The organism is Oribacterium sp. P6A1 (genome assembly GCF_000702885.1).
In the GTDB taxonomy this organism is placed as follows: Bacteria; Bacillota; Clostridia; order Lachnospirales; family Lachnospiraceae; genus Oribacterium.
On record NZ_JNKO01000009.1, the window covers coordinates 1 to 57,671 of the forward strand.

At 43.6% G+C, this 57,671-nt stretch carries 55 protein-coding genes, 1 rRNA gene and 3 pseudogenes (1 of these 59 running past the window's edge); 4 read left to right on the forward strand and 55 right to left on the reverse strand.

The annotated features are described in order from the left end of the window. The 7 genes from T515_RS07965 to T515_RS07995 form a co-directional block, all read right to left on the reverse strand. Window positions 1-167, reverse strand: a 16S ribosomal RNA gene (locus tag T515_RS07965); the annotation flags it as partial. Between the two features lie 321 nt (window positions 168-488). Next, window positions 489-1,061, reverse strand: coding sequence for a YgjV family protein (locus T515_RS07970; RefSeq protein WP_036609610.1), 573 nt, complete (start codon window positions 1,059-1,061; stop codon window positions 489-491). A gap of 131 nt (window positions 1,062-1,192) precedes the next feature. Continuing rightward, window positions 1,193-2,293: a hypothetical protein gene (locus tag T515_RS07975; RefSeq protein ID WP_036609612.1), complete on the reverse strand. Its 1,101-nt coding sequence runs from the start codon at window positions 2,291-2,293 to the stop codon at window positions 1,193-1,195. A 143-nt stretch (window positions 2,294-2,436) separates the two neighbouring features. Further along, entirely contained in the window at window positions 2,437-2,781 is a 345-nt protein-coding gene (locus tag T515_RS07980) for a NifB/NifX family molybdenum-iron cluster-binding protein (RefSeq protein WP_036609614.1), read from the reverse strand. A gap of 205 nt (window positions 2,782-2,986) precedes the next feature. Then, on the reverse strand, window positions 2,987-4,381 hold the full coding sequence (locus T515_RS07985; RefSeq protein ID WP_036609616.1) for an alanine/glycine:cation symporter family protein: 1,395 nt from the start codon (window positions 4,379-4,381) through the stop codon (window positions 2,987-2,989). Between the two features lie 220 nt (window positions 4,382-4,601). Continuing rightward, a complete protein-coding gene (gene abc-f, locus T515_RS07990) occupies window positions 4,602-6,353 on the reverse strand; it encodes a ribosomal protection-like ABC-F family protein (RefSeq protein ID WP_081832730.1) in 1,752 nt (583 codons plus the stop codon). A 137-nt stretch (window positions 6,354-6,490) separates the two neighbouring features. Further along, entirely contained in the window at window positions 6,491-8,665 is a 2,175-nt protein-coding gene (locus T515_RS07995; RefSeq protein ID WP_036609620.1) for a Tex family protein, read from the reverse strand. 112 nt (window positions 8,666-8,777) lie between these two features. Here T515_RS07995 and T515_RS08000 point away from each other — a divergent pair, with 112 nt between their 5' ends. Further along, the gene (locus tag T515_RS08000; RefSeq protein WP_036609622.1) at window positions 8,778-9,395 is read left to right on the forward strand and encodes a uridine kinase family protein; all 618 of its coding nucleotides are present in this window, start codon (window positions 8,778-8,780) and stop codon (window positions 9,393-9,395) included. Window positions 9,396-9,446: 51 nt separating this feature from the next. Here T515_RS08000 and T515_RS08005 read toward each other — a convergent pair whose 3' ends face one another. The 31 genes and pseudogenes from T515_RS08005 to T515_RS08150 all read right to left on the reverse strand — a co-directional run bounded on the left by T515_RS08005 (window position 9,447) and on the right by T515_RS08150 (window position 34,254). Continuing rightward, window positions 9,447-9,674: a hypothetical protein gene (locus T515_RS08005; RefSeq protein ID WP_036609624.1), complete on the reverse strand. Its 228-nt coding sequence runs from the start codon at window positions 9,672-9,674 to the stop codon at window positions 9,447-9,449. Between the two features lie 394 nt (window positions 9,675-10,068). Then, entirely contained in the window at window positions 10,069-11,292 is a 1,224-nt protein-coding gene (locus tag T515_RS08010) for an NAD(P)-dependent oxidoreductase (protein ID WP_036609626.1), read from the reverse strand. Window positions 11,293-11,553: 261 nt separating this feature from the next. Beyond that, a pseudogene (locus tag T515_RS18445) lies at window positions 11,554-11,637 on the reverse strand (GyrI-like domain-containing protein); the annotation flags it as partial. 80 nt (window positions 11,638-11,717) lie between these two features. Beyond that, a complete protein-coding gene (locus T515_RS08015; protein WP_036609627.1) occupies window positions 11,718-12,209 on the reverse strand; it encodes a GNAT family N-acetyltransferase in 492 nt (163 codons plus the stop codon). Window positions 12,210-12,215: 6 nt separating this feature from the next. Further along, entirely contained in the window at window positions 12,216-13,238 is a 1,023-nt protein-coding gene (locus tag T515_RS18295; protein WP_081832731.1) for a GNAT family N-acetyltransferase, read from the reverse strand. A 196-nt stretch (window positions 13,239-13,434) separates the two neighbouring features. Then, window positions 13,435-13,647 carry a hypothetical protein gene (locus T515_RS08030; RefSeq protein ID WP_051671561.1) on the reverse strand — a complete coding sequence of 71 codons (213 nt, stop codon included), beginning with the start codon at window positions 13,645-13,647 and terminating at the stop codon, window positions 13,435-13,437. A 119-nt stretch (window positions 13,648-13,766) separates the two neighbouring features. Further along, window positions 13,767-14,396 (reverse strand): GNAT family N-acetyltransferase, encoded by a 630-nt coding sequence (locus T515_RS08035; RefSeq protein WP_036609629.1) that lies wholly within the window; start codon window positions 14,394-14,396, stop codon window positions 13,767-13,769. A 4-nt stretch (window positions 14,397-14,400) separates the two neighbouring features. Then, complete coding sequence (gene rsgA / locus T515_RS08040; RefSeq protein WP_051671562.1) at window positions 14,401-14,868, reverse strand: ribosome small subunit-dependent GTPase A; 468 nt, start codon at window positions 14,866-14,868, stop codon at window positions 14,401-14,403. Next, window positions 14,856-15,077: a hypothetical protein gene (locus T515_RS17590; RefSeq protein ID WP_036609631.1), complete on the reverse strand. Its 222-nt coding sequence runs from the start codon at window positions 15,075-15,077 to the stop codon at window positions 14,856-14,858. The genes rsgA and T515_RS17590 overlap by 13 nt, the downstream gene beginning before the upstream one ends. Then, window positions 15,049-15,672, reverse strand: a complete 624-nt coding sequence (locus T515_RS08050; protein ID WP_036609633.1) for a TetR/AcrR family transcriptional regulator — start codon at window positions 15,670-15,672, stop codon at window positions 15,049-15,051. The genes T515_RS17590 and T515_RS08050 overlap by 29 nt, the downstream gene beginning before the upstream one ends. 147 nt (window positions 15,673-15,819) lie before the next feature. Further along, the gene (locus T515_RS08055; RefSeq protein ID WP_051671563.1) at window positions 15,820-17,205 is read right to left on the reverse strand and encodes an MATE family efflux transporter; all 1,386 of its coding nucleotides are present in this window, start codon (window positions 17,203-17,205) and stop codon (window positions 15,820-15,822) included. After that, entirely contained in the window at window positions 17,195-17,650 is a 456-nt protein-coding gene (locus tag T515_RS08060; protein WP_036609635.1) for a flavodoxin domain-containing protein, read from the reverse strand. Before T515_RS08060 ends, T515_RS08055 begins: the two co-directional genes overlap by 11 nt. Window positions 17,651-17,733: 83 nt before the next feature. Continuing rightward, window positions 17,734-18,309, reverse strand: a complete 576-nt coding sequence (locus T515_RS08065; RefSeq protein WP_036609637.1) for a TetR/AcrR family transcriptional regulator — start codon at window positions 18,307-18,309, stop codon at window positions 17,734-17,736. A gap of 151 nt (window positions 18,310-18,460) precedes the next feature. Next, window positions 18,461-18,973 (reverse strand): annotated as a pseudogene (locus T515_RS08070) (recombinase family protein); the annotation flags it as partial. After that, window positions 18,970-19,617: pseudogene (locus T515_RS08075) on the reverse strand (KilA-N domain-containing protein); the annotation flags it as partial. The pseudogenes T515_RS08075 and T515_RS08070, both read right to left, overlap by 4 nt. Before the next feature lie 19 nt (window positions 19,618-19,636). Then, window positions 19,637-19,837, reverse strand: coding sequence for a helix-turn-helix domain-containing protein (locus tag T515_RS08080; protein ID WP_027429035.1), 201 nt, complete (start codon window positions 19,835-19,837; stop codon window positions 19,637-19,639). Between the two features lie 119 nt (window positions 19,838-19,956). Then, window positions 19,957-20,181 (reverse strand): hypothetical protein, encoded by a 225-nt coding sequence (locus T515_RS08085; protein WP_036609644.1) that lies wholly within the window; start codon window positions 20,179-20,181, stop codon window positions 19,957-19,959. Between the two features lie 273 nt (window positions 20,182-20,454). Further along, a complete protein-coding gene (locus T515_RS08090) occupies window positions 20,455-22,194 on the reverse strand; it encodes an aminotransferase class I/II-fold pyridoxal phosphate-dependent enzyme (RefSeq protein WP_051671564.1) in 1,740 nt (579 codons plus the stop codon). A gap of 79 nt (window positions 22,195-22,273) precedes the next feature. Beyond that, the gene (gene scfB / locus T515_RS08095) at window positions 22,274-23,668 is read right to left on the reverse strand and encodes a thioether cross-link-forming SCIFF peptide maturase (RefSeq protein ID WP_036609645.1); all 1,395 of its coding nucleotides are present in this window, start codon (window positions 23,666-23,668) and stop codon (window positions 22,274-22,276) included. Window positions 23,669-23,868: 200 nt separating this feature from the next. Next, the gene (gene scfA / locus T515_RS17110; protein WP_078036943.1) at window positions 23,869-24,015 is read right to left on the reverse strand and encodes a six-cysteine ranthipeptide SCIFF; all 147 of its coding nucleotides are present in this window, start codon (window positions 24,013-24,015) and stop codon (window positions 23,869-23,871) included. A 132-nt stretch (window positions 24,016-24,147) separates the two neighbouring features. Beyond that, window positions 24,148-24,888: an enhanced serine sensitivity protein SseB C-terminal domain-containing protein gene (locus tag T515_RS08100; RefSeq protein WP_036609647.1), complete on the reverse strand. Its 741-nt coding sequence runs from the start codon at window positions 24,886-24,888 to the stop codon at window positions 24,148-24,150. 192 nt (window positions 24,889-25,080) lie between these two features. Next, window positions 25,081-25,857, reverse strand: coding sequence for a tryptophan synthase subunit alpha (gene trpA / locus T515_RS08105; RefSeq protein WP_036609649.1), 777 nt, complete (start codon window positions 25,855-25,857; stop codon window positions 25,081-25,083). Further along, window positions 25,854-27,044 (reverse strand): tryptophan synthase subunit beta, encoded by a 1,191-nt coding sequence (trpB, locus tag T515_RS08110; protein ID WP_036609650.1) that lies wholly within the window; start codon window positions 27,042-27,044, stop codon window positions 25,854-25,856. Before trpB ends, trpA begins: the two co-directional genes overlap by 4 nt. Further along, window positions 27,037-27,834, reverse strand: a complete 798-nt coding sequence (locus tag T515_RS08115) for a phosphoribosylanthranilate isomerase (RefSeq protein WP_036609652.1) — start codon at window positions 27,832-27,834, stop codon at window positions 27,037-27,039. Before T515_RS08115 ends, trpB begins: the two co-directional genes overlap by 8 nt. 124 nt (window positions 27,835-27,958) lie before the next feature. After that, entirely contained in the window at window positions 27,959-28,984 is a 1,026-nt protein-coding gene (gene trpD / locus T515_RS08120; RefSeq protein WP_036609654.1) for an anthranilate phosphoribosyltransferase, read from the reverse strand. 640 nt (window positions 28,985-29,624) lie between these two features. Beyond that, a complete protein-coding gene (locus T515_RS08125) occupies window positions 29,625-30,281 on the reverse strand; it encodes a DUF4234 domain-containing protein (RefSeq protein WP_036609656.1) in 657 nt (218 codons plus the stop codon). A gap of 156 nt (window positions 30,282-30,437) precedes the next feature. Further along, entirely contained in the window at window positions 30,438-31,247 is an 810-nt protein-coding gene (trpC, locus tag T515_RS08130; RefSeq protein WP_036609658.1) for an indole-3-glycerol phosphate synthase TrpC, read from the reverse strand. 200 nt (window positions 31,248-31,447) lie between these two features. Next, a complete protein-coding gene (locus T515_RS08135) occupies window positions 31,448-32,791 on the reverse strand; it encodes an MATE family efflux transporter (protein WP_036609660.1) in 1,344 nt (447 codons plus the stop codon). 10 nt (window positions 32,792-32,801) lie between these two features. Then, window positions 32,802-33,230 carry a MarR family winged helix-turn-helix transcriptional regulator gene (locus T515_RS08140; RefSeq protein WP_036609662.1) on the reverse strand — a complete coding sequence of 143 codons (429 nt, stop codon included), beginning with the start codon at window positions 33,228-33,230 and terminating at the stop codon, window positions 32,802-32,804. 230 nt (window positions 33,231-33,460) lie between these two features. Then, on the reverse strand, window positions 33,461-33,841 hold the full coding sequence (locus T515_RS08145; RefSeq protein ID WP_036609664.1) for a hypothetical protein: 381 nt from the start codon (window positions 33,839-33,841) through the stop codon (window positions 33,461-33,463). Between the two features lie 104 nt (window positions 33,842-33,945). Continuing rightward, complete coding sequence (locus T515_RS08150; RefSeq protein WP_197026411.1) at window positions 33,946-34,254, reverse strand: IS1096 element passenger TnpR family protein; 309 nt, start codon at window positions 34,252-34,254, stop codon at window positions 33,946-33,948. Window positions 34,255-34,536: 282 nt separating this feature from the next. On the opposite strand from T515_RS08150, the gene T515_RS08155 reads away from it, so the two are divergent. Then, the gene (locus T515_RS08155; RefSeq protein WP_036609668.1) at window positions 34,537-35,409 is read left to right on the forward strand and encodes a gluconate 5-dehydrogenase; all 873 of its coding nucleotides are present in this window, start codon (window positions 34,537-34,539) and stop codon (window positions 35,407-35,409) included. Between the two features lie 406 nt (window positions 35,410-35,815). Here T515_RS08155 and T515_RS08160 read toward each other — a convergent pair whose 3' ends face one another. The 5 genes from T515_RS08160 to T515_RS08180 all read right to left on the reverse strand — a co-directional run bounded on the left by T515_RS08160 (window position 35,816) and on the right by T515_RS08180 (window position 40,370). Continuing rightward, the gene (locus T515_RS08160) at window positions 35,816-36,277 is read right to left on the reverse strand and encodes a YhcH/YjgK/YiaL family protein (RefSeq protein ID WP_036609670.1); all 462 of its coding nucleotides are present in this window, start codon (window positions 36,275-36,277) and stop codon (window positions 35,816-35,818) included. Between the two features lie 161 nt (window positions 36,278-36,438). Further along, on the reverse strand, window positions 36,439-37,449 hold the full coding sequence (yiaK, locus tag T515_RS08165; protein ID WP_036609672.1) for a 3-dehydro-L-gulonate 2-dehydrogenase: 1,011 nt from the start codon (window positions 37,447-37,449) through the stop codon (window positions 36,439-36,441). A 50-nt stretch (window positions 37,450-37,499) separates the two neighbouring features. Continuing rightward, on the reverse strand, window positions 37,500-38,777 hold the full coding sequence (locus T515_RS08170; protein WP_036609674.1) for a TRAP transporter large permease: 1,278 nt from the start codon (window positions 38,775-38,777) through the stop codon (window positions 37,500-37,502). Then, the gene (locus T515_RS08175) at window positions 38,774-39,283 is read right to left on the reverse strand and encodes a TRAP transporter small permease (RefSeq protein WP_051671565.1); all 510 of its coding nucleotides are present in this window, start codon (window positions 39,281-39,283) and stop codon (window positions 38,774-38,776) included. The genes T515_RS08170 and T515_RS08175 overlap by 4 nt, the downstream gene beginning before the upstream one ends. A gap of 25 nt (window positions 39,284-39,308) precedes the next feature. After that, a complete protein-coding gene (locus T515_RS08180; RefSeq protein ID WP_036609676.1) occupies window positions 39,309-40,370 on the reverse strand; it encodes a C4-dicarboxylate TRAP transporter substrate-binding protein in 1,062 nt (353 codons plus the stop codon). Between the two features lie 299 nt (window positions 40,371-40,669). Between T515_RS08180 and T515_RS08185 the strand changes: the two genes are divergently transcribed. Together T515_RS08185 and T515_RS17355 are read left to right on the forward strand one after the other, a co-directional pair. Continuing rightward, window positions 40,670-41,380 carry a GntR family transcriptional regulator gene (locus T515_RS08185; protein ID WP_051671566.1) on the forward strand — a complete coding sequence of 237 codons (711 nt, stop codon included), beginning with the start codon at window positions 40,670-40,672 and terminating at the stop codon, window positions 41,378-41,380. Between the two features lie 310 nt (window positions 41,381-41,690). Further along, window positions 41,691-41,849 carry a hypothetical protein gene (locus T515_RS17355; RefSeq protein WP_155988330.1) on the forward strand — a complete coding sequence of 53 codons (159 nt, stop codon included), beginning with the start codon at window positions 41,691-41,693 and terminating at the stop codon, window positions 41,847-41,849. A 51-nt stretch (window positions 41,850-41,900) separates the two neighbouring features. On the opposite strand, the gene T515_RS08190 is transcribed toward T515_RS17355, so the two are convergent. From T515_RS08190 to T515_RS08240, 12 genes are all read right to left on the reverse strand, one after another. Next, window positions 41,901-43,886, reverse strand: coding sequence for a TRAP transporter permease (locus T515_RS08190; protein ID WP_330372649.1), 1,986 nt, complete (start codon window positions 43,884-43,886; stop codon window positions 41,901-41,903). Window positions 43,887-44,046: 160 nt separating this feature from the next. Next, window positions 44,047-44,556 carry a DUF1850 domain-containing protein gene (locus T515_RS16575; RefSeq protein WP_051671567.1) on the reverse strand — a complete coding sequence of 170 codons (510 nt, stop codon included), beginning with the start codon at window positions 44,554-44,556 and terminating at the stop codon, window positions 44,047-44,049. Beyond that, window positions 44,556-45,593, reverse strand: coding sequence for a TAXI family TRAP transporter solute-binding subunit (locus T515_RS08200; RefSeq protein ID WP_036609677.1), 1,038 nt, complete (start codon window positions 45,591-45,593; stop codon window positions 44,556-44,558). The genes T515_RS16575 and T515_RS08200 overlap by 1 nt, the downstream gene beginning before the upstream one ends. A 523-nt stretch (window positions 45,594-46,116) precedes the next feature. After that, the gene (locus T515_RS17360) at window positions 46,117-46,287 is read right to left on the reverse strand and encodes a hypothetical protein (protein WP_155988332.1); all 171 of its coding nucleotides are present in this window, start codon (window positions 46,285-46,287) and stop codon (window positions 46,117-46,119) included. 21 nt (window positions 46,288-46,308) lie between these two features. Then, on the reverse strand, window positions 46,309-47,259 hold the full coding sequence (locus tag T515_RS08205) for an AraC family transcriptional regulator (protein ID WP_036609679.1): 951 nt from the start codon (window positions 47,257-47,259) through the stop codon (window positions 46,309-46,311). A gap of 91 nt (window positions 47,260-47,350) precedes the next feature. After that, the gene (locus T515_RS08210; RefSeq protein ID WP_036609681.1) at window positions 47,351-50,440 is read right to left on the reverse strand and encodes a glycoside hydrolase family 2 TIM barrel-domain containing protein; all 3,090 of its coding nucleotides are present in this window, start codon (window positions 50,438-50,440) and stop codon (window positions 47,351-47,353) included. 20 nt (window positions 50,441-50,460) lie between these two features. Then, entirely contained in the window at window positions 50,461-51,309 is an 849-nt protein-coding gene (locus tag T515_RS08215) for a carbohydrate ABC transporter permease (RefSeq protein WP_330372650.1), read from the reverse strand. Further along, window positions 51,302-52,204, reverse strand: coding sequence for a carbohydrate ABC transporter permease (locus T515_RS08220; RefSeq protein ID WP_036609683.1), 903 nt, complete (start codon window positions 52,202-52,204; stop codon window positions 51,302-51,304). The genes T515_RS08215 and T515_RS08220 overlap by 8 nt, the downstream gene beginning before the upstream one ends. A 185-nt stretch (window positions 52,205-52,389) precedes the next feature. Continuing rightward, window positions 52,390-53,775: an ABC transporter substrate-binding protein gene (locus T515_RS08225; protein WP_036609685.1), complete on the reverse strand. Its 1,386-nt coding sequence runs from the start codon at window positions 53,773-53,775 to the stop codon at window positions 52,390-52,392. A 337-nt stretch (window positions 53,776-54,112) separates the two neighbouring features. Beyond that, the gene (locus T515_RS08230; RefSeq protein WP_036609687.1) at window positions 54,113-55,546 is read right to left on the reverse strand and encodes an APC family permease; all 1,434 of its coding nucleotides are present in this window, start codon (window positions 55,544-55,546) and stop codon (window positions 54,113-54,115) included. 322 nt (window positions 55,547-55,868) lie between these two features. Next, window positions 55,869-57,188: a M18 family aminopeptidase gene (locus T515_RS08235; RefSeq protein WP_036609689.1), complete on the reverse strand. Its 1,320-nt coding sequence runs from the start codon at window positions 57,186-57,188 to the stop codon at window positions 55,869-55,871. 478 nt (window positions 57,189-57,666) lie between these two features. Next, window positions 57,667-57,671 carry the end of a potassium channel family protein gene (locus tag T515_RS08240; RefSeq protein WP_051671568.1) on the reverse strand. Its footprint extends 415 nt past the window's final position, so 5 of the gene's 420 nt are visible here — the last part of the coding sequence; the start codon falls outside the window, past its right edge; the stop codon is at window positions 57,667-57,669.

Here is a 57,671-nt window from a genome sequence, read left to right on the forward strand (position 1 = left end):
GTCTTTTCAAACTGTTATCCCCCTCTGTAAGGCAGGTTACCCACGCGTTACTCACCCGTCCGCCACTCGCTCGAGAATCACTAGGTTTCATCTCTCGCTCGTTCGACTTGCATGTGTTAGGCACGCCGCCAGCGTTCATCCTGAGCCAGGATCGAACTCTCATCTTACAAATGTTAAGAGATTTCTCTCTTTAAGTTCTTCCCGTTCAAAACTTAAGCTTGGCTTTTGTTCTGTCCGTTATTCTTTACTGCGAATAAATTCGCTACGACTTTTGTCGTTTCTGAAAATCTAATTCTTAGAATCTTCAGGGTCTGTGTATTAATCGATCTTTGATTTTCAAGGTTCTTTTCACTTGATTTATCAGAACTGGTGTTCCGCATCTCTCAAGTGCTCAGTTATAATAACAATTCCTGTTCTGATTGTCAAACGTTTTTTTGAATTTTTTTTATTTTTTTCAGAATGACTTTTCAAGGTACCTGCAAGTCCTTCTAAGCAGTCTCTTCTGCTTTTTTGGATTCCCTATACTTTTCAGTCTGTTCAGCTATAGAACTCCTTAGTCTTTCTGCTTTCTTTGCTCTGAGCATACCGACAAAGTTTGCACAAATCGTAAGTACATCAAAAACAGCAGCCGCAAAGTTCATCAGCGCAATGTCATATACAAGCCACATCATCTGGCATCCGCTCAAAACAACTTTCAGGGTACTCTCTTTCTTCGTATCTATAAGTCCCGTATAGACCACCGCAGATATAATAGGCAGCAATTCAATCCATCGAAAACCGCCAAGGAATAAAAACACAGCCGATACAAACACCTGAAGCGTAACAAAGAACAGTTTCCACCCCTTTGTAAGCTCACGTTTTAAAAAAAACAGGTTTCTGATGACGCTGATAATATTGGCAATAAACCCCGAAACACCTCCAAGAACCAGATTCCCTATTCCCATAATAAGAAATTGAACATTTTGTCCTATGAGAATGTATCTTCGATTATGTATAAAGCCGATTCCTACCATCAAAAGGGAACCGGCCAAGCCTAATATGTTGCCAATAATCAAATTCATAAAAATACTCCAATTTAAATATAATATTCGAATGGGCTGGCGTTCACCTTTGCCCTAAGTGCAAAACGGTCCGATATCAGCTTTTGACGCCCATATAATCCCAACCCGCCATACAGCATTCATCTGTATGTTCAATTCAGTTGTGATGTTTTGTCCTGAGCCACACCGGTAATATGATTTTCTGCGGATATCTTCGCCATTTCAGCCTCAAGCTCTGTCTGATTATTTGCTCCCAAAAAAGCCACTGCATACATGTTGTAACCAGGATAGTCGTAAATCAGCCGGAGATTATATTTTTCTCTCAGATAGTTAAGCTCACCCGGATCAAGTTTCTGATCCACTGAAATAAGAACGATATTTGTAAAGCTGTCAGAAGAAGGGCCTCCCGTAGGGAACCCCAGTGTCTGCTGCTCTGTTGTGGTTACCTTCGGCTCAGTCTCTTTCTTCGTGGCAGCATGTGTGGTTGCAGCCGCAGTTGTGGTTTCGGAAACCGGCAAAGTCTCTATGACTTCAATGCTTTCCGTTTCCTCTTCTTCTGATGTTTCAGGATGTTCAAGACCTGACTCAAATATTTCTTCGGATTCAGACTCACCTGACACATCAATGACAGCATTGCCAAACTCGTCCGTCTCGTTTGTCATTTCTCCCTCCGAAACAGTTTCAACAGTTTCCGGAAGAACGCTCTCTATTCCTTTCCGCATTATCTCCCACTTTTCCTTGATATTCGGACTGTTTACAATCTTTTTCGCAGTTTCCAGATCACCGGAATCTTCCAGCTTATTGCTGATGGAATAAAAATCATACAGGATGGTATCCGTGTAGTAGTCAACCCCCGCCCAGGTTTCCAGAAAATCTTCCTGATCATTTGCATCAAGAGAACTGTAATATTCAAGCACCACAGGGCTAACAATGTTTAATGTATATTCACCTTTATTGGCAAGGCGCAGCAATCCCACGGCCTGATGCAGTATCTTCAGTGAAGCGCCTGAAGTCCCTTTTATTCCCACAAAACAGCTGAGTCTTTCACGAAGTCCTTCCTTAAGCGCAGCTTCACCTATAAGCTGTAAGCTTTCCGATTCAGATTCATTTTCAGATTCCGCCTTGATAACCTTTGCCGCCTTGGTTTCAGTCGCTTTCTTTGTATCATTTACAAAAGACTGCTTAGACCCACAGGCATTTAAGCAGATTGCAGACAATGTGATAACCAGCGGAAGGATATATTTTTTCTTCATAAAAATCTCCATGCATGTTTCCGAAAAATCTGTTAAATATCAAAGAATTGTATCTATGTACTAAAAAAATAATCTCATGTCAAGTAAATTCTTAACATGAGATTATATTCATATTCTGTTTTAATAAAGTTCGACGGACACTATCAATGAACCGTCAGATGTTCCGCTTCCAAAACCCCTGCCAGATATTTAATTATGGCATCATCCGCCTTTCCCTTAACACCGGCATATACTTCTATTGAAAGTCCTTCCTCCTCAATCTTATCAACAACTCCTTGTCCCATTCCCTCAGAAATAATAACATTTACATCATTTTGAACCATGGCTTCAAGCTTCTGCCCTCCCTGATCATCGCCGGCAGGAAGATATCCGTAGCTCACGATATGATTCTCATCATTAACTTCAAAAACCTTAAACCGCGGGCAATGTCCGAACTGCCAATAAATGTTGTCGTTCTCATTATTTACTGTAATTGCTATTTTTTTCATTCGCATCCCCTCAAATACTATATACTCGGCTTAAATACTATAAGCCTGCGACTGATGCAGTTCGGGTTTATGGGAATTCCCTTTTAAAACTGCACCCTGAGATATCTATGTGTATTATGTCGGTCAAAAATAACAAAAATATTACCTAAAAATAAAAAACAGATGACTCAAGAGTGGAATCATCTGTTTAGAACCGCATAAAGCCTCAGTTTTTTGCGAAATATTCTTTTGTGAGTTCCACCACCTTCGGTGACAGAATAAGTACCGCAATAAGGTTCGGCACCGCCATGAGGGCATTGGTTGTATCTGCAATCTGCCAAACAAGACTGAGCTGGACTGTAGCTCCTACCACAACGAACATGACATAAATAGCCTGGTAAACAACTATAGCCTTAGTGCCGAAAATGAATTCCATACATCTTGCTCCGTAAAGACTCCAGGAAAGCAATGTTGAAAAAGCAAACAAAGTTATGCATGAAGCGATGATTATTGAGGCAATCCTTCCACCAAAGGTTGTTCCAAATGCCATAATGGTAAGATCTGTACCTGCGGACTGACCGTAGAAACCTTCTGCGCAGCCTGAAATAAGCACAGCTACCGCTGTAAGGGTACAGATAACTATGGTATCCATAAAGACCTCAAAAACGCCGTACATAGCCTGATGAACAGGATGATCAACGTCTGCAGCCGCATGGGCTATAGGCGCAGTACCGAGACCGGCCTCATTGGAGAAGATACCTCTTCCAAAACCTGCCTTTGCAGCCTGCTGTATGCTCACACCCAAAAGTCCTCCGCTTATTGATGCCGGACTGAATGCACCCTTGAAAATCTGAGAAAAAACAGAACCGAGGGAGCCGATATGAGTAACTACAACAATGATTGATGTAATAATGTAAACACAGGCCATAATAGGAACCAGTTTTTCTGTTACATTACCGATACGCTGCATACCGCCGAAAAGAACAAGAATAGTAAGCAATGCTCCTACGATTCCTATAACCATATATATTCTCTGCATATCAGATCCCGAAATATTCGGATCAAAAGAACTGAATACAGATCCTATAGATGTGGCGATAGTGTTTATCTGTGTCATATTTCCTGTTCCAAGAGCCGCAATTGCTCCGAAGCAGGAGAAAACCATGCCGAGCCACTTCCACTTCTTACCCAGACCATTCTGAATATAGTACATAGGTCCGCCAACGAAGTCTCCCTTTTCATTTATCTCACGATAGTGTACCGCAAGTATAATCTCCGCATATTTTGTGCACATTCCAAAGAGAGCGGCTATCCACATCCAGAAAATGGCTCCGGGCCCTCCCAGGGATATGGCGCCTGCCACACCTGCGATATTTCCCGTTCCAACAGTTCCCGCAAGAGCTGTGGTCAGGGCCTGAATAGGCGTCAGTGTTCCGCTTTGACTGGATCTTTTTTCAAACAGCTTTCCAAGGGTATTTTTCATTATGTGACCGAACCGGGTAAACTGAAGGAAATCCAGTCTTATGGTAATGAATATACCTGTTCCGATAAGAAGCACCAGCGTCGGCACTCCCCAGACAAAAGAATTGACAGAATCCGAAATGCTATAAATTAATTCCACTTTTACACTCCCCAACTTTAAAGTACTAAATAATATAGCATACTTTAATCCTATCTCCTAATATAAATACAAATCATTTGTCCCATAAGGTTTAAAAAAAGATGCCGCAAGCCGTGCAGCATCTTTTTAAACATCCCCCGGAATCCGGGGAAACATATTTGCTTCATATCAGCAACTGAATCGAATCATAAAAATGTTTCAATCGCCGCTTTTCTCCCATTCACTCCTGTGAGCCCTTTAATTCAGCTAGTTCTTCCGAATAAGTCTCCCAGTCCTCATAAAGCTGAGTCAGTCTTTCATCATTTACCTCATGCTCCTTATGAAGTTCCATAAGTCTTCCAACATCAGCGGCTATGGCCGGATCCTGGTATGCCTCATCCAGCTCTGAATTTCTGGCCTCCAGCTTCTGAATTTCGTCCTCTGCAGCCTTAAGGGATCTTTCAAGCTTCTGGATATTCTTTTTGAGCTCCTTCTGCATCTCCCAGTCAATCTTCTGTTCCGACTTTACTTCAGGAATAAATGCGGGAGTACCGGACTGAGCAGATCCTTTAGATCCTGCCGATGAAGTATCCCCGTATCTTCTGACATCTTCTTTCTTCTCAAGGTAGTAATCGTAATTACCGATATAGTTGTCAAAACGATTCTCAAAAAGCTCCAGAATACGTGTAGATGTCTTATTTATGAAATAACGGTCATGAGAAACATAGAGAACCGTACCCTCATAATTGTTGATGGCATCCTCCAGCACCTCTCGTCCCTGAATATCCAAATGGTTCGTAGGCTCATCAAGGATCAGGAAGTTGGCATTACTGAGCATAAGCTTGGCAAGAGATACCCTGCCCTGCTCTCCACCGGATAGATCCCCTATACGCTTATAAACATCATCTCCTCTGAAGAGGAAGGCAGCAAGAACATTACGCACCTTGGTGTTGTTAAGATACGGATAATCATCCTGGATTTCATCAAAGATGGTCTTTTCCATATGAAGAACCGCATGCTCCTGATCATAGTAGCCTATCTCTACATTGGTGCCCAGTTTGAAGCTTCCGGTATCAGCAGAAAGCTGCTCATTAAGTATCTTGAGGAGTGTGGTCTTACCGGTTCCGTTTGCTCCGATAACCGCAACATGTTCACCTCTCTTGATTTCAAAAGAGATATTGGAAAACAATGTCTTATCCTCAAAGGCTTTGCTCAGATCCTTCACAGAAAGCACATCATTGCCAGACTGGAGGTTCGGAGTCAGGGCAAGACGCATCTCATTATCTATCTCCTCCGGCTTATCCAGAAGCTCTACCTTTGCCAATGCTTTTTCACGTGACTCTGCACGTTTAATAGACTTCTCTCTGTTAAACTGCTTAAGCTTCGTAATAACCGCCTGCTGATGCTGTATCTCCTGCTGCTGATTCAGATAAGCCTTAAGCTCCGCATCTCTGATGAGTTTTTTCTTTTCCGCATATTCGGTGTAGTTACCCTTGTACATCCTGGCCTTACCGTTATCAAGGTCGATTATCTTTGTAACTACATGATCAAGAAAATACCTGTCGTGAGAAACCAAAAGAACAGCACCGTCATATCTTTTCAGAACCTTTTCAAGCCACTGGATGGAATCTATATCCAGATGGTTGGTAGGCTCATCCAGGATAAGAAGATCAGGTTTATCCTGAAGAATCTCCTCAAGTCTCTTTCTGGTCTTCTGTCCTCCGGAAAGAGTATCGAAATCTTCAAGTCCTGTCTCTATGTCAGCATGCTGCTGAGCAAGATATCCTATCTTTTTATCCTTAGAAAATGCGATAACAGCCTCAGAGTCATCAGGCTCCTCCTGTCCAAGGATACAACGAATAAGGGTTGTCTTTCCGGAACCGTTGATTCCGACTATGGCAGCCTTTTCCTTTTCCTCGATATGAAAGGTCACATCTTTGAGAACCTGTTTTCCTATATAAGTTTTATTTAAATTCGCAATATTCAGTATCATAGCTTTGATAGTATATATGAAACTTATTTGCAGTGCAAGTTTCCGTTTCTCATGCCCTAGACAGTCTTCTCACTGCATACTTTAAAAAATCGCGGGCTGCGAGGTAAACAGCCTGCGATCTCCAGGTCATCACCAGCTCACTTCTGAGGAACACCCTTCATTGACAGAGAAATCTTTTTACGCTCCTTATCCACAGAAAGAACCTTTACATTTACGATATCACCTACCTTGACCACATCAAGCGGATGCTTGACGAACTTGTCTGCTATCTGGGAAATATGCACGAGACCGTCCTGATGTACACCGATATCAACAAAGGCGCCAAAATCAATGACATTACGAACCGTTCCCGTAAGCACCATATCAGGAGTAAGGTCATCGAAATCCAAAACATCGGAACGAAGAACAGGCGCCGGCACATCTTCTCTCGGGTCACGACCAGGTTTTGCCAGTTCCTTAACTATATCGGTCAATGTATACTCACCCACATTCATCTTCTTCGCAAGCTCAGGGACAGAAGCCCTGAGCTCCTTCAGCTTCTTCTCTATATCCCTTGTGTTTCCGTTCTTTACATCGGAAGCATCAAAACCAAGAAGCTTAAGAAGCTCTCTCGCAGCCTCATAGCTCTCCGGATGAACGGAAGTCATATCGAGAACATCCTGACCGTCTCTTATTCTCAGGAATCCGGCACACTGCTCATAAGCCTTTGGTCCCAGCTTCGGAACTTTTAGAAGCTCCTTTCTGGATGCGAAAGCGCCGTTCTCTTCACGATATGCAACTATGTTTTTTGCAATGGTTTTATTTATACCGGAAACATACTCAAGAAGAGAGAATGATGCGGTATTTACATCAACGCCTACTCTGTTTACACAGTCTTCAACCACGTTCCCTAGCTGTTCACTGAGCTTGGACTGATTCATGTCATGCTGATACTGGCCTACACCGATTGACTTCGGATCTATCTTTACAAGCTCGGCAAGAGGATCCTGAAGTCGTCTCGCCATGGATGTAGCAGATCTCTGACCCACGTCAAAATTAGGAAACTCCTCTGTTGCAAGCTTAGAAGCAGAGTAAACAGAAGCACCTGCCTCATTTACGATAACATACTGTACAGGAAGCTTGCTCTTCTTTATGAATTCAGCGATGATCTGCTCAGACTCACGGGATGCAGTGCCGTTTCCAAGGGAAATGATGTCAACATGATACTTACGGACAAGTCCCTCTATAACTTTCATGGACTCTGCAACCTTGTTCTGAGGTGCTGTCGGGAAGATAACAGTAGTATCAAGAACCTTTCCTGTAGGATCAACTACCGATATCTTACATCCTGTACGGAATGCAGGATCCCATCCAAGTACAGTCTTCCCTATGATAGGCGGCTGCATGAGAAGCTGACTAAGATTCTCTCCGAATACCTTTATGGCTCCGTCCTCAGCCTTTTCGGTAAGATCATTACGTATCTCAGTCTCTATGGACGGGCCGATAAGACGCTTATATGCATCCGCTGCGGCCTCTTCAAGATACTTCGCGGTTTCCTTGTTTTTTCCCGCACCGATATGACGGTTCATGAACTTAAGTATCTCATCCTCGGGAGCTTCGATCTTCACAGTCAGGATCTTCTCGCTCTCACCTCTGTTCATGGCAAGAATACGATGCCCCGGTATCTTTTTAAGCGGTTCCGAATACTCATAGTAGTTTTCGTAAACCGTCTTCTCTTCCGCCTGCTTCTTGGTCTTTGCGGAGGATACGATGATGCCTGACTCATAGGTCTTCTTACGGATCCACTCACGGAGACCGGCACTGTCAGATAATGTCTCCGCGATGATATCCTCTGCTCCGACGATAGCTGTCTTTACATCGGGAACTTCCTTTTCCGCATCTATGTACTTCTCTGCCTCTTCTATCACAGGTGTTGATGTTTTACCGGAAAAGATAAATACAGCCAGAGGTTCCAGACCTCGTTCCTTTGCAATCATGGCTCTGGTTCTGCGCTTAGGCTTGTATGGGCGATAAATATCCTCAAGTTTTACAGCAGTTTCAGCCTCATCTATCTGCTTTCTGAGTTCATCAGTAAGCTTCCCCTGTTCCTCGATTGATGCCAGTATAGTATTCTTACGATCTTCCAGGTTGCGAAGGTACTTTAAACGTTCATCAAAGGCACGAAGCACATCATCGTGCATGGCGCCTGTGGCTTCCTTACGATATCTTGCTATAAAAGGGATGGTATTTCCTTCATCAATAAGCTTTATTACTGCTTCTGCATGAACCTTCGATATGCCAAGTTCCCCGGTGATAATGTCAACAATATTCATCAGCTTGTTTTCCTCAAAAATTTAAAATAATATAATGACGTGAGTGTCAGATACTTATGACACTTATGTCAGATTATACCATGGAAAACAATTATTTTAGGAGAAAACTCAAATGGAAATAACAGATATCAAACAGCGACGTTTTCAGCCGGCAGTCGATGCCATAAAGGATCTTTTGGAGGATGAAGAATACATGGACGAGGAAGTCCTGATCATAGCGATAGACGGACGTTCCGGCAGCGGAAAAACAACTCTTGCAGATTTTCTGGCAAAACAGTTCGATGCCAATGTATTCCACATGGACGACTTCTTTCTTCAAAGCCATCAAAGGACTGAAGAACGTCTTTCCGAAGTCGGCGGAAATGTTGATTATGAAAGATTTCGCGAGGAGGTACTGATACCTTTATGGTACGGTGACCCTGTGTCATACCGCCCCTTCAGCTGTAAAATAATGGAGATAGACAAGGATAAAGAGCAGACCATAAAACCCAAACGCATAAATATAGTAGAGGGTTCCTACAGCCAGCACCCCTACTTCGGCGAACCCTATCAGCTCAGAGTGTTCTTAGATATAGATGAGGAATCACAGCTAGAGAATATAAGCGCCCGTACAGGCGGCGATAATGAGATCATGGAAAAATTCAGGAATGAATGGATCCCGAAGGAAGAAGAATATATAAAAGCGAACGATCTCGAAGAAAAGGCCGATGTATATATCTCCTGGAACTGATATGATGATGTAGGTGTCAAAAGTGAACACACGAAGTGATAGGATACACTTTCAGGCAGACAGTCTACGCTCGATAATCCTGTATATACGTCTATGGAATCTGGCTCTGTGTCTCTGTCTCTCGATTTCCTTTTCAATCTGGTAAATGAGATAAACGCTCATACCGCTGATTGCATATCCCAGATATCTGACCTCGTTAAACTGACAAAATGAAGCTATAAGACCAAGAACTAACAAAAAATCTACTACAAATTCAAATGTTTTAAGATTGATTCTCATGACGTTTGCCTCCGTAACAATTTCGATATCAGTATTCTAACACCGAACAAACTTTTTGTAAACAGCCGTTCTGTAAATATTTGTTCGAAAAATGAATGTTCTGTAAATGTTTGTTTCAATAAAAACATTAATGCCTTCTTTGATTGATAAGTATAAACACTTCAGTCACTTTCGAAGAAGGCGGTATGTGGCATCATTTAAATACTAAAAAACCTCCGGCGGGTATTGAGTCTCTGCTCACTCCCACCGGAGGTTTAATTTCTATAACGAAAGTACCTTGCACACCAATATATACGGCATGCTGTCTGTGAGCGGTAAATACTTTTGACAATTACATCATTATCATTTCACACTCACATAATTTTAATTCGAACAAATCATGATGCGGCAGGCATCACTTAGGAAGCCCCTGCATATACTTGTCCATTTCCTCAGCGATCTGCTTTGAGACATTGACAGCGGCAACTACAGTTTTAGCGCCTGTAACTACGTCTCCTGATGCAAATACGCCCGGCATGGTTGTCTCACCGTACTCATCTGTCTCAAGAGTACCCTTTTCATTGAGCTTAAGCTCCTTGTCTCTTGATACAAGACGGTCCTTAGGAACCTGTGAAACGGAGATAATAACGAAATCGCAAGGTATCTCCTCTGCCTGCTCCTCATGTACTGTGCTCTTTCCATCCTCATCGAATGTTACAGGAGCCATAACGATGGACTCATCCTTTATCTCTACAGGTGACTTGCAGTACTCGAACTTAACACCGTCAAGCTTTGCATACTCGATTTCCTTAACAGATGCTGCTGCAGTATCTCTTCTCGCATAGACCGTAACATTTCTTGCACCCTTACGGATAGCTGTACGTGCTGCATCCATGGCTGCATTACCTGCACCGATTATAGCTACGTTTTCTCCGATGTGATATGCATCGGGATTGGTAAGATAATTTATAGCATAAGCTACATTTCCAAAGGTCTCTCCCGGGATGCGGAGATGTCTCGGACGCCATGCTCCGGTTCCGATGAATACAGAATTGTATCCGTCTGCAAAGAGATCCTTTATGCTTGTTGAGCCTCCGATGAAGAAGTTCGGTCGGAAAAGGATGCCTAACTCATGAAGTCTGTCAGCATAACGGTCAAGAATGGTCCTCGGAAGTCGGAACTCCGGAATTCCGTATCTCAGAACACCGCCAAGCTTCTCTCTTCCCTCGAAGATAGTAATCTTATAACCTTTCTGGGCAAGAAGCACGGCAATGGTTATTCCCGCAGGACCGCCGCCGATAACCGCAACTCTCTTACCGTTAAAAGGTTTCTTCTCAAGCTTTATACGTTCAAAGCAGGAATCCGAAATATAATTCTCTATGGCAGATATATGAACAGGAGACTCCTTTATTCCACGAACACAATGACCTTCACACTGTTTTTCATGATCACAGACAAGTGAACAAACAATCGAAAGCGGGTTGTTGTTGAAAAGCATAACAGCAGCATCCATCATCTGCTCATTCTTAAGAAGCCTGATCATCTCCGGAATGTTCGTGTGGATAGGACATCCGGTACGGCAACGTGGGTTCTTGCACTGAAGGCAGCGATTTGCCTCTTCTAAAACATGTACAGCCATAATTATTCCTCCCTGAAAAGACAAAAAATTGTAATTAGTTATCGATTTTTACTCTTTTAATAAAAATGCATGAGTATAAAAATTATTTTGCACCCAGGATAAAATCAGGACCGCATCATCATATCACTGCCATCCCTTAAAAATGATACACTTCCTGCGAACAATGATAAATTTAATATCAAAGGTATTTTAAGTCAATATAAGTTAATTTCTTATCAGATTTTATAAACTCTAATACATTAATCTATAACTTTTTTACATGTTCATCTTCGGAACAGTGACGATAGACGGCGTGCCTTTCGGCATATAGAATTCTTTGTATTCCTTCTTATAATCAAACGCCATGTTTCTTATTCCTCCGTCAAGTCTTTCTCTTCGTAAGGCTTATTCCAGGAACCGATTTCCGTGCTTGTAAGAGCATTTCTTTACCCTCTTCTTTTCATCATCAGATAGCAGTTAATTCCCTCTTTATAAAAATCAGTTAGTTCTCCAACACACTTATATCCCAGATTTTCATATAATTTCTTCGCTCTTGGATTAAAATCATCTACAGTTAAAAAGTATTTTGCCGAAGAAGAATCAGTAGCATTATCCTCAAAAAACTTCATCAGCTGTTTACCGATGCCATAATTCCTGTATTCTTCCTTTACTGCAACAATATGGATATAAGGATAGCTTCCAAAAACACCATTTGTCATGTAGTAAATAAACCCCAGGCATTTCTCATTTTCATCCAATGCAACATATATGTTTTCTTGTACCACTGCATATGTCAGCATATTGGCTGCCTTTTCATAATCGCTGAAATACGCTCTTCCCAAATCAGAATTTTGCAGAATTTCTATGCAGCTATCAGTATATTTCATATTTGCAAGTTGAATATGTATATCCTTTTTCCACTTACGCTCTTCACACATGAAACTTTACCTCCGGCACCTTCGCTGCCGATATCTTCCCATTTTCAATTCTCTCAAATACTCCTCAAATTCCGGTGTTCTTGACCAGTACCGGATTCCCCAGTTTTCAAAGTTCCATTCTGCCATGTAGTCATTGCATTCATAATCGACATACCATAGCAGTCCATCCTGAATAACAAAATTAGTAGGAAAATAATCAATATTCAGCCCAACCTCAAATGCCTTCTTCGCCATTGTACGTACCTGCAGCAAAAATTGTTCTACTGAAGTCCCTTCTAGGATTAAGTCAAAAATCGTTTTCCCATCAACATATTCCTTAACAATCCGCTCATTTTCTTCATCTATAGCCAACATCTTCGGGGCTCTTATTCCAGCATTTGTAATGCGTTCATAGTCATTTTTCTCAGCCTGTATCTTATTCCCGAAGGTATAATAATCGCATGGCTCATGATGCATTTGTTTTAAGACCACCTTCTGTCCATCCTGGTCTGCAAGATATGAATAGCCTCCCTTTCCATGTCCAAGAAGTTTAATGATCCGGTATTCTTTTCCACACACGGTTATTTTCTTCTCTAAGACGAATCTTGGTCCTTCCTCCCCCACTTCACCGGTTGGAACAAATCCAACATTAGCCAGTATCCTCTTTGATGGCAGATTGTCCGGATCAGTTTCCGCCTCGACTCGTGATACTTTGTTCTGGGATAATGCCCATTCAGTTATAGCCCTTACTGCCTCAGTCATATATCCATTCCCACAGTAGCCTTCCTTAAGGCCATAGCCTATTTCTACCATTCCGTCATCTGTGATTCCTTTGAAGCTGAGGTCTCCCACGATAGTTTGGGAATCGTTCTTGAGTTCCATATTCCAGGTTGCAAACCATACTCTGTCTTCCGGGTTATCAAGGCATCCTTGAAGCATCTCTGAATATGCCTTCTGCATTTCCGGATTTTTCTCGTCATCTATAATCTTCTGCATTTCCTCATCTGATATCGGATGCAGGAGCAGCCTTTCCGTCTCTATTTTTATCATGTATCTCCTTACTTGCCATCCTTTTTCCAGAAAAATGAATAATGATATTTCTTCCTGAAGCCAAGCCTCTCATAGAATTCCATATGTGTAAAATCCCAGAACAGCCAATACTATTCCGGAAGCTACCATATCATTCATATGTAAAAGCAGACCCAAACACGCTTATTTGAGCCTGCTTTACACTTATTTATTTAGCTCATATTTCATCCGGTCCATTTTTATATGGCTTCTCCTCTACCACTACATTGCGGTCGTCTTCATTATCACAGCCACCCATCCACCAAAGGATTTGAACATGGCTAAAGCCATCAAGCCCCTTTAATGCTTCTGCATACTTTTGGTCTAGGACAATCTTAATTTCACTTCCATTAACAATCTTTCCGATGGGACAAATTTTTATCTCGTTCATCTTGTGAACCTCCTTAATTTGATCTCATCGAGCGCTCGATACCTTCATTCTACAAAGTGTTTTTATACTTCAATCCCTATTTTTTATGAAATTCTGCGAATCACATTCTTCCTTATAGTTTACTCAAAAATCTGTCCGGGCAGCTTAAGCTTTTCTTTTGGCGGAAAGTTCTTATCAAACTCTTCAACATCAGCATCTTCAACATAGTAGCCCTTTGGAGTCTGGTACACACCGGTGATCCCATCAAGATATCCAGGAATCAGCTCCTTGCACAGGAAGAATGAAGAATCAGCATCTTCCGGAAGGTCATGGTATCTGATTCCGAACTTGCTGGCATAGTCAAAGCCGCTGTGTCCATAGAAACCAATATTCCCTTCAAAAAGCACTGCCCCAAAGCCTATTTCTGCAGCCTTTTCAAGAGAGTAATCCAGGATTGCCTTGCCATATCCTTTTCTTTTAAGCTCAGGAGTTATGCCGATCGGTCCCATTGTAAGAACGTCGATAGTCTTTCCATCATCTGCCTCAATGGTAGTTTTCATAAATATGTTCTGACCGATAAGCTTGCCGTCTTTCTCCATGACAAAATCAAGTTCTTTTACAAAAGCAGGATCATCCCTAAGGACATGTATCACATAATGCTCACTGCATCCCGGGCGATACACGTTCCAGAAGGACTCCCTTACAAGGTTTTCAACCTCTCTTTGTTCTTCTTTTCTTTCTAATCGTATTGTGAATTCTTTTGTATTCATTTCTTTATCCTTTCATTTTCGAATGTTTGTTAATCTTTGATATCTCTTTGAACTTTAATTTCTTTGCCTGAAGATAGCTACTGCCGTTAGCCATGTACTCATTCTCCCTTTTGAGTCTTAAGTATGAGGCCAGCCTGTCTTCCGACAGTTCTCCATTACGTATTGCCCTTCTTATGGCACAGCCCGGCTCATTGGTGTGAGAGCAATCGGAAAAACGGCACCCTGCTTTAAGCTCCTCAATCTCGGGAAATGCCACCTCTATTCCTTCCTCACTATCCCACATGCCCAATTCTCTCATTCCGGGAGTGTCAATTACGAATGCTTTGTTGGGAAGTTCCATAAGTTCTCTGCCTGTGGTGGTGTGCCTTCCCTTGTCGTCATTACGAAGGCCCTGTGTTTTTATTTTGTTATCCCCGAGAAGCCGGTTAATCAGGGTAGATTTCCCCACTCCGGAGGAGCCTAGGAATGCCACGGTCTGTCCCGGCCGGACTCCACAAGAACATAGTCTCCTACCGCCGGGAAATCAGATACCGAACTTGTCTCATATCGAAATCTCCCCGAGACCTCTGCCTTTAATTCTTTTGTTTCTGTTTTTACTTTGTATATATCCCTGTCCAGAGCAATAACTCTGGCTCTTTCTAAAACGGCCTCTTTAGGCCGAGTATCTTTCTTTGAAACCATCTGTAATCTCCTTTAGGTTCTTCTTTAGCTTGTTATAATCTCCACCCCCATCGGAAAGGTCGATGGAGAGTTTAAGGGGCGCATAGAATTCCACCGCAAGCTTCCTAGGGCCTGTCTTCTCGGCATCTTTATTAAGAACTCCCCGCTTTATCATTTCCCTGAAAATGTCCTCCGAATAGTCTATTGGCCCACGTCCTATCACATCCTGGTACAACTTCATCTTCTCGGGACTCTTGAACTGTTCTATAGTAATCATTCTTCTAAAGCTTGAAGCGAATTCATCTTTTGTCCAATACTCAAACTGGTTGACCACATAATCACAGAAATCCTTGAAGCTTACTTCCTCATATTTACCCGGATTCTTTTCATATTTCTCTTCGGGAACGGAATCTTCCTCGGCTCTTTCCGCATCCTTCTCAAACATCCGTTGAACTATGCTGTCGAATATCTCTTGTTTGTTCTTGTAGTGTCTGTAGAGTGCACCCTTTGTAATGCCCAGCTGCTCAGCTATCATGCCTGTAGAAACCGCATCAAAGCCACTCTCCGCAAACAAATGTAATGATGTAAGTAATATATCTTCCTTTGTTGTCTTCATAAATTCTCCTCTTGTTAAACATCAAAATAAACGGTCGTTTACTGTTATTGTAAACGACCGTTTATTTTTGTCAATTCCTTTTTTTCCCAGCATCCCGTATGCATACAAGGGAAAACTGAATACAAGCAGATCGCTTCTTCATCTGTTTCAGCTCAAACAGTCTCTGCTCCTCAGCCACTTTCTGCTCCCGGCTTCTGACCTTTCGTTCCTGTTTGTTCTGCTCCTGGAGAAGTTCTTTATAGTATGTAACATTACAAATGCCAATACGCTTGCTAGAATGTGGCTTACAAGAAAAGCAAACCATATTCCCGACAGTCCGAATATATGCTTTAGCATCAAAGCTGGCAGCACCCTGAATATAATGTAATACGCAATAAGCAACAGCATAGCCCTCTCCGGTCTTCCAATTCCGGTAATATATCCCTGAATACAGCTTGTAAGCATATATAATACGTATCCGATGCTGACAATATGGAAGAACTCTGCAACTATAACGCCAACCTCTGCTCCCTGGCCGAAGCATCCGCTAAGCATGGGACTTGTGCAGATGACAAGGGCGCTTACCAAGCCAATCAGAACTCCCCCGGTAAGCATGGCTTTTTTACAATAATCACCGGCCCGGTCTATACGACCTGCGCCCTTACATTGACCGACTATAGAGGTAACAGCCATTGACATGGCATTGGTGGGCATAAACATAATAAGTTCAAGATTCCTTACCACTCCATATCCGGCAAGGGCTGTCAGTCCGAAGGGATTAACAAATGTAATCATAACCGCGGAACTTAATGCCGGCATAATAGACTGTATGGAAGTCGGAACACATAGCCTGCCCATGGTTTTTACATCCTCCCATGTCATTGCCTTAAAATCAAATGAGAACCATTTCTTTTTGTAATGATAAGCAAACGCGTATGCAAGGCAAACAAACTCCGATATCACTGTTGCTATGGCCACCCCATTAAATCCCCACCAGTTAATCATTATGGGATCAAGGATAGCATTAACTATCACCGTCATAAGCATTCCTTTCATCTGGAAAACCGAGTCTCCAAAGGCCCTGAATATAGATGTAAACTGCATGTATAAAAAGAGAGCAACATTTCCAATAAGATAGAGTCTCAGATAAGAGACCGCTTCAGTAAGTACCTCTGCAGGCGTAGCCATTGCTGTCAGAAGATACTCAGATGCAAGTTCTCCCACAAGGCATATCGCTCCGGAAAAAAACAGAGAAACTATCATAACAACGGCGGCGGCTCTTTTTACTCCCACTGTGTCCATTGCTCCGACACGTTGGGCAATCATAACCGATACTCCGTTACCAACCCCCATTGATAAGGAATTCATAATAAGGACAATAGCTGTACTTGCCGTAAGTGCAGACATACCTGCCTCCCCCAGGAGATTTCCTACCCACAGGCTGTCAACCATGCTGTATGCCATGGTAAGTGTCATGGCAAGCATAAGGGGTATAAAGAGCTTCATTAGAGCTCTTGTTGTGTTTTCGTTTATAAAATCTACTTTACTTTTCATAAGTCTTTTCCACCTTCTTTACAAATTCTACTGCTGCCTTAAGCTCATCCTCATTGGGATTGGACTTATTCATTCCTCCGATCAACTTTAATGGTCCATATGTGTTAAAACCACGACATCCGTATGTTCCAAGGCACTTGGCTCCTCGCTCTTCCACGACCTTCTTAATCTTAGCGGCAAAATCCTTATCGTTCTTTGCACAGGTATAGATAAAGAAAGTCCTCTTCCCCGCTGGAATCTGTTCTGCCACACGGCTTACCGAATCGTAAAACTTGGAATATGCTATCCCCGATGCAAAGCCCATCAGGTCATAATCCTCCCAGTTGAAATCCGCTCCCACGCTCCCGGCCTCTATTAGTTCCACTTGACATTCTGCTGCCACGCGGTCACAGACCTTCTTTGTGTTTCCATGATGTTTGGATTCGTAGATAATGACTGTTTTCATATTGTTTTCCCTTTCTCTGAATGAATTTCATTCATTTGTATTGTTTATTTTTACCCCTGAAACAATTGTATCAGGGGTTTGTCTTACAAATTCAATATTTCAATTAATGTATCCTTTATTCTTTTACCGCAATCCTTTTCACTTCCATGCTCAAGCAACATTCCCAGCTGTCCGTATACAAAGAAATAGGATAGCGCATCGATATCCGATATGTTTATTTCACCGGCATCCCGGGCCTTCTCCAGCTCCTTCTTAATATGAGGTACCAGCTTAGCTGCTGTCTTTATCATAAGCTGATCATGCATCTTCTGACTTCCCTCACTATGGAAGAGACTATATAAAAGCTCGTTATCCTTCTCAGGCTCACGGTACTCTTTCAGACTTCCAGAAAATGACCGGATCTTCTCTTTCAAAGTTTTGCCCTTGCTGTCAAATCTCTTCAAGTTAGCTCTCACGATAATATCCGCATACTCTTCAACTGCTGCATCATATATCTCTTCTTTTGATGCATAGTATCTGTAACAAAGTCCCTGTGAGATTCCCAGTTCCCTTGCTATATCGGAAATCGTGGTCTTATCATATCCTTTTCGGGCAAATACCAAAAGAGCTCCCGATAGAATCTCCTGCTTTCTGGTGTCCGGGTCTTTTACGGTTCTCATGTACATCCTTCCTTACTGTGTTTCACTTTCTGCATATTAACACAGAAGTGTCCGGATGTCAATGAATAACATTCATTCATTTTTTTGATTGCCGAGTTGACTTTACATTACTGCCGCATCCAGTATTTTCTCTTTAGTAGACATGACTCCCCCCAATAATAAGTGTATATCCGTAGGGCGCGAATCCGCCGTTCCACTTACCTTCCTTGGCTTTCTGCTCACGGCCTGCCATGGTCTGAGTGCGGATATTTTCACGCTCCATCTCGGCAACGGCTGACAGGACGGATATCATGAGCTTACCGGCATCCTTTGAGGAATATATACCATCTTCCACGCAGATTAAGTTCACGCCATAATCCTGCATAGTCTGAAGGGAGTTCAGCACATCGGCGGCATTGCGACCGAAACGAGATAGCTTAAACACCAGAACGAAATCCACGCCATCCTCACCGCTCTCGATCTTCTCCATCATCCTCGTGAATTCCGGTCTGCCCTTGATATTCTTGCCGGAGAAGCCCTCGTCCGAACACTCGGAAACGATAGTCATATCCTGATATTCGGCATATTTCCGCAGTTTATCTTTCTGCGCATCCAGGCTATATCCGTCCACCTGTATCGCCGTAGATACACGGGTGTAGATATAGCATTTCCTTTGCTTCTTCACTCGGAATCACTTCCCGGCAGTCGCTTGAGATTATCCATGTTTACCATGGAAAGTGTCTCCATCTGTTTAACTGCAAGCTCTCTCAGTAGCACAATACGCTCGGACATGGTTTTGCCCTGACCTATGAGTATCGCATTATAGCTTTCCATATTTGCAAGCACAAGGAGCTGGTTAAGGTTAGCCTCGTCTCTGATGTTCCCTTTTTTTCCGGGATTAGCGTCTCTCCACTGTTTTGCGGTTTTACCAAATAATACGACATTCAACATATCGGCTTCATTTGCGTATTTGTATCCGATCTGCTCCGGCGTAAGCTCCGGTGGAATTAAGTGATCCTTTATTGCATCAGTATGTATGCGATAATTAAGCTTGGCTATCTCACGATTGAGATTCCAGTTAAGCGACAGACGGCTGTTCTCATCTTTCTTTAGGCGCTGGTAGTCCTTAACAACAAGCAACCTGAATGAAGCTGATATCCATGATGCAAATTCAAGTGCTATGTCCGAGTGAGCATATGTTCCACCATATCTTCCCGCTTTAGAGACTATTCCAATAGCATTTACTCCCTCAATCCACTTTGATGGTGACATTGTAAATGCATGTAACCCCGCCTCGCCTCTAAACCCCTCGAATTCGAGGGGTTTAAACGTATCGAAATCGATGCGTTTAACCTTTCTTTCCCTTCTTTACCAGTTCCTCATACTTCAGCTGGTACTCGATCAGCCGGGGGATATACTGCGGCGGAGTGCGCCGCCCTGCTTCCCAGTCCTCCAATGTGCGAACCGGTATCCCCAGATGTTCTGAAAACTCATATCTATTCTCACCGACACTTTCACGAAGTTCTGTTATTTTCTCTGCTATATTCATGATCTACGCCTCCACGCACTGCGTTAAAGATAATATACTACGCTCTGTCTTATTTCGCAATGCGTGAAATGTGAAAGACCTGCATGTTTTTCCATAAAATTGCCGTATCATATGCCCCTTTACTTCCCGTCCGTCATGAGCTTACAGTATCCAAGCATACGGGCTGAAAATCTGTCCTTGTCCGCGCCGGATTCTATCTCGGCACTAATCAGACTCCTAAGCCTTTCCTGATCCATCTTTTCAAGTAAACCCGGACCGTATTTCATGATCAGCCTGCTCATGGATCTGCTCATACATGCCGCCGAAGTAATAAAAAGCAGCAGTCCGTGATCCTTATTCTTCATCACTCTCTTCATCTGTTTTTTACAAGTACAACGCCCACGTGACAACTATATAACAATTAAAAAAGCCGGGGATTTCTCCCCGGCGCACCTATGGAAATCGTCTTAGATTTACCTCTCATCTCTAATTAAAGACGTTTTTAAACGTAATATCTGACACACAGATGCATATCTAACTGCTATATAGATAAACTATGCCTTTGTATTCTTATATGGTTTAAGCATATCATCAAAACAACTCCATTTTGTTAAATCCTTCTAACAAAAGAGCATTTTTTATCTTTTGTCAAAAGCTTTAAGACATACTATATCTTTGCTGTATTGCCCGGACTTTGTAAAATGCAGCCTGTATCCCTTACCAAGAAGTTCCAGAAGTCCTGCCACACATCTTTGGTCCAATGTCTCTCCCGGCACAAGAAGCGGCACTCCCGGGGGATAGCAGTAAACGTACTCAGCTGAAATCCTGCCGGCAGCTTCCGATATATCCACAGACTCACTTTCCGCCTCAACAGCATGCTGAATCGTGACAGCCTGACATAGTTCTATAGACATAAGACTCATATAATCCGTTCCGGAACCGGGAACTTCCCTTGAGTTTTCTTTTATTTCCGGGTCCACATCCTTTTGTTTTGTACCGACCTTATCAAAACAGCTACAGCTATTCTCACGGGAATCCTGTCCTTCCACACACTCATTCTCCGATTCACTCTCTCGCAATTCCAGCTTACAAAGTGCACCTTCCGAACAATCAGAAAAATCAAAAGACAACTGATGACTGAGAGCATGTGATTTACTGTGTGAACCTTCCGAACAATCCCAGTAATCATCGCCTCTTTTTTCCTCTTCCCTGTCAAGGGTAAGAAGAGCCTCTGCAAATCTAAGTATCTGCTGTCTGTCATCTCCCGGTCCGGTCATAGCAAGAGCATTTTGAGAAAGCTGCATCTCCAGTTCAAATCCGAACCTTTCCCTCATGATCTCCATGAAGCTTTCACCATTGAGATGTGTGTTCCGGCAGTTCACCAGAAGCTTGCTTTTATCAAAATCAAAGAAGCCGTGATCCTCAGGAGTATCGCCGCCATGGCAGAGAACCCTGAAATGCCGGAGGGATGCGATCTTTTCATCAAAGAGCCTGAGGGTCTCTGCCCAGCTACCGAAGACCTCTTCCCCTTCATCAAATACCATCCCGGTACAGGCATCGAGTGATATCATCATAGGGTATGAAGGTGAGGAAGTCTCATATATATCTATGAATCTCTCTATCTTTCCCACATCCACAAGACTGCTTTTCATATGTAAAAAAGCGGTCTGAGTAAGACCGATAAGAGTCTTATGGGCAGACTGTACCGAAAGATCCGCGCCACACTTTACTGCGCTTTCGGGAAATCCCGAAGACTCCACCAGTCCGAAATGAGCTCCGTGGGCCTCATCTACAAAAAGGACCGCACCGTGCCTGTGGCATACCTCTGCTATAGCCTGAATATCCGAAACAACCCCTTCATAAGTGGGACTGGTTATGACAACTCCCGATGAGCCCGGATACTTCCGGAACAGCTCCTCCACAGCTTCGGGAGAAACCCCTCCGAAGATGCCGAAGTCCCTGTCAAAATCAGGATACACAAAATGGGGGGTGATATTTCTAAGCTCTAATGCATGAAAAACTGATCTATGGCAATTTCTCGCCACGATCAGTTCTCCATTAAGCGGACATATAGCACTTACACCTATGAGATTTCCGGAGGTACTGCCGTTTACAAGATAATAGCTTTTATCAGCTCCGAAAACCCTTGCCGTACGCTCCATGGAGTCCTTCAAGATGCCTTCTGCATGATGAAGATCATCGGTGCCCTCCACCTCTGTGAAATCATAGGCAATCAAATTCCCCGGAAAAACCGAAGAACCTGTGTCTGTTCTCAGTGATTCCGGTAAATGACCATACTGCTGAGCAGTACCACCGGGGACATCCTGAGCGAATGCGTCCTGGGCACCGGCTTCCCTAAAAAACAAAGGATCAGGCATCCGCCTCTTGTGGCCCGGCATGTGCAAAGGATATATGCCCTTTTCATTATATGATTTTAAATATTCAAACAAGCTTTGTTTACGCTTCATTTTCCTGTTCCTGTGCCATCTCGGCCTCAGCGACCTTCATCATAAGAGCACATTCCATACGCTTGCGGAAAAGCTTGCAGCCGTACTCATAAACGCCCTTGATGTCACCTGTAGCGTGAAGAGCATTGGCAGAGCAGCCGCCTGCGCAGTACATTCTTGCCCAGCACTCCTTACACTCAGGACGTGAGTAAACATTACACTCCTTGAATGTATCTACAAGGTCTGTACGACTCACGCCGTCGAAAACATTACCAAGCTTGTACTCAGGATCGTTTACGAACTGGTGGCATGGATAAAGGTCTCCCCATGCTGTCACAGCCATGTACTCTGTTCCCGAACCGCAGCCTGATACACGCTTGTAAACGCATGGGCCATGCTCAAGATCGATCATATAGTGGTAGAATGTTATAGGCTTACCATCCTTCTCTCTTCTCAGCATATCCTTCGCAAGGATCTCATACTGCTCGCAGAGAACAGGAAGATCCTCCTCTGTAAGAGTACTTGGACTCTTTCCATCGGTAACTACAGGCTCCATGGAAAGCTCTGTGAATCCAAGATCATCGGCCATATGGAAGATGTCCTTGGTGAAATCCGTATTGAAGTGAGAGAAGGTTCCTCTCATGTAGTAGTTCTTGTCCCCTCTTGCCTTAACAAACTTCTGGAAATTAGGAACTATTTTATCATAAGATCCCTGACCTGCACGGTTCACACGGAATCTGTCGTTTACTTCCTTACGTCCGTCAAGGGAAAGAACCACGTTGTAGCATTCCTTATTTGCCCACTCTATGACCTCGTCTGTGACATTGACACCGTTTGTTGTAAGAGTGAAACGGAAATTCTTGTTGTGCTCCTTCTCTATGGATCTCGCATACTCAACAGTCTTCTTACATACATCGAAGTTCACGAGAGGCTCTCCCCCGAAGAAATCCACCTCAAGATTGCGGCGGTTTCCTGAATTCTCAACAAGGAAATCAATGGCTCTCTTGGCTGTCTCAAAAGTCATGAGACCTTCCGAACCCTTAAACTTTCCCTGTGAAGCAAAGCAGTAACTGCAGTTGAGATTACATGTATGTGCCACAAGAAGACAAAGCGCCTTTACCACGGTTGTCTGCTTTTTCAAATAGCCGGCAGCCTTTTCATAAATGTCCTTTGTGAAAAGTTTTCCGCTGTCTGTAAGCTCCCGGATATCTGAAAAAGTATCATCAAGATCTTCCTCAGTTGCATCCTGATGCATATTTGCAAGTTCCTTCTTTGCTTCCTCAAAAGACTTTCCCTCATCTATAAGGCGAATAGCATCATATGCAAGATCGTCGGTAACGTGTACACTGGCACTGTATACGTCAAGCACTATGTTGTAACCATTTAATTTATACTGATGAATCATTAAATCTCCTAAATAATCAATACTCTCATAAGTCATGCCCTATGCTCCGCCGGTTTTCCCGTACATCCACTCCGGATTTATCAGCAGCTGTCATGACGCTTATTATGGATTTTTATCGTCCCGTCATAGGATAAACCTTTAAAGGACTTATACACTCAAAAAGCCGGAGCAATATGCCCCGGCCTCGCGAACCTGAATAATCAAGCGTTCTTGTTCTCGCACTGCTGGTTTGCAATACCGCAGCTTGTCTTACAAGCTGACTGGCAAGATGTCTGGCACTCACCGCATCCGCCCTTCTCTTCTGATCTCTTCATGTCTCTGGTATTTAATGTAATGATATGCTTCATTCCAACACCTCTTTCTGAAAAAAATACTTAGTTGTAGTAAGTATATGAATTTTACTAGGGTATGTATACATTTGTCAAGACTACCTTGACATACAATGTCCCAATTTTAGTACAAAAAGGGTATTTTTTTCATCAGGCAGTGTAAATAGGTTCTACTCCCTCGATAGCCTTGGCTGCAACAGATGCCTGAGTGGAAAGAAGCGCAACACTTCTGTCATGTGAATGCTTCTTGCAAATGTCCATGATCTGAGGGAATGATTCCTCCATGGTTCCTGTATGCTCTATGATAACCACATAGGAAAGATGACCTTTTCTCGTCATATCTCTTAAATATCCCTTTGTGATTTTGGAATCGCTTCCCATAGCCTCAATAAGCGCATTTTTAAGTTCGAGGGATACCTCGTCCTCGCGAACATCCTTGAACTCTACTCCCTCTGTACCGGCAGAATCGCCCTTGAATCTGGCTCTTAACTCGGTAATAATCGCACGTCCCAGTATAAAATTGTCGGTTCCCGGATTTATAACCAGGCCGAAGATATTTTCATCACCATAAGCGATATCTGTGATCATCTCAAACTTATGTGTGACTGTTCTCAGTTTTCTTCCTTCTCTGTTAAAGGCCTTGAGCTTATCCTTGCTGGTGAAAAGCATATAGTAAGGATGACCATCCTTTAAAGCTGTAACCGCATAGAGAAGCTTTCTGTCCTCCATAGACTCTTCGTTCTCTATCATAACCGGCATAATGAACTCAGAATGGTTCATAAGCTCAGTCTCAAAAAGCTGATGAGCCTCCTGATCCTGACCCTCAGACTCCTTAATTCTTGTGATAGCCTCTATAAGCTTTGTATTGGCTCTCTCTGTATAATCTGCCATATATTACCTCCTCAGCCGAAAACCATCCTTCATCCTTGCGGCAGGTGTCTGTCTTACATGCAGACACGAACCTGATCTCCGGCTTCTTATCTCCTGTTCTTTAGTATCATGCCAATGTCTACATCAGCCTGATATAATATCCACTTAAAAGCTCAGCTTTCAAATACACATACCCGAACAGTTTATCATAATTTAAACACTATGTACAGCCTGAGCCATATTCTTCACGAACTCTCCAACCTTTTCGGGGGCCTGTTTTCCTTCCTTTGCGATTATCTTTACGATAGCGGATCCCACTATGGCGCCGTCACTGAGGCCTGCCATAGCTCTCGCCTGCTCAGGATTCGAGATACCGAAACCTACAGCACAGGGTACAGAAGTATTTTCCTTTACAAGCTTCACCATGGAGCCTATATCCGTAGAGATGCTTGAACGTTCTCCCGTAACTCCGAGAGAGGAAACAACATAAATATAGCCCTTTGCTTCCTTTGCTATCATCTGGATTCTGTCCTCTGATGTAGGGGCTATCATTGAGATAAGCTCTATTCCGTACCTGTCACAGATTTCATCGAACTCCCCTCTCTCTTCAAAAGGAACATCCGGGAGTATCAGTCCGCACACACCTGCAAGAGAAGCTGCCTTCATGAATTTTTCGATACCGTAGGAGAAGACAACATTGGCATAGGTCATATAAAGGAAAGGAACCGAAACCTCCCGGCTAAGCTCCTTTGTGAATTCAAATATCTTATCTGTAGTCACGCCGCCGGCCAAGGCTCTGTTGTCAGCCTCCATGATTACAGGCCCCTCAGCTGTAGGGTCTGAAAAAGGAATGCCCAGCTCGATGATATCCGCGCCGTTTTTTGCCATCTCAAGAACGCACGCTTTTGTGGTCTCGAGATCCGGGTCGCCGCAAGTAATAAAGGGTATAAATGCCTTATGGTCTTTAAATGCTTCTGTAATCCTGCTCATTCTGCTATATCCTCCCCTCTGTAGCGGGCGATTGCCGCACAGTCCTTGTCTCCTCTTCCGGAAACCGTAACAACGATTATCTTGTCCTTGTCCATGGTTGGCGCCAGCTTCTTCGCATAGGCAAGCGCATGGGACGATTCAATGGCAGGAATGATGCCCTCTATTTTCGAGAGATATTCAAATGCATCCACCGCCTCGTCATCTGTGATGGCAACATACTCTGCACGTCCGATGTCGTGAAGATATGCATGCTCAGGTCCTATGCCCGGATAGTCAAGTCCGGCTGAAATAGAGTAAACCGGGGCGATCTGACCGTATTCGTTCTGGCAGAAATAGGACTTCATGCCATGGAAGATTCCGAGGCTGCCTGTATTGATGGTGGCAGCTGTCTCGAAGGTGTCAATGCCTCTGCCCGCTGCCTCACAGCCTATGAGGCGCACATCCTTATCCTCTATAAAATGATAGAAGGAACCGATGGCATTGGAACCGCCTCCTACGCAGGCAATGACTGCATCAGGAAGTCGTCCTTCCTTCCTAAGCATCTGCTCCCTTATCTCTCTTGAGATGACTGCCTGAAAGTCTCTTACGATTGTCGGGAATGGATGAGGGCCCATAACGGAACCCAGGCAGTAATGAGTGTCAGCTATTCTTGAAGTCCACTCTCTCATAGCCTGGGAAACCGCATCCTTAAGGGTTCCTGTTCCGGTGGTTACAGGTACCACCTCTGAACCGAGGAGACGCATCTTGTAGACATTGAGAGCCTGTCTCTCCATGTCCTCCCTGCCCATGAACACAACGCACTCCATATCTAGAAGAGCCGCAACTGTGGCTGTGGCAACGCCGTGCTGGCCTGCGCCTGTCTCTGCGATGAGTCTGGTCTTGCCCATCTTCTTTGCAAGCAGCGCCTGTCCGAGACAGTTGTTGATCTTGTGGGCACCTGTGTGATTGAGATCCTCTCTCTTGAGATAAATCTTCGCTCCTCCCAGATCCTCCGTAAGTCTCTTTGCATAGTAAAGTCTCGAAGGACGGTTTGCATACTCGTTGTAAAGCTCTATAAGTTCTCTGTTAAACTCAGGATCATCCTTATATTTGTTGTAAGCCTCTTCAAGTTCGATAACAGCATTCATAAGTGTCTCAGGTATGTACTGTCCCCCATGAACACCAAATCTTCCTTTTGTATCAGACATAGTTTTTTCTCCTTACCGCATCAATAAATGATTTCATTTTTTCCGGATCTTTATATCCGTCCGTTTCAACTCCCGAGCTGATATCAACAGCATAGGGAGAAAGCCGTTCTATTGCGTCTGTGACATTGGCTGCACTCAGCCCGCCTGCCAGGAAATAGGGTTTCGGAAAATCTTTTAATATCTCCCAGTCAAAGGTTTCTCCGGAACCGAGGCCATTGTCAAAGAGGATATAGTCTGCAGTAGTCGCCAGGGTGGCTGCAAGGTCCTGTTCTGATTTCACCAGATATGCTTTCATGATGCTGCAGCCTCTTCCAAGTGTTGACTCACAGCCTCCGGATTCACTATCCGACTCATCAGAAACAGCTTTGCGCTCACTTTTGGAAGAACCTCTGCTCAGCTTCACTTCATCAACCGATACACTGTCAGCTTCAGGCTTTGATGAAATTTTTTCTCCTCTTTCCACAGAGCAATCCTCAAATTCCCCGAAGCCTTTCTCCATTTCCTTTTTCAGCTTCTCTATATATTCCTCTGTTTCGTGACCATGGAGCTGGGCCATGGAAATGATCCCTTTTCTCATAAGTCTGAGAATCAGCTCCGGCTCCGCATCCACGAAAACGCCTACGGATATTATGTCAGGGTCCAATGCTTTTCTCAGAGCCATAGCCTGTTCCTCCGTCACATTCCGCCTGCTTTTTTCATAAAAGACAAAGCCCACATACTCAGGTTTCAGCCGGTTCACGGCATCTATATCTTCCTGCCGCCTGAGACCGCAGATTTTAACTTTTGTCATATAGCCTCCAAGGTTCCGAATGTTTCAGTCACCACTCTTCTTAAAAAGCCGTATGTTTTAACCCGGCGGTATACTCATTTTCGCCTTTTTTACAATTACCGTTTCTTTCATAGCAAGTCCGGTTTCACTCATTACTGCACTTTATGTAGTCATCAAGCTTCTTTAGAGCTGAACCATTATCTATAAGCTCTGCAGCAAGCTTTATCCCCGAAGCAACCGAATCCGCCTTGCCGCCTACATAGATTGCAGCTCCAGCGTTAAGAAGAACAGCATTTCTCTTCGTACCCTTTATCTCACCCTTTAATATTCCCCTGGTGATCTCTGCATTCTCTTCTGCCGTGCCCCCTACGATATCTTCCTTCTTTCCTCTCTCAAGACCGAAATCCTCAGGCTTTATAACTGTGGTTCTGTAGTAGCCATTCTTAAGCTCACAGACAGTTGTGGGAGCCGACGCTGAAATCTCATCCATTCTGTCCTGTCCGTATACCACGAAAGCTCTCTTTACTCCAAGCTTGTCCAGTACCTTTGCAACAGGCTCTACCAGATACTCGTCGTAAACACCAAGAAGGAACATTTCAGGGTTTGCCGGATTTGTAAGAGGTCCAAGAATGTTAAATACTGTTCTGAATCCAAGTTCCTTACGGATAGGTCCCACATACTTCATGGCTGCGTGATACTTCTGCGCAAATAGGAAGCAAATGCCTACATCCTTTAAAAGCTTCTGTGCCTTTTCAACGTCCTGCTGAATGTTTACACCAAGTGCTTCCTGACAGTCAGCCGTTCCTGACAGTGATGAGGCTGCACGATTACCGTGTTTTGCGACCTTGATGCCTGCTGCGGCTATGACCATGGCTGCTGTGGTAGAGATATTGAAACTATGAGCACCGTCTCCGCCTGTTCCAACGATTTCAAGGACTTCCATTCCTGGATGGGGAACCTGTGTGGCCTGATTTCTCATGGCAGCTGCGCAGCCCGAGATCTCGTCTATAGTCTCAGCCTTCGTAGACTTGGTGGAAAGTGCCGCAAGGAACGCCGCATTCTGTGTTGGGGTTGTCTGTCCTGTCATGATCTCGGTCATGACCTGATAGGCCTCGTCGTAAGTTAAATCTCCTTTAAGTGTTGCAATCTTTTCAATAGCATTCTTGATCATTTGATCTCCTTCCGGGATATACCCTTTTTGAAATTACAGATCTCACTTTGCGCTAAATTTACGGCGGCATCCCTATTCCTAAAGGAATAGGGATAAAAAAAAGTCCCTGACAAAGTCACATAAATAGACTTTGTCAGGGACGAATAATCGCGGTGCCACCCTGTTTCACGATAATATAATCGTGCGCTTTGCGAGATACCAACATATCTCCGACAACTAACGTATGTCTCACGTCACAGGATACTAAGCCTGGCAGTTACATATAAACCTCTGTAAGCTTGTCACTTGTTCTTAAGCGAAACCTGCTTTCAGCTATTCATCACCTTTACATACATAAAAGCTTTATAACCATCAATGCTTTTCATTGTGCCCTTAGCGGTCCATTTGCCATGCTGTGTTCTGCCGGATTCTCACCATCGCCGACTCTCTGTGGGAGCATACATAGTTTAATCTCCGCTTCAACGGTTTAAATTATTAACTTGTAGACTACGATAAAACTTTCATCCATAATTGTCAACGAAATCTCTTTTACTTTTAATTCTGATATTTTATGGCAGAGATAACTTTTAAATGAGAAGAGGCACTATGATTTTTCATCATAGTGCCTCCCCTGAATATATCATTTACTATTTTATATCACTTATCCATTAGCTCTGTTGTAAGCAGCGCAGATAGCATTTGTATTCTTGATGATGATATACCATGCTACGATAGGACCTACTCCGCAAAGGAATGAACCTAAAACAGTCCATAAAAGAATAGTTGTACCATTCTCCTGGAAATTCATGCCATAGCGTGGAGCGTTGCTGGCAAGTCTGTTTCCGAGACAATACTGCCAGTACCATCCATAGATACCGCAGGTAATGATAGAAAGAAGGATGTACTTTACTAAACCTGGTGTTTCTTCGCCGTCACCAGCCATTGCTATATTGACATCCTGTATAAGCTTATAAATGAAGTAGAATGAATAGATTCCACAGGTCACGATAGAAAGAAGGATATACATCCAGATACTTCTATCTTCCTTCAGTCTGCCACCCGGGAACTGACCACCATAGTTTCCGTTATTTCCGGCATTATATCCACCGTTGAAATTTGCATTGTTACCATTAAAACCATTGGCAACATCCTGAGCCGCATTACGAAGTTCATTCTCAGCACTGTTGAACGCACTGTTAGCTGCATCAACTGCTCCCTGTCCCAAATCCTTGAGATTCACTGAATTTGCAGGTTCTCCGCAATTCGGACAGAACTTTGTACCATCAGGTATCTGTGTTCCACACTTTTTACAAAACATGTTAGCCCCCTCATTTCGCTTTCTGATTGCTTCAGAAAAAAATTTTATTTCTTTTTTAGTATAACACAGATTATTTTTAACTTATTCGAAAAATTATAACATATACCTTACGTTAAATTGAATGTTGATGACCGCCTTAATGACCTCTGACAGGCCTCAGCTGACGCTTCTTTCCATCACTGCTCCGTACCTCAGTTCATCAAGCATAGCCTTCTTGTCAGCTGCCCTCATAAGGGTCTCACCGATGAGAACTCCGTTTACATCACCCTCCTCAAGAGCTGCAATATCCTCGTGAGTTTTGATTCCGCTTTCTGCAATAAAAAGTATATCTTCAGGCACATCCTGTCTTAGCTTAATGCTGTTCCGGATATCAACAGTGAAATCCTTCAGATTCCGGTTATTTACGCCGATTATTCTGGCACCGGCACGGACTGCCTTTTTCACCTCATCCTCATCATGAGCTTCACAAATGGCAGAGAGGCCAAGACTATCCGCTATTTTGATATATTCCCGCATGGTCTCCTCATCAAGAAGGGCACAAATCAGCAGTATGATCTGTGCACCAAGGACCTTGGCCTCATAAATCATATAGGGATCAATGGTGAAATCCTTTCTGAGACATGGGAGCTTAACTGTCTCCGCAATCTGACGGAGATATTCATTGCTCCCCTTAAACCACTTCGGCTCTGTGAGCACGGAAATAGCAGCGGCCCCGGCTTTCTCATACTCATAGGCTATCTTAAGATATGGAAAATCAACCGCTATAAGTCCCTTGGAGGGTGACGCCTTCTTGCACTCACAGATAAAGCTGATGCCCGGTTCCTTCAGGGCTTTCTCGAAAGGAAAACCTGTATTGCAGTTCATTTTCTCTGCTCTCTGCTTCATCTCCTGCGGAGAAACTATTTTCTTTGCCTTTTCCACTCGCTTTCTAGTATGTTCAGCGATGTCCTCAAGAATGTTGGTCATGTTCTTATTCTCCCCTATACTGATATATCACGACATGGCTATAACTTCCCTTAATTTTATATGAGCATCGTATCACATGGAGTTATGCTTGTAATCTATCAAAAAGGACTATCTGTTATAACAAACAGATAGTCCCTTCGGAGCTTTTGTACGTAATTTTGTTATATATGCCGAATCATCCTTTACCATTAAGAATTCGTTCAAATATACTTATAGAACCTCCTGTATTTCACAATCATAACTATAGTGAGCAATAACGAACCAAGTTCTACCAAAACCACTATCGCCCAAAGTGACTGACCCCCGAATATAATAGGCAACAGTAAAATCATAGAAACCTCAAGGATTACCGAACGGACTACGGAAAGAAATGCTGAGACTTTACCATTGTTAAGGGCCGTGAAAAGCGCCGAACCGAAGACATTGACACCCATCATAAGAAACGCAAGGTCATAAATCATCATGCCTCTCTTTGTCAGTTCCAGAAGCTCCGGATCATAGCCTACAAAAACCTTCGCAAGGATTCCGGCGGTCAACTCCGCGATTATGGTCAACACAACTCCCGTGGTGATAATCAGGCGCATACTTCTGTTGAAGAGATTCTTCAACTCATCCTTGTTATTTGCACCAAAATGATATCCTATGACCGGTGAAACCCCCATGGCATAACCGAAATATATGCCAATGAAGATGAAATTCACATACATGATAACGCCGTACGCTGCAACACCGTTTGTTCCGATGAAGTATAAAAGCTGATGGTTATACAGCATGCCTACAATGGACGAAGCCGCGTTAGACAGAAGCTCGCTTAATCCGTTACTGCATGTACGTAAGATAGCATTCCCATCCCATTTTGTCCTGCCGAGTCTTAATACCGTTTTGTTCGGCATCAGAAAATATATAAGCGGTATTATTCCGCCTACTAACTGGCTGATAACAGTAGCCCATGCGGCACCGGAGAGTCCCATCCTAAGCACAGCCACAAGGTAGTAATCGAGAATCATGTTGGTGATGCCTGCTGCCACTGTAATCCAGAATCCCATCCTGGGACGCTCAGCGGTAATGAGGAAGCTTTGGAACAGGTGCTGAAGCATAAATGCTGTCATTCCTGCCATGTTGATCCGGGCATACAGGATACTGTAGGGCAGAAGTTCATCTGTAGCACCAAGAAGTACGGCAGCCTCAGGTGCAAATATATATCCCAATATGGAAAAAATGATTCCGATAATGATCAGTGCGTATGTGATAAGCGAAAATATCTCATTGGCCTGCTTTGTCTTCTGCTGACCGAGTTTCATAGCTACAAGTGCCATGCCGCCGGAACCAAACATAAATCCCACTGCGGAAATGACCATAAGAAACGGCCACATGATATTGAGTGCCGCAAAGGGAACAGCTCCCGCATAGTTTGATACGAAATATCCGTCAACCATTCCATATATGGATGTAAAAATCATCATCATGATGGATGGCCTCGTAAATTTTATCAGTTTCTTATAATCAAAGTGGTCAGCTATGCTGATCTGTTTTTTAGTTGTCATATTTCTCCTTTTATATTAACTCTGAACTCTTTTCGATGAAGAGTTCCAAAAATCTTCTGTTAAGATTCAAAAATACTTTCTGCTCTTCCGGAGACCATGAACTGAACGCTTCATTCTCAATCTGAATGATCTTTTCAGCTGTGTTTTTTGAAAGTTTCTTGCCCGCTTCCGTTAGAAATACTTTTGTATTTCTTCCGTCACCCTTCCTAAGAATAAGAAGCCCCTTCTGTTCCATTTTTTTGATGGCTGAATTGATGGTTGTTTTACTCTGTCCGCTTAATTTGTATATAAGGCTTTGATTGCAACCGTCTCCTTCGGAATTTATGGTATAAAAAATATCAAATTCGCTGTCTGAAAGCCCCGTAGAAACTATTGCCGAATGATATGCGCCTTCAATCTGTCCCATAACATTGTTAAATTCTCTTAATTTTACGACCATGATATTCTCTCCATTCTTTTTGCGAAAAAGTTAAAGTCCGAAATCGGACATCATAATAATGTACGATTTCGGACTTTGTCAAATACTTTATTTATTTTTAATCTTTAACTATGTGTTTTGCTGATAAGAACACTATGATTCTTATGCCCGGATGATGAAATCTGAAAAAAAATCCACCAACTGGCTTTTATAGCCCACATTGCTTTTCCATGACCCTACATATAAGTAAATCACTTATCTTCTTTTCTGATATGCTGTGTTAGCTGGATAGAGAAGCCGCTTGCAGAGAACATAAGGCAGGACTTTGCATGTTCAGATACAACCGCATGATCTTCCCCAGTGGCATTTTTAAAGCCGTGGTCCTTCAGGAATGCATAAGCCTCATCAAAGTCACGAACATTCATACGCATGGTAGTCATATCCTTTTCGGTATGAATCTGTGCAACATCAAGATAAAATCCGTTAGGATCTTTCATACGTACACTGGTAATGTCCTTATTATCTACATTTTCCACTGTATGGCGTCTCTCAAAGCCCAGTTCTTCAAAAAGCTTGATGATATCCTCTGAATGAGATGAAAGAATCATAGGGTTAAAGGTTGTAATCTGCATAACTGTTCCTCCTGATTTTATAAATATAAACATTTTACAAAATCCGTCGGCAGACACTTATGTATCTATAAGTCACTTTAGCCCTGTATATAAAAAATAATCTGTTATTCGATTTTAAGAAGCTTTACCGTTCTGGTCCATTCATTTGAATAATCGTACATAAACATGAAAATGTCTCCGGGCTTTAATCCCTTATCTTTTATCCTGGACGAAAGAGCCACCTGCCCGTCATCATCTGTTGCCGCAGGAGAATCTGCCGAAGTGGTAAACTCCCCGTCATCAAACTCAAACTCGAACATGTTGGAGGGGTAAATATTAAAAGCCCTGAGGATCTCGTATCCCAGTTCCTCAAATGTCGCCTTATCCTCATCCAGAATGATGTCCTTCTGCCCTGCTTTAAAATAATATCTCATATTCTGCATTCCTTTCCCTATCTTATATCATACTCCCGGTAATGAAATTAAACAAAAATAGTGAACCGGTTTACAACACTTTTCACAAAGTTTTGAAATCGCTTTCATTTTTGCCTCCAACCCCTTGAACAGGATTTGTGAATAATCTATCATATTCTCAGATTTAATGATATGGATAGCCCACTGACTTCGGAAATGCTTTTTAAAGGGATGCATTTTCATGACATAAAAGTTCAGCGAAAAGGTCATTCATACACACAATTTAAAAAAGGAGATATTATCATGGCAGGAATTTTGGATAAATTTAGACTTGATGGCAAGGTTGCCTGGGTAACCGGCGCTTCATACGGCCTGGGACTTGCTTATGCAAAGGCTTTTGCAGAAGCAGGCGCAAAGAAGGTGGTTTTCAATGATATCAATCAGGAGCTGGTTGACAGAGGTCTTGCCGAGTACAAGAAGGCAGGAATCGACGCTTACGGTGCTGTCTGCGACGTAACAAACGAGGAGCAGGTCAATGCTTTCGTTAAGGACGTTGAGGAAAAGTTCGGCGGAATCGATATCCTCGTAAACAATGCCGGAATCATCAAGAGAATCCCTATGACAGAGATGACAAAGCAGCAGTGGGATCAGGTTATCAATGTTGACCTCACAGGTCCTTTCCTCTGCTCAAAGGCTGTTCTTCCAAAGATGATTGAGAAGAAGGCAGGAAAGATCATCAATGCATGTTCCATGATGTCAGAGCTTGGCCGTGAGACAGTTTCCGCTTACGCTGCTGCAAAGGGCGGTCTCAAGATGCTCACAAAGAACATCTGCTCAGAGTACGGTCAGTTCAACATCCAGTGCAATGCCATCGGACCCGGATACATCGCTACACCTCAGACAGCCGCTCTTCGTGAGAAGCAGCCTGACGGTTCCATGGCTCCATTCGATCGTTTCATCCGATCAAAGACACCTGCACAGAGATGGGGCGAGACAGAGGATCTTCAGGGTCTTGCTGTATTCCTTGCTTCACCTGCATCAGATTTCATCAACGGACAGGTGGTTTACATCGACGGTGGTATCCTCGCTTACATCGGTCAGGATCCAAGCCAGCTTGATGAGTCCAAGTTCCAGGAAGTTACAGGCGTTGAAGAAGTCAATGTTGTTGATAAATAAATATTGACCTGCAGCGAATTTACATTCAGGTTATACTGAAACAGACAGAATTATCTTCCCAAATAATGACTGACATTTAAGATTGTTTGATATAACAATCCCCCTAATATGACGAAACAAAATTCCCGCTTTATCACTTTAGATAAAGCGGGTGTTTTTTATACATAATATATCATTCACTTACCCCTTTCTTTCATAAACACCGGACATTGTGATTTCCTCCTGCGAAGTGCCGATGCTCCATATCAGGATTTCACAGAAAACAAGACATTTTTCCATGATGTATCACTTTCCGTATTTTTATATGCTGTATTATACGGGCTCCTTCAGTCGATAAAATATCAAGTTTCCATGCATTTTATAAAAAATCTTTTGAATTAAGGGGTTTCTGATATTCCTGTTTTTTCTAACGTTTCACTTTTACCTTTGCGATTATCTTCCGGACTGTTTTGTTTTCATCTCCGGCCTTACATAACGGACAATGGGGCTCCAGGGGCCATACTGCATAGAACTCACCCTCTTTTATCCTAACATTTCCGGTATCATGGCAATCCCAAAAACCATTGTCGGTTTCCTCACTGTAATCTATCTCTTCAATGGAAGGCAGTTCCGAAACGTGACAGCTCTCCGATCCCTTTATCATGTAATGGATATCCATGAAATTTTTATGAATCTCCATCTTTGCATCACTTCTGTCGTGAGTTTCTTTCGTTATGACATGAAGTATGATCTCCCCGGGAAGAACTTCATATATTCCGTCTTCCTTCGACGGTTCTGCTGCAAATTCTTTTATGCAGTTCAGTGCCTTCAGCACAGTATCATTTATTCCTTTGTATCTTTCGATATTTTCAATGTGATCAACTATCATCTGAACCTCCAATTAAAACAGCGGAAAGGGTCACCCCATTTCCGCCGTTCATCACTATTTAAATAAGAATATGTATAGTACCTTTTAGACTTCTCATCTATCAAAGGCCGTTTTACTGTCTGAATATATAACCAACAGATGTGAAGCTAATCGGCTCTAAATCACAGCGCCTTTATTTCTTCCCACACAGAATCATCAACAAAGATTCCGTTCTCATCATGATCCTTATGGAACTTTTCCATGCCCTCTCCCGGAACATGAACTCCGTTACTGCCTTCAGAGGGTTCTCCGCCCTTGATATACTCAATCTCTCTTCTGATAGTCTCCTTCATCTTATCGCCGTCGGAAATCTTCTTCGGATCTATAACTATCATCACCTGAGAGCAGCCGCCGCATGAGCCCTTTTCGGAAGCATTGAGATCAGCCGCACCTACGCCGTCACTTAAGATCGCTCCCAAAATATCCAGCATGGCTGAAAAACTTGAGCCCTTCCAGTAACCTATAGGCATGATGCGCATGGATTCCTCGATGGCTCCGGGGTCGTCGGTAATGTTTCCGTCCTTATCAAATCCACCGGGAAGAGGAAGCTTCTTTCCCGCAAGACGAAGTACCTGAAGTTTTCCGTAGGCATACTGGCTGATAGCCATATCGAGAAGCATCACCGGACCATCCTTTGGTCCCGGACAGGCCATAACAAAGGGATTGTTTCCGAGACGACATTCCTTCGATCCCCATGCCGGCATACATGCCTCTGTGTTGGTCCACATGACAGCCGCATAACCTTTTTCTGCAGCATATTTACCGTAGGTACCGCCTCTCATCCAGTGGGTGGTGTTCTTTAGTCCTACCATACCTATGCCATACTTCTCTGCCATCTCCATAGCCTGATCCGCGCAAAAAAGCGCATTGAGTATTCCCGGGCCCATATTTCCGTTTATGATTTTTACCGCCCCGAGATCTTTCTCAACCGTCGGTTCTGCTTTAGGATCCACCCAGCCCTTTTTAAGATAATCAGCGAATCTCGCCACTCTGTTGATTCCGTGGGAATAAATTCCGTCATAGGTGGACTCTGTGTGAACCCGGGCGCATATCTCTGCCTTTTCCTCAGGAAGACCGTATTTCATAAAAACACGCTTTATTTCCTGATGTATCTCTTCCTTTGATAATCTCATTCTATCTTTCTCCTCTATAAAACCATGTTTTCGCCGTTGATTTCTGCTTTTTAGCCGTATACCAGATTCGGAAGGAACAGTACCAGCTGAGGGAATGCTGCAAGCAGCACAAGCAGTACCACAATAGCCGCTACAAAAGGAATGGATTCTTTCGTATATGTCTCCACCGAACATCCCAGAATCGAACAGGTGGTATACATGGTGACTCCGATAGGAGGTGTCATGCCGCCCATGGTGATAAGTATCATATACATAACTCCGAAGTGTACCGGATCTATTCCGTAGTTCTGCATGATGGGGAGGAAAATCGGTGTAAGGAGCAGAACATTGGCAGTAGCCTCCATAAACATTCCTGCAAAGAATACAAACAGCATGACAACAAAAAGCACCACATACCTGTTGTTTGACAATGCTGTGATCGCTGTGGCCAGAGTCTGAGGTAAACGTCCCGTGACGATGGCATAGCCGAAAGCATTGGAACAAATGATGATAAACATGATGACCGCAAGGTCGATGGCCGTGGTGGAGAGACATTCGATAAGCTTCTTTACTGTCAGCTCCTTATAAACGAACATTCCGATAACCAGGGCGTAAACTACTGCAAATGCTCCTGCCTCAGAGGGAGTGAAGATTCCGAAACGGATACCCACGATGAGGATAACAGGGAACAGGAGGGCCCAGATATTGTCGATAAGTCCCTTAAAAACCTCACTGAGAGGAGGGAACTTCTCATGCTCCGGCTTATAATCTCTTTTCTTTGAGATGATGGCAACCGCTATCATGAGAGCGGCTGTCATCAGAATGCCCGGAACAAGTCCGCCTAAAAACAGTCTTCCGATGGAAACTTCACCGGTAACACCGTAAAGGATGAGTCCGAGAGATGGTGGAATGGTGGAAGTGATGAGTCCGCCCATGGCAAGAATTGCAGCTGTAAAGCCTGTTGAATAGCCTCTTTTTTCCATGTCGGGTCCGAGGATACGGCTCTCCATGGCAGCATCCGCTGTAGCCGAGCCGGAGATTCCGCCCATGAGACATGAAAGAAGCACCGATACCTGTGCAAGTCCGCCTCTCATGTGTCCTGTGACCAGGTTACAGAATTTGATGAGTCTTGAGGTGATTCCTGTCTCGTTCATGAGATTTCCCGCAAGAACGAAAAACGGAACTGCAAGGAGTGAAAATGACTGTGTCGAGCTGACCATCTTCTGTACCACTATCTGCATGGGCACCTGTCCGGAAAGGAAATATGCCATGGCAGAAAGGCCAACAGTGAATGCGATGGGAACGCCGATTGCCAGCAGTACGAAAAAAGAAATTCCAAGATAGATCATGCGACAGCCTCCTTTGCATCAGGATTTTTCTTTGTTGGACAAAGCAGCATGCGTGCGTGCTCTATCACTCTTTTCAATGAAGTCAGCGCCATCAGGAAGCATCCGATGGGGCAGCTTACTGTTGCATAGGAATAGCTGATATAAAGTGTCTGGTATTTTCTTGCAGCGTTTCTGATGCAGAGGTCCACTCCGTAATATGTGACAACTGCAAGGAAAATAAATATCAGAATATAATTGAATACCCAGATCAGATTTTGAAGGGTGGCCGGAAATTTGTTCATCAGCATATCAACTCCCATGTGCTTGTTCTTACGCATGGCAAGATCTGCTCCTATGAAGCTCACCCATGCAAAAACAAGCTGGGCAATGTCAGTCGACATCGACATATCGATTCCGAAGAATCTGAGAACCGCCGCAGCAAAAACTGTCAGAATCAGGACAGCCAGTCCCACGCAGACTATCACGGTCTCCAGCTTATCAAGTCCATTTTCAATGGTTTTAATCATCATGTTCTCCTACTTCAAATGCTGCTTATTTTGCAAGTTCTGCATCAAGCTGTGCCTTGATTTCTGTGTACTTAAGCTCGTCATAAACCTTTTCGCAGGCCTTCTTGAAAGCTTCCTTATCACAGTCAACAACTTCGATTCCGCCGTCCTGTAAGGTCTTCAGATATTCATCATTTCTTGCGATAACCTGCTCGGAAGCACTCTTGCCTGCCTCAAAGCTTGCGTCCTCAAGAATGGTTTTATACTCATCAGGAAGCTTGTCGAACCATGAACCTGAAATAACAAGTCCTGTGAGAAGCTGCTGATGTCCAGTGAATGCAAGATACTTTGTTACTTCCTGCATTGAAGAACCTACAGCTGCGGAAAGATGAACCTCAACACCCTCGATAACCTGCTGCTGAAGCGCCTGATAGGCCTCTGACCATGCCATAACGGAAGTATTGGCACCCATAGCTTCAAGTGTGCTTGTAACTACCTGTGATCCTGATGAACGGATACGCTGTCCCTTGAGATCTTCCGGCGTCTTTACAGGATTCTTTGTGAAAAGCTCACGCTCTCCCTGGAAATAATTGAAGGAAAGGATCTTGAAACCATTATCTTCAACTTCCTTTGCAACGCCTTTGTAGGTGTCGGTTTCAAACAGCTTAAGAGCATCCTCGTAGCTGTCTGCGATATAAGGTGCCTGAAGTACGCCAATGTTATAAACATAATTGCTGAGTCTTCCCGGATCGGTAATAACTCCCACCGCATCTCCTACCAGTGCCTGCTCCAGAACATCTTCATCATTTCCGAGCTGGGATCCCGAATAAACCTCAACCTGGACATCACCGTTTGTTTTCTCTTCCACGGTTTTCTCAAATACATCTGTTAAAGCGATGTAAAGAGGATCGTTTTCCGTAAGAGCAGTATTTACTTTCAATGTATATGTACCGCCTGCTGAAGCCTGGGATGCTGCAGTACTTTCTTCTTTCTTTCCGTTATCCGCTGTTGTACCGGCCGTTGAAGATGCTGCTGTACCTGATCCGCATCCCATAAGTGATGAAGCTGCCATTGCTGCTGCAAGAATAGTTGCTGTTAATCGTTTCATAATTACCTCCTTAGTGTCTCTTCTTTTTTTCCGTAAGCTTTTTTTAGTTTTAATAATCCCACTGCAAAGAAGACATATTTACTGTATGCCGCCTTTGCTCTTTTGTTCATGCTGTTATACTAGCATGTTAGTATGTTAGCGGTCTATTTGCATTTTGTCAGTATTGAGCACACTTGTATTGTGCTGTTTGCACAAATATTGCAGTGTATAAAGCATTTTCTCGCAAACTATGTACAATTAAACTTTTTGTGTGCTACTATACTAGCATGCTAGCATTTTCTAGGGAGGTACTATCATCCATGGCTAAATCAATTCAGACACTGGTATATGAAGAGCTCAGAAAGAATATCTTATCCCTGCACCTTAAGCCCGGACAGACCATGAGCACACAGGAAATAGCAACTAAATTAAATGTGAGCAGAACTCCTGTCAGAGAGGCATTTCTGAAGCTTCAGGAACAGGGCCTTGTGGAGATGATCCCGCAGAAAGAGACAACGGTTTCAAAGATAAATCTGAAGCGGGCAAATCAGGAAAAATTTCTCAGAGAAAGTCTGGAACTCGGAATAGTACGAAAGTTCATGGAACACGGAACTTCGGAGATAAAAGAACAAACCATCTTCAGTATGATGGCCAATATCACAAAACAGAGAAACTGTGTAAAGGAACGGGATTTCGTCAGCTTCCTGAATGCCGACGATACATTTCACAGTCTTCTCTTCGCTGCAGTTGAAGAGACTATGTCATGGGATATCATACAGCAGCAGTGCGGACATTATGATCGTATGCGTATACTTTTTGTGCAGGATGAGGCAGCGGCATCAAGCTCCATAGAACAGCACGAAAACATAGTAAGACTTCTTGAAAAAAACGATCAGAAAAATGCCATCGACGCCATGCTCCATCATATACGCCGTCCCGAATTTGATGACAGCAGGATAACAAATGAATATCCCGAATACTTCCAGCAGGATGATGCCACGAAAAAAGAATTCAGGCTGGGGACACTGTAAACCGTGGATTCCCGCTATTATATCCCGGATGTTTTTCATTAACGTTTTTCATTAATGATTTTCATTAAGACCGATGATATTCGGGTCACTATGATGATTAATTTTTTATATTACCACCAATAAATAGACAAACATGTAAGAAAATGTTCAACATCCACTGTGTAAGCTGGATAAGTCAACATGTTCTTTACTGTTATTTTTTTATAAGAAATGTAGATTTTTAACCTGTTTCTTCATTTTCAGTCAAAACTTGCCAATATCGTTCATAACGTGTATAGTATCGAAAACCCTTTTATTGGAGGCATTGAAAATGAAGACATTCAGATTAAAAAACGGAACTCATGAAGTAACCGCAGTGCGTTACGATATGGGTTCAATCGAGGGATATCAGGTCCAGTACAAGCCAAATTGCAACTGGGTATGGTGTGAAAGAACAGGCTTCGAAAGAGATTACGAGCCTTGCAATTAAAAAAACACGGGTCGAAAAACCGACCCGTTTTTTTTTATATCATTTTTTGTTTTAAGCTGCCTGCTTTTCCTTCTCAGGTCCCTTGTTCTGAATAATCTCTAAACCGATGATGGCAGCGATTATAACTACGCCGATTACGTCGGTCACAGTTCCCGGATAAAGCATCATAAGACCTGCTGCAGCACACAGGATACGTGTAACCATATTGATAGGTCTGATGGTATATCCTTCCAGCGCTGCTGAGATAGCGAACATACCTATGAAACTTGTGATAACGATCATCACAACACTGATTCCGTCTGTGTCGATAAGGAGCATAGCCGGATTCAGTGAGAAGATATAAGGAACAAGGAATGCTCCGATGGCAAGTCTTGTAGCGTTAAATGCTGTCTTCATAGGATCGGCCTTCGCAATGGCGGAGCCCGCATAAGCCGCAAGAGCAACAGGAGGTGTGATATCCGCAACGATACCGAAGTAGAATACGAACATGTTGGCACTAAGTGCATTGAGTCCCATACCTGTCGTAAGGATAGGCGCACAGGTTGTAGCCATGATGATGTATGTAGCTGTTGTAGGAACGCCCATTCCCAGGATGATACAGCAAAGCATGGTGAGGAAAAGAGCTATAAGCAGATTTCCCTGTGAAACACCTACGATAGCAGAAATAAATACCTGACCGAGACCTGTCATGGTAACTACACCTGCGATGATTCCCGCGATACCGCATGCAGCTGCAATGGAAAGAGTATTCTTGGCGCCTGTAACAAGGGCATTAAAAATATCCTTCGGTGCCATACGGTGGTTCTTGTCAAACATGCTGACAACGATACAAAGCACTGTAGCAATGATAGCTGCACGGCTCATGGTGTAACCTGCGCAGATAAGATAAATAAGAGCTGCAAGAGGGATAAGAAGATAAATCTTCGGAAGAAGATCCTTCCACTTCGGAAGATTCTCCTTAGGTATACCCTTGAGTCCCAGTCTCTTGGCACGAAGGTGAACCATGAGGAAGATTCCGGTGAAATAAAGTATAGCCGGAAGTATGGCTCTTACTACGATATTGGAATAAGGAACACCAATCATCTCAGCCATAAGGAATGCAGCCGCACCCATGATAGGAGGCATGATCTGTCCGCCTGTTGAGGAAGCTGCCTCAACGGCACCGGCGAAATCTCCCGGGAAACCTGTATCCTTCATCATAGGAATGGTAACGGAACCTGTTGTAACGGTATTACCAACGGAAGAACCGGAAACCATACCGCAAAGAGCACTGGAGATAACGGAAACCTTTGCGGGTCCGCCTGTAGCAGAACCGGCAAGAGCATTGGCACACTGGATAAAGAATTCCGAGATACCCGTTGCCTCAAGGAAGGCCCCGAAAATGATGAAAAGAACGATATATGTACTGCAGACACCGATAGGTGTTCCGATAACGCCTGTTGTGGTATAGAACAGGTTGTAAACTATCTTACGAAGGGAAGCTCCGGTGGTAAATGCATAAACCACGAACAGACCTGCAACGATAACGATAGGTATACCCGTAACACGGCGGCAGCACTCTGCAAGCACCAGGATTCCGATAACACCAAGGATAATCTCCGTCTGATTGATTCGTGTTGCGTGATTTATGATCTCACGGTTATTGATTACAAAGTAGAAGAAACTTCCTGATCCGAGAAGTCCCAGCACTACATCGTAAACCGGAATACGATTTGGCTTCTTAGCATGATGGCTCTTTCCCGCAGGGAAAAGAATAAAGATAAAAAGAATAACTATACCGACGAACAGCGGACGTCTGATACGCTCATCCCACACTGCGAAAAGATTCATGTAGATCATAAAAAGTGAGAAGGCTGCAAGAAGTGCCTTGATAACGATATCAGGAACTCCTGTCCAGGTTCTGGTGTTTGACTCACGGTCATACTTCTTCATGATCTCGTCTACGGCAGCCTGTGTGTCAAGAGACTGCTCAGCCTGTGATGTCAAAGTCTCCTTACTCTCCACAGCTTCTGTCATGTTCTTTGTTCTTTCTTCCAAAGTTGTGTCCTCCATTCCATCGGTTATTTTGGTGAGTACCAATGCTTATTCCGGGGTTTCGCACTATCCCTCCAAATCTCTGATCAATAAAGGTAAATCAGGTTACAGTTCAGGATAGAACTATTTTACCACATATACTCACACTGTGATGCCCGTGGCATCAAAAGAAGCGCCACTTCTCATAAGAGAATCTGACTCTGGCATTTCTGCCGCACAGATCTCTAAGGCTTATACCCTCTTTGTTATTTATAGTTAATGTATGATCGGATACGGTTCCCACAAAGTAGGTCAGATCATCCATCTTCCTGTCGAATCCGGATACTATCATACTTCCGTCCGGTCCGTAGGTGAGCTTTTCCCCCTCGGAAAGCTCTGTCTGGACTCCTGCACCAAAACCATAATAAACGGTTTTTTCTACGTAAATTCCGTCTTCCTTTATCTCATAGAAATCCGTAAGAGGGCTCTTGTTTACGGAATGTATGAAACCTATACCGAAGGTATCTCCCACTTTGACGGGGAATCTTCCGTAGAGAGTTCCGTCCGATGCATTTCTCAGAGTCAAAAATCCTATTCCAAATATCTCTATATAAATAACAACCATAGCGGCAACTGCCAAAAAGGCAATCACCGCTACTTTCACATACTTTTTTATTCCGGAATCAAAGTTCATCAGTTGACTGAAACGCCCTGCTCCTCATAGTACTTCTTTGCGCCCGGGTGGAACGGAATGGTGATACCCTTTGTGGCATCCGAAAGGTCAAGAAGCTCGAACTTTGCGTGACCTGCTGCAAGAGCATCCTTGTTGTCGAACATGGTCTTCAGCATCTCATAGACAACGTCCTCAGAAAGCTTTGTTGAAGCAATGATGGTAGCTCTTACTGAAACAGTCTTTGCATCAGCGTCAACACCCTTGTATGTGCCGGCAGGAATTGTAGTCGGTGTATAGAAGCTGTACTTGCTCTGTAATGTGCTGATGTGCTCATCATCAAGCTCTACAAGATGAATATCCTTTGTTGTTGAAAGGTCTACAACTGCAGTTGTAGGAGCACCTGCTACGATAAACGCAGCATCAATCTTCTGATCCTTAAGGGAATCAGCTGAATCACCGAAGGAAGCATTGACAACCTTGATATCGTCGAATGAAAGTCCGTATGCATCGAGGATCTGACGTGCGTTGAACTCAACACCTGAACCTGCATCACCTACGGAAACTGTCTTGCCCTTAAGATCCGCAACTGTCTTCACATCATCTGTGCATGTGATGATCTGAACTGTCTCATCATAAAGACCTGCAACCGGTGCAAATGTCTCGTAAGCACCTTCATCTGCGAAAAGGTCTGAACCGTCGTGTGCGTATGACATAACGTCGTTCTGTACGATAGCGATATCAGCATCACCGTCATCGATAAGCTGGATGTTTGCCTTTGAAGCACCGGTTGAAGTAACTGTAAGATGTGAATTCTTCATAAGAGGATTCAGCACTGTAGCCATAACGCCGCCTACTGCGTAGTATGTGCCTGTTGTTCCGCCTGTTCCGAAAACAACCTCTTCACCGGAAGCTGAGCCTGAGCCTGCTGCTGCAGCTGTCTCTGCTGATGAACCTGCTGCTGTTGTAGCAGTTGCTGCTGTGCCCTGAGAACCTCCGCATGCTGTTAATGCACTCATGGCAACCACACCTGTCATCACTAATGATACTAACTTTTTCATTCTTTCTCCTCCCATCCGGGACGCCAGCCAATCAGGTTCTGACCTCTGGTGCAATACACTGCCGGCAGACCTGTCAAAAAGCCGTAAGCTGGAACGGTTCCCTCGTTTTTGTTATGGAATGAATAGTCTCCATAACTTTTTCAATCGGTATATGTATAAATGGTACGTCCTGAAATGCTTTTTGTCAACTTGTTTTTATATGCACTATTTATGCATTTTATACCCTGTAGACGTCCTTTTATGCTTATTTATCTGCATATTTATACATTAAGTTTGCAATGGTGAATTTTGTTGCATTTTGCCCATAAAGGACGCATTATTTATATGTCCTTAACATTTCAAATATTACCGCAATTATGCGTGCAAATTTAAGTCTTGGCTTTATTATATGTCCTATAATCCCATTAGTGCATATACCTATCACCGCCATAGCAAAAACCTAATAGTTTTTTAGGCTTTTTAAGGCAGTGGCAAGTCCAAGACCAGGCAAACTTTAGGACTTTAAAGACTTATAAGAGCAAAGTCATTCTCCGGATATAATGAGAAAATGCCATTGAATTACGCCTTCGGCGCAGGCATTTTCGTTTGATTTCGGCTGAGCCGAAACCAGCCTCGCCGGCTGGGCGGCATCCCACATTCCTCCGGAATATGGGATATTTAAAAAAGCCATGGCAAATACAAATGTATCTGCCACAGCCTCCGTTGACCGTGTATGTCACCATCCTTCATAGGTGCTTATCTTATACTGTTGTAATTTGTATTCGTAATTCTCCGGATGATTTCTCCACTCGTGAGTAGGCATGCCTACAAACTTGAAGAAATTTCTCTGGAAAGTGGAAATAGATGTGAATCCTGTCTCAAAGGCCACGGTCCTTATGGGCTTGTCCGTGGTCCTTAACTCTCTGCAGGCCTCATGGATACGTATGGAATTAACATATTCAAGAGGTGAGAGATGCAGATTCTCGTGGAACAAACGTCTGAAATGAGTCTCGGACAAAGCGCAGAGATCCGCAAGCTCACCTATGTATATCTCGTCCATGTAATGTGCCTTGATATGTGACAGGGCAGGCATAAGGCGTTCCATATCTCCCACTTCATTCTTGACAGAAGCAGTCTCTTCCCGCCTTTCTTCTTCCCCCGACTCGTTCAGTCTGATGAGTTCCGTAAGAAGATCTATGAGGAAGGCATCGCTCTTCTGCTTGAACAGATGCTTTCTCTCTTTCTGCTCACGAAATACAGTCATTATATCATTTTTCAGAGCTTCCCCTTGTCCTTTTTCAAAAAAATAGGGTCTTCTGTAAAGTTCTTCCACAGCGGCTCTTGCACTGTCCTCTTTCTTTTCGAAGATACAATTCATGAGCCCCTCACAGTCCACAAACAGATACTCCCAGAATCCCAGGGTTCCCGGGTCGGAGTTTGTGGTGTGGGGATAGTTGGGAGGGATGATGGTGAAGCATCCCGGTTCAAAACGATATGACTTGTCTTCATATATCATTTCTCCCGTACCCTCATGGCAGATACCTATCTCCATGTAGTTATGAAAATGGAGATAATCGATACCGTCACCGTAACTCCTCACCCATGTCTGACCCATAAGGGGCAGGACGAAGGAATCCTCCGGCATCTCATAATAGCGATATTGCATTTCCCGTTTCTTCTTCGGCATCAAAAATCTCCTATAACTGTCTTTCAGAATAATCCCGTAAAAATATGATGATGTAAGCACAAGTGGAGGCAGACTTATGACACTTATATCATCATATTCCCTTGAATTCAAATGAAAAGCTTAGTTTCTTATCATTATCCAGCAGGAACTCCTCGTGGGTCCTTGCGCCCCATGAATCGTCCCCCGCTACACCCATCTGCTTCATGGAGCAGCGCACGACGGTATTTGTAACTCTCGGCAGCTCATAGGGATGCCTTGCCTCCTCAAGCTGCTCCGGTGTATAAGGAATAGCCGAGAAATCCATACCCTCAAATGATACGGAGCTGAATCTCATGCCACGGCCTCTCCGGTCTGTAACCTCCGCCCAACGTACAGCGGTGTGGTTTCCGGTTTCCTGAGGCACAAGATAAGGCGCCACGGAATCCTTTGCTGTAGTCCTGTATACTCCAAGTCTCGCTCCTGTGTTTCTGTCACAGTAGTTCTCCTCAGGGCCGTTTCCGTAAAATCTCACCTGATCGTAATCCGCATCAAGCTTTATTATATACCCAAATTCCGGCATAGGCGGAAGAACTTTGCCAGGCTCATATTCCATGGTTATCCTGCAGCTGCCGTCTCCGTATACGCTATAGGTAACTGTTGCAAAAGTCTCCTTCTCATGAGGGAACAGCCAATGCTTAAATGTCACATCCACACGGTCATCATACTCCGAAACCTTCGGGTACTCCATGACTTCTCTGCCCCATGCCTCATCTTCTCTTGCCGCCTGAGGCACTGTTGTCTGATAAAGGCTTGCAAGCTTCCATATACCATGTCTTGCCGCCATCTGGTTTCCGTCGTCATTGGCATTGGGAGCTCTCCAGAAATTAGGACGGGGCACAGCACCTATCATTTCCTTGCCTGCATAGCGATAGGAAGTGATGCCGCCCTTTAAGGTAGAAATAAGGATATCAAAGTTCTCACCCTTTACTCCTACATTCACAGAACCTCTCACAACTCTGAAGGGCTTTTTCATACCGGCTTCGTGTTTCCTTGCAAGCTCATCTTCACCGACTCTGACAACACCCTGTCCGTAGGCCACCTCATGGCCCTTCTTCGCAAAAAGGCTATCCTCCTTTAAACGGAAGGAAACATCAACGGTGTACTCTCCGGCTTCCTCAGGAATCTCAAAAGGACAATCGAAGCTCTTTTCTGTAAGAGGAGCCACTTCCAGCTTCATTTCCTTTCTTGCAAGCTCTGTTCCGTACTTTCCGAGAGTCACTATGCAGTCATAGATATCGGCACCGGTAAAAAGATTCCTGTTAAATACTGTGATCTTTCCGCCGGAAACATGGATCTTAAGGGGCTGAAAACAGTAGCGAACCTCCTGCATCTTTCCGCCGTACTCCTTACGGGTTCCGTCCATGATACCGTTGCCGCTGAACTCATAGTCCGTAGGTCTCTCACCGAAATCTCCGCCATAGGCCTGATACTCCTCACCGAAACGGTTCTTCGTTCTGATGGACTGATCCACATAATCCCAGATGAAACCGCCCTGATATCTTGGCTCTCTGTCTGAAAGGTCCGTATACTTGAACATGCCTCCGTTGGAGTTTCCCATGGAGTGTGTGTACTCACAGAGAATGAAAGGCTTATCGGTATGCTCCTTAAGATACTTTTCTATATCAGCTGCGGAAGTGTACATCTGAGAATACATATCCGTTGTTTCAGGATATCTCTCATCATGAGCCACACCTTCATAATGAACAAGTCTTTCCTTATCAAGGGAACGGAACCTGTCAGCCATAAGAAGGGGCAGCTTTCCTCCGAAGGATTCATTACCGATGGACCAGATAATGACAGAAGGATGATTCTTATCCAGCTGATAGGTACTGTTTACACGATCCATAAGCATGGGGATGTACTCCTCACGGTTTCCCGGAAGGGCATACTCCAGTGGCTTCTGGCCTCTTGCTATCATGTCCCAGATGCCGTGGCTTTCCATGTTGTTCTCGGCTATCATATAAAGTCCGTATTCATCGCAAAGCCTGTAGATGTAAGGGGCATTCTGATAATGTGAAGTACGGACAGCATTGATATTGTTGCGCTTCATGGCGATAACGTCGGCTCTTACATCCTCTTCGGTAACCGCCGCACGGCCCTTGTCGGTATAAAACTCATGCCGGTTCACGCCGTTAAACACGATGCGTTTGCCGTTTATCTTCATGATGCCGTCTACCATCTCGAAACGGCGGAAACCTACCGGCTGCTCTATAACTTCACAGATCTCACCCTTTTCATCCTTGAGTTTCAGCTTCAGTTTATACAATGCAGGATTTTCTGCTGACCAAAGCACCGGTTCATCCACGCTTCCTGTGACCCTCAGGGATGAAGCGATATTTTTGATCTCACCCTTCAGAACCACATTTCCATCATAGGAAAGGCTGTATTCCGTCGAGCCTGTCGCTTCCTCCAGATCTATGGTAAATTCCAGGGTGGCTTTTTTCAATGTCTCGTCCGGCAGTGCTCTCACTTTCAAGTCATTGGCATGAACCTTCGGAATGGTGTAGAGATAAACATCTCTGTAGATTCCTGAGAAACGGTAGAAATCCTGATCCTCCAGCCAGCTTGAAGCTGTCCATTTGAAAACCTGTACAGAAAGCTTATTCTCACCGGCCTTTATATATGGCGTAAGTTCGAAATCACTTGGTGTGAAGGTATCCTCACTGTAGCCTGCGAATTTGCCGTTAAGCCAAAGAGCAAAGCCCGACTCAACGCCCTGAAATGAAATGAAGATACGCTGACCCTTAAAGGATTCAGGAACAGTAAAATACTTTACATAAGAACCTACAGGATTGAACTCCTCAGGAATATCACCCGGTTCAATCTGCTCTCTTCCGTCCCAGGGATACTGGGTATTTACATAGGCAGGTATATCATAGCCCTCCATCTGTATATGAGCAGGAACTCTTATATCATCCCAGCTTCTTGCATCATACTCTTCCTTATAGAAATCAGGGACAGTGCAAAGATAGTTCTTCCCATAGGAGAACTTCCATATTCCGTTCAAAGAGTATCTGAGACTTGTTTCTCCTGCCGAAAGTTCCTCTTCACTTCTGTATGCAATATGATCCGATGCTGCAGGAAGCACATTTATCTTGAATATCTTCGGATCCTTTACTATCGAATAATCAAAATTTTCCATAACAACCTTTCCCCCGGTTTTTATTTAACCGAACCTGTGATACCTTCTGCGAACTGCTTCTGTAATATGAAGAAAATAATCATGGTAGGAACAGAACAGAAAAGGACACCCATCATGAGTTCGCCATAATCAACCGTATAGCCTGCCGCAAGGTTTGCGATAAGCATCGGCATGTTCATGGCACTTGTATCTGTGTTCATAACTACCTTCGGCCACATGTATGAGTTCCATGCGTTCATGAAGCTGATAACCGCTGCCGCAGCATAGGTAGATTTCATAACAGGAAGATACATACGGAAGAAGATCTCCAGCTCTGAAAGTCCGTCCAGTCTCGCAGCTTCCATGATGTCCACAGGAAAGTTTCTCGAGTTCTGCCTGAACATCATAATCATAAACGGTGTTGAAATGGACGGAAGTATAAATGCCCACACTGTGTTCAGAAGGTGTGCATCGGAAACCATACGGAACAGCGGGATCATGGTCGCTACTTGAGGCACCATCATGGCGAGGAGCAGTATGCCGAAAAGCTTATCCTTTGCCTTGTCATGGTAAAGCTCGAAGCCATAACCTGCCAGTGAGCAGATAAAGAGGCAGAGCACTGTCTGAACCAGAGAATATTTGAAGGAATTACCAAGTGATCTCCAGAGGGGTTCGGCAGCAAGAAGATTCTTGAAATTCTCGGCTGCATAGGTTCCGAAAACAATTTTGCCCTTTGCCACCTCGATGGAGGCATTGGTAGCCGCTGTAATCATCCAGTACAGCGGAAATACGGAAAACAGACACCAGAAAGTCAAAAAAATGTATGTTGGAATCAGACGCTTCTGTATAGCGGATGAATTTGTTTTTACCTTGGAAAGTTTATTAGTCACGTTTGTCACCTACTTTCAGATTGATAAATGCAAGTACTGCAACCATGATAAATACAACAAAGCTTAAAGCTGATGAGTAGCCGAAGTTTCCGACACCTTGTCCGAAGGAGTTGTTGTAAATATAATGTGACATGGTGATGGTGGAGTTTGCAGGTCCGCCGCCTGTCAGGTTCATGGATTCATCGAAGAGCTGAAGTGTACCGTTGATAGACATTATGAATGTCATGACGATTACAGGTCTGAGCAGAGGAACGGTGATTCCCCAGAAGGTCTCCCAGCCGTTGGCTCCGTCGATCTTTGCCGCCTCATAAACCGAGTACTCGATGTTCTGAAGGCCCGCAAGGTAGAACACCATGTTGTAGCCTGTCCATCTCCATATAAGGGCGATGATGATGACCATCTTGGCGGACCATGGAGTTCCAAGGAAGTTAAAGTTGTCTTTGAATATTCCCAGGTTCACAAGAACCGAATTGATAAGTCCCTGTGTTGCAAATAAAGATTTAAAAATCAATGCATAGGATACAAGTGATGTGGCGCAGGGCAGGAACACCATAGTACGGAATAGTCCACGGAATTTTAAATCCTTATTGTTGAGAAGCTGTGCCAGAAGTATGGCAAGGATAAGCATGATAGGTACCTGAATAAGAAGGTACAGAAATGTGTTTCCTATGGAACGGATGAACAGCTTGTCCTGGAACATACGTGTGTAGTTGTTGAATATGGGAGTTGTCCACTGTAATGCAGCAGGTGACCCCTTTTTCAATGAAATGATAAAAGCCTGAAGCATCGGATAGAAATTCAGAACAAAGATCAGTATGGTTGCCGGAAGCAAAAAGAACCATCCTGCGCGATGCTGCTTGGCAAGTACGCTAACCTCTTTTTTTGATGTATTCATGTGGATCCTCCTTTTAAATTCTCTCCCTATGTACATGAAAGTGTAAAATCTGTTCGGAACCGGGTTTTCGTACCGGTCTATTTCATGTTTTTATGTCCTTTTTTGCATAAAACGGGCGGGGAAGTTTCGCTGTCTCCCCGCCCTTTATAGGAGTGAATTATGAAAAATATTACTTAGCTAAAAGCTTAGCCCTGCATTGCAAATCTGACCTGATCCTCAGCATCCTTGATAGCTGCATCTGCATCAGCACCGTTTATGATGTTCTGGATAGCAGCTGCAACCTGTGTACGTGTAGGATAGTGATAATCGCTCTGCTCTACTACAGGAACATTGGCACCCATCTTAACGATCTCAGCATAGATAGGTGTGTTGTTGAAGTACTCAACGCCCTCATTGTAAACATCAGATGTACCTGCTGAAATTGAGCATGTGATAACGCCGCCGTTCTTAAGAGCTGCATCATAAGTCTCTGTAGAGCCTGAGCCAAATGTCTTTGCAAGGAAATCCTGTGCAAGCTCAAGCTTCTTGCAGTTTGATGTAATGTAAAGTGAAGAACCGCCGTTTGATGCGAAGCCTTCCTTGCCCTTACCCTCAAGTGTAGGCATGCTTGTGATCTCCCACTTTCCTGAGTTGTCTGAAACCTGCTTGATTGTAGGAATTATCCAGTTTCCGTTCATGACACCTGCTACCATGTCGCCTACGATGGTCTGATCTGTGTAGTCTGACCAGTCATTTGCAAGGTAGATAACATTGTCCTTTACACCTCTTACGATAACGTCGATAACCTTCTTGAAGTCCTCGTTCTCTGAAAGATTTATATCTCCATCCTTGAACTGTGAACCACCTTCAGCCTGGAGCATCATATATGGAAGATCGTTTCCGTCACCGTCCATGGACAGAAGATACTTTCCTGTCTTCTCATTTACCTTCTTACCGATCTCAAGCCACTCATCCCATGAAATACCCTTCATGTCATCGATGGTGTAGCCGGCTTCTGCAAGAAGATCTGTTCTGTATGCAAAAACGACTGTACCGTTATCTACAGGCATACCATAGTGAACACCGTTGATGGTCGAATATGATAACTTCTCTTTTCCGAAGTCATCCCAGTTCACGCTTGCGCCTTCAAAACTTGCCCATGCCTCAGGGAAATCTGTCACATACTTCTGGAAGTAGTGATCCTGGAAAAGAACGATATCCGGAAGTGAGCTGTAGTCTCCTGCTGAACCTGCCAGTGTGATGGCATTCTCAACATCAGATGACTGTGACTGCTCAACGATGTTAAGCTTAAACTCAGGATCTACGTTCTTCTGATAATCAGCCTCTGCTGCCTGAAGAGCAGGGATATTGAAATTCTTGTCCCATGCATAAACCGTAAGGGTCTTATCGCCTTCAGCTTCAGCTGCAGCTGGTGCTGCTGTTTCTTCCTTCTTTTCCTCAGCCTGAGCAGCGGTTGTTGCTGCTGTGTCAGCTCCCTTTGACTCTGCAGGTGCCTTTGGTGATGGGCTGCAGGCTGCAAGTGAAGCTACCATAGTTCCTGCCATAACGGCTGACATAAGTCTTTTCTTCATAGAAATCCTCCATTATTGTTCTCCCCCGGTATCCACCGGCCACGGGAGATATTTTAACCGTATTTGTTCAAAAACGGCCATTATTTGTGCAATCTCGATCATTTATCTCTTAGGATTGCTGTTTTATATGTGTATTTTAACAGCGTTGTGAGCATAAATGTTCACATATTCGTCTATGATATGTGCATTTTCGACCATTATGGCGATTTTATACAAATGTGCCGGAGGATGCCTCATTTTTTTGAACATTATTGACACAAATTTGACATCATAAAGAGAAGAAAAAAGCTGCCCGCATACGCGGACAGCCTTTGCAATAATCAATATTCTTTTTTACTTATGCCTTAGCTTCAGCAGTTTTTTTAGCTACCTCGTTCTTCTTGATGATAGGAAGAATGATACCAAGTGCTGTAAGCACACAAGGTGTAATGATGTTGAGACACATTGTAAACATATCTGTATCATATACACCGAGGATACAGCATGCAGCTGTTACAAAGAAGCACCAGCCTCCTGCAATAAGAGCAACAGTGTTGTTCTTTACGAAACGATACTCAGGAGCGTACTTTGCGCCTGCCTTACGGAGTGCGATGTAAGCTGCGAATACCCAGAGATATCTCATAGGCATACATACTGAGTTAAGCTTTGTGAGCTGCTTAAGAACTGCAGCAGCACCGGGAACGAATGACTGGATAAGGATGATAGCGCCTGAAAGAACTGCAACCATCTTGATACCGTTGATGTAAGCGCCTGCATCGTTCTTCTTGAGAAGAGCTGAAGGAATGAACTCCTGAGCATCCTCGTTGTCAAGAAGCATACGAAGAGGAGCATCGATGCTGATTACAAGTGTTGAAAGCTGACCAACCATGTTACATACAGCATAGATGATGAGAAGTGTATCACCGATGCCATAGTAGTTTCCGAGCTTCTGGAATGCCCAATAAGAACCGTTTGAAACATAAGCATTGAAGTTCTCGTTGATAGCAACAGGATCGAACATCATACCCATTGCGATGGTTCCGAGGATAGCACAAACCACAACCATGATGGCAAGTGTGATCATTGACTTAGGGAAGCCCTTGCTTGGGTTCTCTACCTTGTTTACGTATGGAGAGATCTTCTCACATCCGCCTACTGCAAATACAAGGATGGAAAGTGATGTAAAGTACTTAACGTCGAACTGTGGGATAAGGTTCTTCATGCTGAAATCCATAGATACATAATCAGCTGTAGGATTTATAGCACGCGCAGTGAAGATCATGATGATGTAAAGGATAGACATTACAAACATACTTGTTCCTGCGATAGTTGCAAGCTTCTTAAGAGGGTTAAGACCACGGCTGGCAACCCAGCAGAAGAAAAGAAGTACTGCAAATGTGATAAGCTGAACACCGATGGTTGGGAATGTATCGTATGTCTCAGCATTGCGGAATACTGCCCAGCTGAGAGCCTTAAGTCCGCCTGATGACTTACTTGCGATGTAAGTGATGTGACATGCCCAGTATGTCCAACCTGCATAGTATGCAAGCTTAGGACCTGTAGTCTTTAAGATCCATGAACTTACTCCACCGCCTGACTCCTTGAAGGCTGAACCAAGCTCACCAACCATAAGTGCATATGGGATGAAGTAAAGTGCAAACATGAGGATCCAGCTGAAGATTACCTGGATACCGTTGAAGTAGACGAAACCGTTCAGAACATTACCAAAGCCCCATACTGTTGAGAAGGCCATGAATGCCAGAGTCGTCCATTTGATACGCTTTGAATCCATAACAAAAATCTCCTTTTCATACCGGCAAAGCTGATTCGTACTTTGCCTGATTTTTTGAGATGCTGTTTCTTTGCATCCCCTTCTTTTGCAGTGATAAAGTACCTCTCCCACAATTCCTTTATAACCGCATAAAGCAGAAACTGACCGTGTTCTTATTCCCCGGTCTCTGCCTTAATTACATATAAAATGATTCCATGCTCCGGATCCCTTCACGAATAGCTGTAATTACCATATCCGCATCCGGGATGTCCAAAGCTCTGTCACATTTTAAAAACCGAATATCTGATAATCATTCATCATCCATAAATAATGATTCAAAATCTCAGAATTTCAGTTTGTAATTTCCGTCTCCTGCTCCCTCAACCGATGATGAGAACAGTACCTTTGCAGCCTCCACAAGATATGCCGTATCCTTTGCGCCGGCTGTCTCGTAAGGTGAGTGCATGGCTAGCTGTGGAAGTCCTATATCCACAGTGTTAAGGGCAACCTGATTCTGTGAAATGTTGCCAAGAGTTGAACCGCCCAGCATATCGGAACGGTTTGTAAATGTCTGATAAGGCACATCCGCCTTCTTGCAGATTGCTCTCATGATGGCGCCTGAAACCGCATCAGTTGTGTACTTCTGATTAGCGCTGTACTTGATAACTATACCCTTATTAAGATAAGGACGGTTTGTCGGATCAGACTTTTCAGGGTGGTTAGGATGTACGGCATGAGCATTGTCAGCTGATACAAGAAAGCTCTTTGCGATGCTCATAAGGTACTCATCCTCTGACCTGCCTAAGCCACTGTTTATACGGTGAAGTGTATCCTTTAAGAATGTTGAAGCAGCGCCCTGCTTGGTGCCGGAGCCAACCTCCTCATTATCGAATACACAGTGAACTGCCACTGAATCCCGAGGTACAGCCTTCAGGAAGCCCTGAAGTGATGCAAATGCACACTGAAGGTCATCCAGACGTCCGCTGGCCACATACTCTTTGTTGAGACCAAGCTTTGTACCCTTCATACGGTTATAAAGGAAAAGATCTGTATCGAGAATGTCTTCGGCCTTTACTCCTGCCTCATCCGCAATGAGTTTTAAGAACAGATTCTTCTCCTCACCCTTCTCGCAGAAAAGCGGAAGCATGTCAACCTGTGCATTAAACTTATAACCATCGTTTACTTCACGGTTCATGTGGATGGCAAGATTAGGAATGATCATAAGATCGTCATCAATGTTTACGAGCTTTGTCATGATGCCGTCTTCTGTGCCGACTACGATACGGCCTGCAACAGAAAGAGGTCTGTCAAGCCACGGTGAGCAGATCATGCCGCCGTACTTTTCAACATTGAGCTTTACATACTGATTATCTATGGTGATCTCTGCATTGGTCTTTATCTTGAAGACCGGTGAATCACAGTGGCTTGCCATCATCTGGAAGCCTGTATAATCCTTCTTCGGAATACGGAAAGCGATGACAGCGGAATCATTTCTGGTCACATAGTAACCCTTTCCTGCTTCAAGCTCCCAGGCCGAACCCTCATATAAGCGGGTAAAGCCTTCCTTGTTTAAGGTCTCACACATATTGTGAACTGCAAAAAAAGATACAGGGCTGTTATCAAGGAATGAAAGCAGCTCATTATTTATGCTATCAAAATTCATTTATGATACTCTCTCCTTTGATTTGTCATTCCACTCTATCCGGCAGAAAAACGGACTGCTGAAACATGTCTCGGATAACGAAAGCGGAAAACATAAATAAAAAAACTTTATGTATTATATTTAATATTCTTTGTGTCAATATTTAACATGCTTGCTGATTATATCACCTTGTTAATTTTTACTCAAGCCATTGATTTGATTATGTTTTCTATAATTTATAACTTCTTTTTATCACTGCCATAATTCATTCTTATGTCTTTAATTCCCATCAGACAGACAGTTGTCCGTGCAAAAAAGACATCGGCTATTTACCGCGTTGAATCGCTGATTATACTTTTCAGTCGATTTAACAGGGTAAAATGCCGATGCCCCCAAAACAAAAATACAGTTCTTAAAGTCTGTAATGTCTTTTTAAAATTTTAAGTTTTTCTCCAACTTTTTACAGGCACAAATGAGAGATAGACTTATGACACTTATATCATT

What these genes read in the sequence shown, in the direction of transcription:
- T515_RS07970 (WP_036609610.1), bottom strand. Translation starts at nt 1,061, where the DNA reads ATGAATTTGATTATTGGCAACATATTAGGCTTGGCCGGTTCCCTTTTG.
- T515_RS07975 (WP_036609612.1), bottom strand. Translation starts at nt 2,293, where the DNA reads ATGAAGAAAAAATATATCCTTCCGCTGGTTATCACATTGTCTGCAATC.
- T515_RS07980 (WP_036609614.1), bottom strand. Translation starts at nt 2,781, where the DNA reads ATGAAAAAAATAGCAATTACAGTAAATAATGAGAACGACAACATTTAT.
- abc-f (WP_081832730.1), bottom strand. Translation starts at nt 6,353, where the DNA reads ATGATACTGAATATTGCGAATTTAAATAAAACTTATATAGGAAAACAG.
- T515_RS07995 (WP_036609620.1), bottom strand. Translation starts at nt 8,665, where the DNA reads ATGAATATTGTTGACATTATCACCGGGGAACTTGGCATATCGAAGGTT.
- T515_RS08000 (WP_036609622.1), top strand. Translation starts at nt 8,778, where the DNA reads ATGGAAATAACAGATATCAAACAGCGACGTTTTCAGCCGGCAGTCGAT.
- T515_RS08005 (WP_036609624.1), bottom strand. Translation starts at nt 9,674, where the DNA reads ATGAGAATCAATCTTAAAACATTTGAATTTGTAGTAGATTTTTTGTTA.
- T515_RS08010 (WP_036609626.1), bottom strand. Translation starts at nt 11,292, where the DNA reads ATGGCTGTACATGTTTTAGAAGAGGCAAATCGCTGCCTTCAGTGCAAG.
- T515_RS08015 (WP_036609627.1), bottom strand. Translation starts at nt 12,209, where the DNA reads ATGTGTGAAGAGCGTAAGTGGAAAAAGGATATACATATTCAACTTGCA.
- T515_RS18295 (WP_081832731.1), bottom strand. Translation starts at nt 13,238, where the DNA reads ATGATAAAAATAGAGACGGAAAGGCTGCTCCTGCATCCGATATCAGAT.
- T515_RS08030 (WP_051671561.1), bottom strand. Translation starts at nt 13,647, where the DNA reads ATGAACGAGATAAAAATTTGTCCCATCGGAAAGATTGTTAATGGAAGT.
- T515_RS08035 (WP_036609629.1), bottom strand. Translation starts at nt 14,396, where the DNA reads ATGAATACAAAAGAATTCACAATACGATTAGAAAGAAAAGAAGAACAA.
- T515_RS17590 (WP_036609631.1), bottom strand. Translation starts at nt 15,077, where the DNA reads ATGGTTTCAAAGAAAGATACTCGGCCTAAAGAGGCCGTTTTAGAAAGA.
- T515_RS08050 (WP_036609633.1), bottom strand. Translation starts at nt 15,672, where the DNA reads ATGAAGACAACAAAGGAAGATATATTACTTACATCATTACATTTGTTT.
- T515_RS08055 (WP_051671563.1), bottom strand. Translation starts at nt 17,205, where the DNA reads ATGAAAAGTAAAGTAGATTTTATAAACGAAAACACAACAAGAGCTCTA.
- T515_RS08060 (WP_036609635.1), bottom strand. Translation starts at nt 17,650, where the DNA reads ATGAAAACAGTCATTATCTACGAATCCAAACATCATGGAAACACAAAG.
- T515_RS08065 (WP_036609637.1), bottom strand. Translation starts at nt 18,309, where the DNA reads ATGAGAACCGTAAAAGACCCGGACACCAGAAAGCAGGAGATTCTATCG.
- T515_RS08080 (WP_027429035.1), bottom strand. Translation starts at nt 19,837, where the DNA reads ATGAATATAGCAGAGAAAATAACAGAACTTCGTGAAAGTGTCGGTGAG.
- T515_RS08085 (WP_036609644.1), bottom strand. Translation starts at nt 20,181, where the DNA reads ATGAAGAATAAGGATCACGGACTGCTGCTTTTTATTACTTCGGCGGCA.
- T515_RS08090 (WP_051671564.1), bottom strand. Translation starts at nt 22,194, where the DNA reads ATGCCTGATCCTTTGTTTTTTAGGGAAGCCGGTGCCCAGGACGCATTC.
- scfB (WP_036609645.1), bottom strand. Translation starts at nt 23,668, where the DNA reads ATGATTCATCAGTATAAATTAAATGGTTACAACATAGTGCTTGACGTA.
- scfA (WP_078036943.1), bottom strand. Translation starts at nt 24,015, where the DNA reads ATGAAGCATATCATTACATTAAATACCAGAGACATGAAGAGATCAGAA.
- T515_RS08100 (WP_036609647.1), bottom strand. Translation starts at nt 24,888, where the DNA reads ATGGCAGATTATACAGAGAGAGCCAATACAAAGCTTATAGAGGCTATC.
- trpA (WP_036609649.1), bottom strand. Translation starts at nt 25,857, where the DNA reads ATGAGCAGGATTACAGAAGCATTTAAAGACCATAAGGCATTTATACCC.
- trpB (WP_036609650.1), bottom strand. Translation starts at nt 27,044, where the DNA reads ATGTCTGATACAAAAGGAAGATTTGGTGTTCATGGGGGACAGTACATA.
- T515_RS08115 (WP_036609652.1), bottom strand. Translation starts at nt 27,834, where the DNA reads ATGACAAAAGTTAAAATCTGCGGTCTCAGGCGGCAGGAAGATATAGAT.
- trpD (WP_036609654.1), bottom strand. Translation starts at nt 28,984, where the DNA reads ATGATCAAGAATGCTATTGAAAAGATTGCAACACTTAAAGGAGATTTA.
- T515_RS08125 (WP_036609656.1), bottom strand. Translation starts at nt 30,281, where the DNA reads ATGTTTTGTAAAAAGTGTGGAACACAGATACCTGATGGTACAAAGTTC.
- trpC (WP_036609658.1), bottom strand. Translation starts at nt 31,247, where the DNA reads ATGACCAACATTCTTGAGGACATCGCTGAACATACTAGAAAGCGAGTG.
- T515_RS08135 (WP_036609660.1), bottom strand. Translation starts at nt 32,791, where the DNA reads ATGACAACTAAAAAACAGATCAGCATAGCTGACCACTTTGATTATAAG.
- T515_RS08140 (WP_036609662.1), bottom strand. Translation starts at nt 33,230, where the DNA reads ATGGTCGTAAAATTAAGAGAATTTAACAATGTTATGGGACAGATTGAA.
- T515_RS08145 (WP_036609664.1), bottom strand. Translation starts at nt 33,841, where the DNA reads ATGCAGATTACAACCTTTAACCCTATGATTCTTTCATCTCATTCAGAG.
- T515_RS08150 (WP_197026411.1), bottom strand. Translation starts at nt 34,254, where the DNA reads ATGAGATATTATTTTAAAGCAGGGCAGAAGGACATCATTCTGGATGAG.
- T515_RS08155 (WP_036609668.1), top strand. Translation starts at nt 34,537, where the DNA reads ATGGCAGGAATTTTGGATAAATTTAGACTTGATGGCAAGGTTGCCTGG.
- T515_RS08160 (WP_036609670.1), bottom strand. Translation starts at nt 36,277, where the DNA reads ATGATAGTTGATCACATTGAAAATATCGAAAGATACAAAGGAATAAAT.
- yiaK (WP_036609672.1), bottom strand. Translation starts at nt 37,449, where the DNA reads ATGAGATTATCAAAGGAAGAGATACATCAGGAAATAAAGCGTGTTTTT.
- T515_RS08170 (WP_036609674.1), bottom strand. Translation starts at nt 38,777, where the DNA reads ATGATCTATCTTGGAATTTCTTTTTTCGTACTGCTGGCAATCGGCGTT.
- T515_RS08175 (WP_051671565.1), bottom strand. Translation starts at nt 39,283, where the DNA reads ATGATTAAAACCATTGAAAATGGACTTGATAAGCTGGAGACCGTGATA.
- T515_RS08180 (WP_036609676.1), bottom strand. Translation starts at nt 40,370, where the DNA reads ATGAAACGATTAACAGCAACTATTCTTGCAGCAGCAATGGCAGCTTCA.
- T515_RS08185 (WP_051671566.1), top strand. Translation starts at nt 40,670, where the DNA reads ATGGCTAAATCAATTCAGACACTGGTATATGAAGAGCTCAGAAAGAAT.
- T515_RS17355 (WP_155988330.1), top strand. Translation starts at nt 41,691, where the DNA reads ATGAAGACATTCAGATTAAAAAACGGAACTCATGAAGTAACCGCAGTG.
- T515_RS16575 (WP_051671567.1), bottom strand. Translation starts at nt 44,556, where the DNA reads ATGAACTTTGATTCCGGAATAAAAAAGTATGTGAAAGTAGCGGTGATT.
- T515_RS08200 (WP_036609677.1), bottom strand. Translation starts at nt 45,593, where the DNA reads ATGAAAAAGTTAGTATCATTAGTGATGACAGGTGTGGTTGCCATGAGT.
- T515_RS08205 (WP_036609679.1), bottom strand. Translation starts at nt 47,259, where the DNA reads ATGCCGAAGAAGAAACGGGAAATGCAATATCGCTATTATGAGATGCCG.
- T515_RS08210 (WP_036609681.1), bottom strand. Translation starts at nt 50,440, where the DNA reads ATGGAAAATTTTGATTATTCGATAGTAAAGGATCCGAAGATATTCAAG.
- T515_RS08220 (WP_036609683.1), bottom strand. Translation starts at nt 52,204, where the DNA reads ATGAATACATCAAAAAAAGAGGTTAGCGTACTTGCCAAGCAGCATCGC.
- T515_RS08225 (WP_036609685.1), bottom strand. Translation starts at nt 53,775, where the DNA reads ATGAAGAAAAGACTTATGTCAGCCGTTATGGCAGGAACTATGGTAGCT.
- T515_RS08230 (WP_036609687.1), bottom strand. Translation starts at nt 55,546, where the DNA reads ATGGATTCAAAGCGTATCAAATGGACGACTCTGGCATTCATGGCCTTC.
- T515_RS08235 (WP_036609689.1), bottom strand. Translation starts at nt 57,188, where the DNA reads ATGAATTTTGATAGCATAAATAATGAGCTGCTTTCATTCCTTGATAAC.